Genomic DNA, 56,889 nt, shown 5'->3' with positions numbered 1-56,889 from the left:
TTCCACCCGCTGTTCGAGCGCGGCGCGGCGGTGTGGTTATGGCCCGGCCTTCGACACCGCCGGCTCCCGCACCTTTAGCTTAGTTGCTGTCGGAATCGTCGCTGCCGCCCGTCGCGAGCAGCACGCCGACCACGAGTGCGGCAAGGATCCCGATGCTGACATAGGTCGCGGTCGGGCCCTCGGCGAGGCTGTTCTTCCCGGTCGTGACCGTGCCGGTGCGCGCGGGTGCGGATTTGGCGACGGACAGCGATGCGGCGCGATTGGCGGCCGATGCGGTCGCGGGTGCTGCCATCAAGGTGACGGCGGCGGCTGTGGCGGCGATGGTCTTGAAGCGGAACGTCACGGTGGTTCTCCCTTTGGAAGCGGCCATAGTTCAGCTTGGCAGGGATTCGTCAATGCGTTTGCCGGTCGGCCCGCAAAGCCCGGCCGACTGACATCGAACGGTCACCGGACTGCGGCGATGGTGTCACAATAGCCGGCTAATCCAGCGGATAAGGAACAGTTTAGCGGGGCATGCCCATGGACGCCGTCACGTTTCCGATCGCCGAGATCACCGACATCGCAGACTTCATCCATTCGCGTCCCGCGCAACCCGAGCCGGTGGTCGAACGGCGGCAATACAGGACGATCTGGATCTCCGACGTCCATCTCGGCACGCGCGGCTGCAATGCGGCGATGCTCAACGACTTCCTCGATCATGTCGACAGCGAGATGCTGTATCTCGTCGGCGACATGATCGACGGCTGGCGGCTGAAGAAGAAATTCTACTGGCCGGACGCGCATAACGACGTGCTCTGGCGTCTGCTCAAGCGCGCCAAGCGCGGCACGCGCGTCATCTACATTCCCGGCAATCACGACGAGGTGTTCCGCCAATATTCCGGGCTCGACTTCGGCGGCATCGCGATCCGCCGCAAGGCGATCCACGAGACCGCCGACGGCCGCCGCCTGCTCGTGCTGCACGGCGACGAGTTCGATGCGATCACGCTCGCGCACCGCTGGGTCGCGCATATCGGCGACGCCGCCTACACGATGCTGATGGGGCTGAACCGCTGGGTCAACGCCGCACGCCGGCGGCTGGGCATGCCCTATTGGTCCTTGTCGAAGCATGCCAAGGCCAAGGTCAAGAACGCGGTCGCGTTCATCTCGCACTTCGAGGAGGTCGTCGCGCATGCGGCGGGCGTTCGCGGGGTGGAAGGCGTCGTCTGCGGCCATATCCACACGGCCGAGATGCGCGAGATAGCCGGCATCGCGTATTACAATGACGGTGATTGGGTCGAAGGATGCACCGCGCTGGTCGAGCATTTCGACGGCCGGATGGAACTGCTCCACTGGGCGGACGAGATCGCCGCCCGCCACCGCGATAGCGCGAATGCGTCGTCGCTCGCGATTGCCGCCTGACCTCACATGCTTCCCTTCGGGAATCGTCACGGAGAATATCGATGCGCATCGCAATCGTCACGGACGCGTGGAGCCCGCAGGTCAACGGTGTGGTCCGCACGCTGCACGCGGTAAAGCGTGAACTCGAATCGATCGGGCACGATGTCCTGATCATTTCCCCCGAAGCGTTCGTCTCGATGCCGTGCCCGACCTATCCCGAGATCAGGCTCGCCCTGGCACGGTCGGAGGTCGTCGGACGCATGATCGAGGCGTTCGGCACCGAGGCGATCCACCTCGCGACCGAGGGGCCCGTATGCCTTGCCGCGCGCAGCTGGTGCATGGCGAACGCCCTGCCGTTCACCAGCGCCTATCACACGCAATTTCCGGATTATGTCGCTGCACGGACTGGCGCCAATCCCGACTGGATCTGGCGGTATATCTGCTGGTTCCATCGCCCGGCGCAGTCGATCCTCGTCTCGACGCCCTCCGTCGCCAACATCCTGCGCGCGCGCGGGCTCGACCGGGTACGGCAATGGGGCAGGGGGGTGGACTTCGCGCAGTTCGGGCTGGACGGCGCGCGCGATCCGTCGATCACGGCGTTATCGGGACCGATCCTGCTGTATGTCGGGCGCATCGCGGTGGAGAAGAACATCGAGGCGTTCCTGGCATCGCCGCATCCCGGAACGAAGGTCGTCGTCGGTGCGGGCCCCGCGCGCGCGGCACTGGCCCGCCGTTTTCCCGACGCGGTCTTTCTGGGGCCGCGGTCGGGACATGAGCTCGCGGCGGCATATCGCAGCGCCGACGTCCTCGTCTTCCCCAGTCGCACGGATACGTTCGGCCTGGTGATGATCGAGGCGCTTGCATGCGGGACCCCCGTCGCGGCCTATCCCGTGACCGGGCCTATCGATGTGCTCGATCCCCGCGTCGGCGCGATGGACGACACGCTCGAGGTCGCCATCGCGCGGGCGCTGACCTGTGATCCACGGGCGTGTGCGGCATATGCGGCGCGGTTCAACTGGCCAACGAGCGCGCGGCAGTTCGTGCACGCGCTGGTCCCCTTTGCCCGGCACGGGGCGGAGGTCGATCACGACGTCTATCTCGCGTCGCATATCGGCCAGATCGCCGCGTAGCGTTCAGCCCATCGCCTTGCGCAACAGCCGCGAAAGCTGCTCCACGGAATAGGGTTTGTGCAGCAGTTCGAAGCCGTGGGTCCCGTTCTGCGCGAGGACATTGCTGTATCCCGACGTCAGGACGACCGGCAATTCCGGATGCGCCGCGCGGATCGCCTTGGCGAGGTCGATGCCGTTCATGCCAGGCATCACGACATCGGAGAACACGATGTCGAACCGCTTCGCATCCTTGCCAAGTTCGGCGAGCGCCTCCTGCGCGTCCGCCGCCCACACCGTGACATAGCCCAGCTCGGACAAAGACTGGGTCGTGAACGTGCCGACCTCGCGATTGTCCTCGACGACGAGGACGCACGTGCCGTGGCCGTCCGCGAGCGCCTCGGTGGGGTCGTCGGCGTCGGGGATGCGTTGCTCATCGGCCTGCGGCAGATAGAGCGTGAAACACGCGCCGTGGCCGACATCGCTTTCCACGGTGATGTCTCCACCCGATTGCTTGGCGAAACCGAAGACCTGGCTGAGCCCCAGCCCCGTGCCCTCGCCGACGCCCTTGGTCGTGAAGAACGGCTCGAAGATCCGGTCGAGCTGGTCGGGCTGGATCCCGCTTCCGCTATCGGTGATCGAGATCGCGACGAAACGACCCTGCACCGCGGGATGCGCCCGGACGGCGGGAATACACGCCGCGGTTCTGACGGCGATGTCGATGCGCCCGGCACCGTTCATCGCGTCGCGCGCGTTGACCGCCATGTTGATCAACGCGGTATCGAGCTGGCTGGGGTCGACATTGGTCAGGCACGGGACATCGGGAACGTCCACGCTGATGACGATGCGCGATCCCGTGAGCGTTCCCAGCATGTCGGAAATGACGGTCAGGCTCTGCCCGACGTCGATGACCTCCGGCTGAAGCGCCTGTCGCCGCGCGAACGCGAGCAACTGCCCCGTCAGCTTCGCGGCGCGATCGGCGGTGTCGGATATCGCCTCGATATACCGCACACGACGCTCGGCGCTTAGCTCGGGGCGCTTGAGCAGGTCGGTTGCGGACCGGATCACCGTCAGCAGGTTGTTGAAGTCGTGCGCGACCCCGCCGGTCAGCTGGCCGACCGCCTCCATCTTCTGCGACTGGCGAAGCGCATCCTCGGCTTGCTGCAACTCGCCGGTACGCGCGGCGACTTGCTGTTCGAGCGATGCTGCCAGTGCGGCCAGCCGCTGCTCGGCGCGGCGCCGCTCGACCGCGATCCGGGTCCGCTCGGCCGCTTCACGGACGAATGCGACCTCATTGGCGTGCCAGCGTCGTTCCGTCGCGCCGGCAAGATAGAAGATTGCGACGAGCTCGCCGGATTCGGTCAACGGTATGTTGATCAGCGATCGGGCGCTGATCGCCTCAAGCGCAGGCGCCGTCGCCTGGCTGCGGGGATCGACGCGCACGTCGTTGATATGGACTTCCTGACCGCGTTTCAGGTCGTCGATATACCATCCGAAATCGCGGAACTGGAACTCACCGGACAAGGCGTCGATACCGGGCATGTGCCAGTCATGCTCGATGGCGATCGTTTCTGTCTGCGGATCGATACTGCCATAGCCGGCATGGCTCGCCCCCAGCGTACGGCCGATGATCTGGGCCGCAGCGAACGATATGTCGTCGGGCTGCTCGACGTCGCGAAAGACATCCGCAAGCTCGGTGAGGGCGTCGCGGCGGATGTCGCTCATGCGCTGGTCGGTGATGTCCATCGACACCCCGGCAATCCGCATGGCGATCCCCTGGGCATTGAAGAAGGGTTGTCCGCGCGAGGCGATCCACCGCATCTCGCCATCCGGACGAAAGACGCGGTAGACGACGTCATAATCCGTTCCCTCCGCGACGCAGCGGTCCAGCTCGGCGATGCTTTTGGCCCGGTCGTCGGGATGAATGGCCTCCAGCCGATCGTCATAGGTGAAGGGTTCGTCGACGGGACGCCCGAACAGCTCCTTGCACGTCTCCGACGGGGTCAGCTGCCTGCTGGCGATTTCGAGGCTCCACGTGCCGAACCGCGCCGCCTTGAGCGTGAACGAGAGCTCGCGCTCATGCTCCTCCTGCGTTCGCAGACGGTCGGTCAGCTCGGCCATCAGCGAGGCATTGCTCGCCTCCAGACCGTGCAGCCGCTCGCGTTCCAGCGTGACATCGACCTGGCTCGCGAAGAAATAGGCGAGGATCCCCTCGGTGTCATAGACCGGCGCGAGCAGCAGCCGGTTCCAGAAGGGATCGCCGTTCTTGCGATGGTTGCGGATGTCGATCTCGATCGGCTGCACCGATTCAACCGCATCGCGGATGCGACGGACGGTCGCAGGGTCGGTTTCAGGCCCCTGCAGAAACCGGCAGTTCCGTCCGAGGATCTCCTCGCGCGTATAGCCGCTCAAGCGACAAAACGCGCCGTTGGCGAAGACGACCGGGTTGTCGGGCAGCCGTGGGTTCGTGATGATCATCGGCATTCGCGTGGCGCGGACCGCGGCCACGAACGGGTCGGTACCCGTGTCCTGCCCGACCAGCTGGGCTGCGATGCGTTCGGCGTCGGCGGTATGCGGGATCGCGTCCGGCGCGGCCATTATGTCCGGGCGAAGGGCAGCGGTATCCGCTCCCGCCAACGCTTCGTCGGCATGGCTCGGACTGCCCGGCAAAGTTTCCGCAGGTGGCACGCGCGTATCGTTCAACGGCCGCTTTCTCGTTCGTTTCGCTAAGCCCCTCATACGTAGGGAAATAGCGAAGGCCTCGCAACGTGAAGATACGCCTGAAAACGGCTCATGACGGGGCGGGACAGGCCGGCGTCGGTGGCGCGGGACCGGGGAACCTCTTTGTAACGATTTGCAGGTAGCGAGATGGCAGGTGTTTCGCTTGCGCGCTTGCCTGTTAGCCGCGTGCGCACTAAGTCGTGTGTCATGTCAGGCCGCTCCGAAAGGGGCGGCCCTTTGTATTTTTACGGAGTTCTCGCCGTGGCCCAGCCGCTCATGCCTCATGCGACCGCCGCCTGGATGGTCGATAATACCGCGCTCAGCTTCGAGCAGATCGCGGATTTTTGCGGTCTGCACATCCTTGAGATCCAGGCGATCGCCGATGACACGACCTCGACCAAGCTGACCGGTCGCGATCCTGTGCGTGCGCATGAGGTGACGCAGGAGGAGATCGACAAGGGCGCGGCCGATCCCGACTATCAGCTCAAGATGATCAAGGGCCCCGATCAGGTCCGCCGCACCAAGGGCCCGCGCTACACCCCGGTGTCGAAGCGGCAGGACAAGCCCGATGGCATCGCCTGGATCATCCGCAATCACCCGGAAATCACCGACGGCGCGATCTCGCTGCTGATCGGGACCACGCGGACGACGATCGCGGCGATCCGGGATCGTAGCCACTGGAACATCGCGAATATCACGCCAAAGGATCCGGTCACGCTCGGGCTGACGTCGCAGCGTGAGCTCGATGCCGCAGTCGCCAAGGCTGCCAAGGCGGCCGGGATGGAAGCGCCGACCGACACGCGTCTCGAAGGCGACCGCGAGGCGCTGCTCGAACAGCTCCGCAACGAGCGTACCCAGGCTGCGGCCGACGCGCAGTTCGTCGCCGAAGGCGGCGTACTCCCGGTCAAGCCGCTGTTCGACGATCCCTTCAAGCGCTGATCTGATCAACGCGCATGCCCGCGTCATCCCGGTGCGGCAGGCGTGCGGCGCCGCTGACGTGGGGGTGACGCGGGGCGGCATGCGCGGACCGCGTTAAGCTGGTGGGGGACTATCTCCGCCCGCGATCCGTTGCTATCCGCAACGCATGGCAACGCTTCCAGACACGATGCCCGCACCGATCTGCCACAAGGGGCTGACCTATCCTTTGGGCGGGGTCGAGCCTGGACATGGCGACGTGTTTCAGATCGCACCCGGCATCGACTGGGTGCGCCTCACGATCCCCGGTCCGCTCCGCCACGTCAATTGCTGGCTGCTTGCGGACGGCGAGGGCGATGCGCTGGTCGATACCGGGATGAACACGCCCGAAGCGCGCGATGCCTGGACGGCCGTGTTCGCCGGCCCGAAGTCCGGGGTACGCGTTACCCGCCTGATCGGAACGCATTTTCACCCCGACCATATCGGCCTCGCCGGCTGGATCTGCGATCGTCATGCGGCACCGCTCGTCATGACCCGGGGCGAGTGGCTTACGGCGCGCATGCTGGCGGCGGATGCGCGCGATGCGGTGCCGGACGAGATGCTGGCATTCTGGCGCGGCGCGGGGTGGGACGATGCGCAGATCGCGCATGCCGCGGCAAAGGGCTGGGCGGGCTTCCGCAGGATCATCACGCAATTGCCGCTGAGCTACGACCGGCTTCAGGACGGCGATCGCCTCGAGATCGGTGATCGCCAGTGGCAGATCGTCACCGGCTCTGGGCACAGTGTCGAGCATGCCTGTCTTGTCGACGAGACGGACGGCATCCTGATCGCCGGCGACCAGGTCCTTCCGCGGATCAGCCCCAACGTATCGCTTGGCGTCACGGAACCCGGGGCCGATCCGCTTGGCGAATGGTTTGCCTCGATCGCCAAGCTGAAGACGCTGCCGCACGACCTGCTCGTCCTGCCGGGGCACGGCGATCCCTTTACCGGGCTTCACACCAGGCTCGATGCGATGGACCGCGAACACCGCGAACGCCTAGACGAGTTGGCCATCTTCCTGGCCGAGCCGCGGCGTGCGACGGATTGCTTCTCGCGGCTGTTCCGTCGCGCGATCGGCCCCGACATGCTCGGTATGGCGACGGGCGAGGCATTGGCGCATCTGCGCCGCCTCGAGGTGGAGCGGCGCGCGGTCCGCGAAATCGTCGATGGTGTGTGGTGGTGGCGCGCCGACTAGTCTAGCGTGCCGCAAAATCGGCAGGAGAGGCCCATGTGCGACGAGCATACCGCTGACGACAACGCGATATTCCTCGCCGGCGTTTCGCGCAGGCAATTCGGTGCGATGACCGGTGCGGCAGGGCTGGCGATGCTGCTTCCTGCACCTGCCAATGCCGCGGCAATCGCCGGGCGCGATGTGACCATCACGACGGCGGACGGAAAGGCCGACGCCTATTTCGTCGCACCCGCGACCGGCCGTCATCCGGGCGTCCTCGTCTGGCCCGACGTGATGGGGCTGCGTCCTGCCTTCAGACAGATGGCGGACCGGCTCGCGCAGTCGGGCTACGCCGTCCTCGTCGTCAACCAGTTCTACCGCTCGACCAGATCGCCGTTCCTCGCTCCCGGTGAGTCGTATGACCAGCCGGCCGTTCGCGCGCGCATCGCGCCGTTCCGCGAGGCGCTCACGCCCGACGCAACCGTCCGCGACGCCAAGGCCTTTGCCGCGTTCATCGACGCGCAGCCTCAGGTCGATCGCAAGCGGGGAATGGCAACGACGGGCTATTGCATGGGCGGGCCGATGGTCCTGCGCACCGCTGCGGCGGTATCGAACCGCATCCGCGCCGGGGCAACCTTCCACGGCGGCGGCTTCGTCACCGATACGCCCGACAGCCCGCATCTGCTAATCCCGAAAACGCAGGCACAGTATCTGATCGCGATCGCCGCGAACGACGATGCCCGCGCACCGACCGAAAAGGATACGCTGCGCACGGCCTTCGCGACCGCCAGGCGCCCCGCCGAGATCGAGGTCTATGCCGGGACGATGCATGGCTGGTGCCCCCCGGACAGCAAGGTCTATGATCCGGTCCAGGCGGACAAGGCGTGGGGACGCATGCTCGCGCTGTTCGGCCGGGCACTGGTCTGATCGACTGAGAGAACAGGGGCGGGCAGCCGGCCCCGGAATGGTTTCCATCATGCGCGCGGGGCGTCACGCTTGACGCCTCGTGTTTGGCATGTGATGTTCGCGTTACGTTCCAAGGGAGCCGGTCATGACGCTGATCTTGTATACCAACCCGATGTCGCGCGGTCGGATCGCCCGCTGGATGCTGGAGGAGGTCGGCGCCGACTATGAGGCGGTGGTGCTCGACTATGCGTCGACGATGAAGGCAGAGGCCTATCGGTCGGTCAACCCGATGGGGAAGGTGCCCGCCATCGTGCATGACGGCAAGGTCATCACCGAATGCGCGGCGATCTGTGCGTATCTCGCCGACGCGTTTCCGGGGGCGGATCTCGCCCCGCGCGATGACGAGCGCGCCGATTACTACCGATGGCTTTTCTTCGCCGCGGGTCCGGTCGAAGCCGCGATCACCAACCGTTCGCTCGGGGTCGTCCCGACCGACGATCAGCAGCGGATGGTCGGCTATGGCAGCTTCGACGCCGCCATAACGACGCTCGAAAGCGGGGTCTCGGCCCATGACTATGTCGCTGGCGCTCGGTTTACGGCAGCGGATGTCTATGTCGGATCGCAGGTGATCTGGGGCCTGCAATTCGGGTCGCTGCCGAAAACCGATGGCTTCGTCCGTTACGCGGCGAAGCTGACCGGACGCGCAGCCTATCTCCGCGCCGCCGCGCTTGACGATGCCCTGATTACCCCCGCAGCGTCGTAGCATCGAACGACGACAGGGCTGATCCGTCTGCCGGCCTTGTCAGGCGCGGCGCAGGCGGATCAGGCTGCCCATTTCGCAAGCCAGTCGGCGAGCGCTTGCGGTCCCATCGAACGCGCATCGGCGAGTTCGGTCTCGTGGCCGGCGTTCAGCAGGCGGTTGGTGCGCGGATCGACGATCAGGACGGCTGGTACGCCCTTGAGACGTCCCTGAATCCCGTAGCCCGACGCGACCTGCCCATTCTTGTCGAACCGACCGATGTCGACCGTGACGACCACGAAATGTCGCGCGACGAACCGCTTCATCTCGGGAAGCTCGATCGTCCCTGCGAGCAGCCGGCAATCCAGGCACCAGTTGCCGCCGAGATCGATCAGCAGACGCTTGCCTGCCTTGGCGGCGCGCATACGTGCCGCCGCGATCTGCGCGTTCGCGTCCGCCTTCTCGTCGTTCGGGAGCGGAAGCGGGGTCGGCAGCCTTTCGAAGCTCGTCGTCGCGACATGCGGGGCGACGATCTTCGCACGCGGTGCGGCGGGCGCGGCAGCGGCGGTGGCGAGCAGCGCCAGGATCGCGATACGGCGAAGGCGCATCAGGACTGTCCCCCGATCACGGCGTTGAGGAAGTCCGGGAAAGGACCGTTCCACGCGCTGTTGATTGCGTCCGGCGCAGGCTCGCTCTGATATGCGGGGGATGCGGGACGGGCAGGCGAAGCGGCCGCCTCCGGGCGACCGCGTTCGCCGCGCTTGCGATCGGGGCGATCGCGCCGGCTATCACGCGTCACGGCCGGATCGCGCTCGACCGGCATGGTGTCTGCGCGCACCGCCTCGCGGACGTCGTCGGCGCGATCTGGCGCGACCGCCACGACCGGTTCGACGGGCTGTGACCGCGTCGGGGCCGGCTCACGCGACATGACGGGCTGTGCGGCGGGAACCGGTTCGTCGATCGGCGTCCGCTGCCAGCGTGAGCGCTTGGCCGGCGCGGGGACCGGCTCGGGTGCGGCCGCTTCGGCTGCAGCGATGACCTCGGCCTCGACCGCATGCGCGACCGTGTCGGCGTGTGGCACGCGGCGCGAGCGTGACCGCTCGCGGCGTGGTGCCCGATCGTTCTCATCGGCGGTGTCGGCGACTGGGTCAGCGACAGCGCTGCGGGCCTCTGTAACCTTCAGCCGCTCGATCGTCTGCCCGGTCAGCTTCTCGATGTTCTGGATGTTCTCCGAATCATCGGGTGCCACGAACGTGTAGGCGGTGCCCGTCGCACCCGCGCGACCCGTGCGACCGATCCGGTGGACATAGTCGTCGGGGTGCCACGGTGCGTCATAGTTGAACACCGTCGACACGCCCTTGATGTCGAGGCCACGCGCAGCAACGTCGGAGGCGACCAGCACGGTCACCGCTCCCGTCTTGAACAGCTCCAGTTCGGCGAGACGCTGCGGCTGTTCCATGTCGCCATGGATCTCACCGGACTTGTAGCCGGCCTGTTTCAGCACCTTGTTCAGATCGCGGACCGTCGTCTTGCGATTGCAGAAGATGATGGCGTTGGTGACCTCGTCCTGCGCGAGGATGCGGCGCAACGTCTCGCGCTTTGCCGTCTGGCTCGCGACGGGGACGAGATACTGCTTGATGTTGAGGTTGGTCGAGGCCGGACGCGATACCTCGATCGTCTTCGGGTTCGACAGGAACTTGTCGGCGAGCTTCTTGATCGGGGGCGGCATCGTCGCCGAGAACAGCAGCGTCTGTCGCGACTTGGGCAGCTTGGTGCAGATCTCTTCGATGTCGGGGATGAACCCCATGTCGAGCATCCGGTCGGCTTCGTCGATCACCAGCAACGAGCAGCCGTTGAGCATGATCTTGCCGCGGCCGAACAGGTCCATCAACCGGCCGGGGGTCGCGATCAGCACGTCGACGCCCTTTTCGAGAGCGGCAAGCTGGTCGCCCATCGACACGCCGCCGATCAGCAGCGCCATCGAGAGATGCGAATTCACGCCGTATTTCTCGAAATTCTCCGCGACCTGCGCCGCCAGCTCGCGCGTGGGCTCGAGGATCAACGATCGCGGCATCCGCGCGCGGCTGCGGCCATGCGCGAGAATGTCGATCATCGGCAGCACGAACGACGCGGTCTTGCCGGTGCCCGTCTGCGCGATGCCGATGATGTCGCGCATCATCAGGACCGACGGGATCGCCCCGGCCTGGATCGGCGTCGGCTCCGTATAGCCGGCGTCGGTAACCGCCTTCAGGAGTTCTTCGGAAAGGCCGAGATCGGCAAAGCTCATTTATATGTCCGGGAAAGCGAGGGCGCGCATATTCCCTCAGGCGCTTCGCCGCTCGCGGATTTACGGCAAAATGTCAAGGAAAGCGGCTGGTGTACTTCTGAAAACGCGCATTTTTCGCGTGTGAGCTAGCGTTTGGGGGTCAACGTCTTGAAATCGTCGATCTCGCAACTGCCGCCCGACCGCATCCGGATGGCATCCCGATCGCGGCAGATCAGCCCATCCTCGCCCGGTCGCAGATAGAAACCCGAATAGTAATCGAGCGGTCTGCAGTCCCCATCGAGCTTCGCGCGCAACCGGCGGCCGTCGTTCATCAGCAGGTCGACGGCCTGTTCGTCACGCAGCACGGCGCCCGCAACATCGCCGACCACGATGCATTTTGGCCCCTTATGCTCCTTCCAGCGCCGCGGCACGGACATCGGCACGCGGCCGGGTTGCGGCTGGGAGCGGCGGAGCATGCGCGGCACGCGGATGATGATCCGTTCATGGATCGACGTCTGCATGGCAACCGGCAGGACGCCGGCGCGGGGTTCGGACGACGCCGCGACGCTCGCCGGAGCGGCGACGGCGAGCAGCGCGGTGCGGAGCAATGCCGCGGTGTGAAATCGAGGGTGGGCCATGAGTCGTTTGCAAGCGTTAGGGTGTAGCGTTGAACGAGAGGTGAATTGGGTTTAGCCGCGCGTCGATGACACCCGCACAGTCCCACATGCTCGAAGCGCTGTCACGGCAGCTGGACCACAAGTCGATTATAATCGATCCGTCGGATATCGCGCCCTGGCTCGTCGACTGGCGTGGGCGTTTTCATGGCGCGGCGCCTGCGATCCTGGCGCCGCGCTCGACCGAGGAGGTCGCCGCGATCGCCGCCGCCGCGCGCGACCACCGGGTGCCACTCGTGCCGCAGGGGGGCAATACGTCGATGGTCGGCGGCGCGACGCCGCCTGCCGATGGTGGAGCGTTCCTGCTTTCGATGCGACGCATGGCGCGGATCCGCGCGGTCGATGCGGATGCCGGGCTCGCCATCGCGGAGGCCGGCGTGATCCTCGATACGCTCGACATGACGGCGCGCGATCACGGTCTGCGCTTCCCGCTGACGCTGGGGGCACGCGGCAGCGCGACGATCGGCGGGCTCGTCTCGACCAACGCGGGCGGGACGCAGGTCCTGCGGTTCGGCACGATGCGCGGGCTCGTCGCCGGTGTCGAAGCCGTGCTGCTCGACGGCACGGTGCATGACGGCCTGTCCGCCCTCAAGAAGGACAATCGCGGCTATGACATCGATCAGTTGCTGATCGGATCCGAGGGCACGCTCGCGATCATTACCGCGGCCACGCTGCGACTGGTGCCCGCAGTCGCAGCCCGCGCCGTCGCGTGGATCGGTCTCAGCGGGCCCGATGTCGCGTTGCGGCTGCTTCGCCGGCTGCAGGCGGCGACCGACCGGATCGAGAGCTTTGAAATCCTGCCGGCAGAGACGCTTGCCGCCGCGATCGCGCATGATCCTGCGGCCCGCGCGCCGCTCGACGGCGATCACGCGTGGCACGTGCTGGTGGAGGCAACCGCGCCGTCGACGGAGGGTGAGTCGCCAGCCGCGCTTCTCGAGCGGCTTCTGGGTTCCGCGCTCGAGGCTGGCCTGGCGGAGGACGCGGTGATCGCCGCCAGTGAGGCGCAGGCAGCAGCGTTCTGGCGTATTCGCGATTCGCTGTCGGCCGCGGAGCGCGCGCTGGGGCCGGCGACACAGCACGACATCTCGATCCCGGTCGACGCGATGCCGCGGTTCATGCTCGACGCCTCCGCCGCATGCGAGGCGCGATTCCCTGGGGCACGCGCCAGCGGCTTCGGGCATCTCGGTGACGGCAACGTGCATTTCCACGTCCGCGCGCCAAAGGGCACCGATCCCGCACGATGGTACGGCGAGGACGCGGCGGTCGTGACGCGTTTCGTCGACGATCTGGTCGTCGCGGTCGGCGGATCGATCTCGGCCGAGCACGGCATCGGCCAGATGAAGACGGGCGAGCTGGAACGTCTCTCGTCGCCGGCCCGGATGTCGATCCTCCGCTCGGTCAAGGCGGCGTTCGACCCGCACGGGTTGCTCAACCCTGGCAAGCTTGTCACGCTTGCACCCGCCCGCGTCACACCATAGAGCCTCGCGCCAATCGCCGGCGTCCTGGCGGCAAGATTCTCTCACGACTTACTGGAGACCCATGATGGCCAGCGCAGCCCAGCTTCCGCTTTTCTACAACGGCCTCGAGCCGCTTTCGAGCGATACGCATGCCAAGTACAAGGTTCGCCCGCAGGACAGCGCACCGTTCCTCGTCGGCCAGCATGCGGTGCCGATCACCGTCGACGAATTCCCGCTGGTCCAGCGTCACATGCCGATCGTCTTCTCGGTCGGCGACGATGCGATCCCGCTCGCGCTGATGGGCCTGAACGAGGGCGTCAACGTCTTCATGGGCGATGACGGCAAGCTGACCGAGAACACCTTCTACGTGCCCGCTTATGTGCGCCGTTATCCCTACATGCTCGCCCGCCTTCACCCTGACGCGCAGGAGCTCTCACTCTGCTTCGATCCGACCTCGGACGCGCTGGGCGAATCCGACGAGGGCGATGCGCTGTTCGAGAACGGCCAGCCGACCGAAGTCACCAAGGCGATCCTCGCGTTCAACGAATCGTTCGAACAGGCTGGTGCCCGCACGCAGAACTTCATGAAGGAGCTGCGCGAGATGGATCTGCTGATGGACGGCGAGGTCTCGATCCAGCCCGACGGCGCCGACCAGCCTTTCGTCTATCGCGGCTTCCAGATGGTCAACGAAGAGAAGCTGATCGACCTGCGCGGCGACACGCTGCGCAAGATCAGCAAGTCCGGCATGTTGCCGCTGCTCTACGCACACCTGTTCTCGCTGTCGCTGATGCGCGACATCTTCGCGCGTCAGGTGCAGCTCGGCAAGACGCCCCAGCCACAGCTCAACGGCTGACGAATTGATCGCGGCGGGGCGGGGGTTACCGCTGCGATCGATTTTTTTGGGCGGAGGGTTGAACCAAAACGAGGCTCACCCATTTTATCCCTGTACGGCATCGTGTCCCCCCCTTTCGCGGCGCCGTACGGTACGCTTCTAGCGTACCTCCTCCCTGAACCTAGGCCACCTCGCGCTACCATGTGCGAGGTGGTTTTTTTTGGTCTGCGGCCCCCGGCCTATTCCGCCGCCGCCAGCCTGGGTGTTGCCTGAGCCTCGTCGCCCAGCGCCGCGAGCATCGCTTTCAGCAGGTGCACGACCCGGTCGAAACCCGTACCAAGCCCATCGAACTGCCGATCGAGATAGAGCGATCGATCGAACTCGAGCTGCAGGGCATGGATCCCGGTCGACGGCCGTCCGTGGCGCTCCAGAATGTGCCCGCCGGCATAGGGGGCGTTGATCGCGACCGGCAGGCGCGCATCCTCTGCTTCGGCCTGGAGCCGGGCTACGAACCGCGGCGCGGTGCTTCGGCCGAACCGGTCGCCGATGACCACCCTGGGCGGTGGGTTGCCGCCGTTGCCGCTTGCCGACAGCGGCGGCATGGAATGCACGTCGAGCAGCACAGCGATCCCGAACCTGGCGTGCGCGGCGGCCAGCGCGTCACCGACCGCGGCATGGTAGGGGCGGTAAGCCTGTTCGATCCGGCGAACGATATCGGCGTCGGTGAACCGTCGCCGCCACAGGTCGCTGGCGGCACTCGCGCGACGCGGTACGAGGCCGAGCCCACTACGCAGCTTGGCGGAGGGCTTTGGCTGAGCGGTCGGGTCGGCGCCTTCGTCGACGCGCGGGTCGCGTTCCATCTCGCTTCGGTTCAGGTCGATCCAGGCGCGTGCGCGCGTCTGGACGATCATCGTCTCATCGCGTCGTGCGGCGATCGCGACGGCGTCGATGCGTCGATCCTCCAGCGTCATGACTGCCGAGAGCGGGACGCGCAGTGCCGTCACCAGCTCGGGCGGATACTCGCGTCCCGCATGCGGGACCGAAATCACCACGGGGCTGATCGGCGGCGTCTGGCCGAAGCGGTCGAACGAGGAGTCTGGCATCGCATACAGGGTAGGGGGCATCGTGATCGCGGGCAAACGATCTGGAAATCTTAACCGATTCTGGGGTAACGCGGCGCCTCATCACGGGAATATATCGATGTTGCGAATCCTGCTGGCCGAGGACGATCAGGTCATGCGTGAATATCTGACGCGGGCGTTGCAACGCTCGGGCTATGCCGTGACCGCGGTCGATCGCGGGACCGCGGCGATTCCCCTGCTTGAGACGGAAAGCTTCGACCTGCTGCTGACCGATATCGTCATGCCCGAGATGGACGGCATCGAACTCGCGCAGCGCGCTGGCGAGATGTGCAAGGATCTTCGCGTGATGTTCATCACCGGCTTTGCCGCCGTCACGCTGAAGGCCGGAAAGACGATGCCACAGGCGCGCGTGTTGTCGAAGCCGTTCCACCTTCGCGACCTGGTGGCGGAGGTCGATCGGCTTTTTGAAATGGATAATGTCACCGGCTTGAATTGAGCGCTTGCACCCCGCGGAATCCTCGCCTAGTGGAGCCCTCCGGCGGGCGTGTAGCTCAGTGGTAGAGCACTGTGTTGACATCGCAGGGGTCGCAAGTTCAATCCTTGCCACGCCCACCATTGAAAGCCCCGGGGGTCTTCGGACCTCCGGGGTTTTTTCGTTTTACAGCATGTCGCGCACGAGCGCCGGTCAGGACGCCGGGTACCTTGACAGGCCATGGCCCGCGCGTAGGGCTTGGAGCCATCACAAACGCTCGTGCGGCGTGGATGACGGTGGTGCCCGGGCCATGGAGCCAGGCGGCGCGCCGCGATCGTCGCTGCGCGGGCTTCTGCAGGGTATTCAGCATGACCGACGATCCGATCATCATTGCCAGCTTTGCTCGTACGCCGATGGGCGGGTTTCAGGGCGCGCTTGCGAACGTGTCCGCGACCGAACTGGGAGCCACCGCGGTCAGGGCCGCGGTCGAGCGTTCGGGCGTCGACCCCGCGCTGATCGACCGGATCTACATGGGGTGCGTCCTGCCGGCCGGGCTGGGTCAGGCGCCGGCGCGTCAGGCGGCGCTCGGCGCAGGCCTGCCCGACTCCGTCGAGGCGACCACCGTCAACAAGATGTGCGGGTCGGGGATGCAGGCCGCGATCATGGGGTTCGAGGCGCTCAAGGCGGGTACCGTCGACGTCGTCGTCGCGGGCGGCATGGAAAGCATGACCAACGCGCCGTTCCTGCTCGCCAAGCATCGGTCCGGGGCGCGGATCGGCCATGACGTCGTGTCCGATTCGATGATGATGGACGGCTTGGAGGACGCCTATGAAAAGGGCAAGCCGATGGGGGCGTTCGCCGAGGACACCGCGGCGATCTATCAGTTCACGCGGCTCGAACAGGACGCGTTCGCGCTGGAAAGCCTGGCGCGCGCGACCGCGGCGGTCACCGACGGGCATTTTCGCGCAGAGGTCGTGCCGGTTACGGTCAAGACGCGCAGCGGGGATGTCGAGGTGGTCGAGGACGAACAGCCGGGCAAGGCCAAGCCGGACAAGATTCCCGGGCTGAAGCCTGCTTTTGCAAAGGGCGGCACGATCACCGCGGCGACGTCGGCGTCGATCTCCGATGGTGCGGCTGCGCTCGTGCTGACCCGTTCGAGCGTTGCCGCGAAGCTTGGTCTTTCGCAGGAGGCGCGGATCGTCGCGACCGCGGCACACGCGCATGCGCCGGCCCAGTTCACCACCGCGCCCGTATCGGCCATCCGGAAGGTTCTCGATCGGGCCGGATGGCGCGTCGAGGATGTCGATCTGTTCGAGGTGAACGAGGCGTTCGCCACGGTCGCGATGATCGCGATGCGTGAACTCGGCATCCCGCGCGACAAGCTGAACGTGAATGGTGGTGCCACCGCGCTCGGTCATCCGATCGGTGCCAGCGGTGCGCGGATCATTGCGACGCTGGTCGCCGCGCTGAAGGCGCGCGGGCTGAAGACCGGCGTTGCCGCGCTTTGCATCGGTGGCGGCGAGGCGACCGCGGTCGCCGTCGAACTGGTCTGATGGGGCAGGGGGCGCCGCTGCGTGGCGGCGTTCCCTCGGACGTGAGAACGAGCGACCTTTAATTGCGCAAAGGGGGTTTCGCGGTGCGGTGCGAACCGGCATGCGCCCGGGGATGATCAGACCCGCGTTGCGTGCCGCCGCCGCCCTCCTTTTGTCTCCTGCGCTGATACCCGCAGAAGGTGTCGCGCAGACCGCTCAGGCCGGTGAACCGTCGCCGATCGCGACGCGTGCCGACGAGCCGCCCGTTATCCTGGTCACGGGACGGGGCCTCGGCACGGCGCCCGGCGATCGCGCATTCGACATCGTCACGATCGACCGCGACCGGATCGCGGCCAATGCGACCAATCGTCTCGAGAGCGTGCTGGCCGATGTCGCAGGCCTTCAGCAATTCCGACGCTCCGATTCGCGAAGTGCGAACCCGACGAGTCAGGGGATCTCGCTGCGTGGGATCGGCGGCAACGCGTCGAGCCGTGCGCTGCTCGTCTTCGACGGCGTTCCCCAGGCCGATCCCTTTGGCGGCTGGGTGGCATTTCCCGCCTATGCGACCGGACGGCTGGGACAGATCCGCGTCACGCGCGGTGGCGGCAGCGGATATCAGGGGCCGGGCGCACTCGCGGGCACGGTCGAGCTCGAAAGCGCGACACCCGACCAGCTCGCGCCACTCGAGGCGCGGATCGCCTATGGCAGCCGCGACGCGGTCGACGCGCAAGGCTCCGCATCGCTGGTCCGCGGGGCCGGTTTCGCGGTCCTGTCCGGTGCGTATGCGCGGGGCGACGGCTTTACCCCGACCGTTGCGTCATCGCGGGGGCCCGTCGACCGGCCTGCGCCGTACGAACAGGCATCGGGCGCGATCCGCACGGTGGTCGGGCTGGATTCGACCACCGAGCTTCAGGTGAACGCCAGCGCGTTCAGCGACACGCGCGACCGCGGGAGTGATTTCACCGCCAACCGCAGCGAGGGCGCAGACGCCAGTGTCCGGCTGGTGGGACGTGGCCGCTGGGGCTATTCGCTGCTCGGCTATCTTCAGACCCGATCGTTCGCGTCGAGCTTTGGCAGCATCAACGCGACACGCACGACGACGGCCCAGTCTCTCGACCAGTACAACACCCCGGCAACCGGGCTTGGCGCACGCATGGAGATCGCAGCGCCACTCGGCGAAGCGGTCACGGTGCGGATCGGTGCCGATGTGCGCGACGTGCGGGGCAAGACGCAGGAGCTGTTCTTCTTTTCAGGGGGCAATCCCACCCGGCGTCGCGAGGCGGGAGGCCATTCGGTGACCTCCGGCATATTTGCCGACGGCAGCGTCGTTGCCGGCGACCTGACCTTCAGCGCGGGCGGGCGGATCGACTGGTGGCAGATCGAGGACGGCTATCTTTCGGAGCGCCCCGTCGCCGGCGGTCTGCCGCTTGCCAACCTCCGCTATGCGAATCGCGATGGCAGCGAGCTGACGGGGCGGGCGGGTATCGCCTACACGCCGACGGACGCGGTCACGCTGCGCGTCGCAGGCTATCGCGGCTGGCGGCTGCCGACGCTCAACGAGCTGTACCGACCATTCCGCGTCGGCAACGATACGACCGCGGCGAATCCGATGCTCGCGCCCGAGCGTCTGACGGGCGTCGAGGGGGGCGTGACGCTCGCGCCCGTACGCGGTGGAACGCTGTCGGCGACCTATTTCTACAACCAGCTCGACGACGCGATCGCCAACGTGACCTTGTCGACGACCGCGACCAGCGCGTCGCGCGTCCGGCGCAACCTCGAGGCCATCCGTGCGCATGGCTTCGAGCTCGATGCCGCGTATCGCCCGGGACCGTTCGGGCTGCGGGCGTCATGGTCGCATGTCGTATCGCGCGTCGACGCGTCGGGGGCTGCCCTGCCCCTGGACGGGCTTCGTCCCGCGCAGACACCGCGCGATCAGCTGTCGGGCACGGTCGACTGGCACCGCGACGCCGCCGCGCTGTCGCTGACGCTGCGCCATGTCGCACGCCAGTTCGATGACGACCAGAACAGCCGCAGTCTCGATCCTGCGACGACGATCGATGCCTTTGCCGCAATGCCGCTGACCCGCGCGCTCACGATCGAAGCCCGCGCGGAGAACCTCCTCGACAAGATCGTCGAGGCGGGGATCAGCAGCGGTACGGTGGTCGAGCGCGCGACGCCGCGCACTGTATGGCTCGGGTTGCGCTACGCGCTTCGATAGCACGCATGCGGCGTGCTCCCGGGAGGCGGTGCCGTCGTGGCCGGGGCAGAGCCACCGCTCGGATGGGCGTGAACCCGCACCGCCGGGGCCGAAGGTCATCGACGATGCCGCGCGACCGCACTATCCCGCGCGGGTGATCGACATTCCTGCCCCGCTCCGCCTGCGCCTCGACGGCGACGCTCTCGTCCGCAACTGGCAGACGCTCGACCGCATGAGCGGGACCGCCGCCTGCGGCGCGGCGGTCAAGGCGAATGGTTACGGGCTCGGCGCGACGCAGGTCGCCGCCCGTCTCGCAACGGCAGGCTGTCGCGACTTTTTCGTCTCGAACTGGCAGGAAGCCGCCGAACTGGCACCGCTCGGCCTGACCGTCTCGGTGCTGCACGGCCTCCGCGCCGAGGACATGCCCGCCGCGCTCGCAGGCTTTGCCCGCCCCGTCCTGAACACACCCGCGCAGGTCGCCCGGTGGAAAGGCGCCGGTGGCGGGGCATGCGACGTAATGGTCGACACGGGCATGAACCGGCTCGGCGTTTCGGCGGACGACATCGCGGACGGACTGCTCGACGGGCTCGCGATCGAAACGGTGATGAGTCACTTCGCTTGCGCCGACGAGCGCTCGCCGATGAACGCCGTCCAGCGCGATCGCTTCGCCGCGTTGAGCGGGGCGACAGGCGCGCGGCGAATGAGCCTGGCGAACTCCGCAGGGATCGCGCTGGGGGAGGGCTATGCGTTCGATCTCACGCGCCCCGGACTTGCACTCTATGGCGGCGTGCCGCGGGCGGAATACGCAAGCCGGATAGAGACGGTGGCGAGTCCCGAAGCGCAGGTTCTGCAATGTCGCACGGTGCCGGCCGGTCAGACCGTGGGATATAACGCGACATGGACCGCCTGCCGCGACAGCATCGTTGCGATCGTCAATCTCGGCTATGCTGACGGATATTTTCGAGGGTTCTCGGATCGAGGAGTGGCGCTTGTGTCCGGCAATCCTGCCCCCGTTGTCGGGCGCGTGTCGATGGACCTGCTTGCCATTGACGTCACCGATGCCGGGCCGATCGCGGAGGGCGAATGGATATCGCTCGACTTCGACCTGCCGACGGCAGCCGCCAGCAGCCAGATGTCGCAATATGAATTGTTGACGAGCCTGGGCAGCCGGTACGATCGCTTCTGGACTTGATCCGGTTCGTCGCTTTCGTCGCGGTGACAAAAAAAACGGGCCGCCTGACTGGAGGCGGCCCGAGTATACAACGATCCGTGTCTTAGAACTTGGCTTCAAACCCGGCGTACATGAACCGGCCGACATTCTCGTAGATGCCCTGGGCTCCCGTCGTGCCGGTGAGGTCGTAGGGCGGCTGGCGATCAAAGACGTTGTCCATGCCGGCGTAGAAACGGAACTTTTCGTTCACGTCCGCGCCAATCCGGACGTTGTGGTAGGTCACGTCGGGATAGAAGACGAACGGGAACGCATCCGGATCGCGAGCGGGACGGCCCTGAACCGAGTTCTGCGTTTCATACTCCGCGGCGACCGTCTGCTTGCCGATATAGCGCATGTTGTAGTTCAGATCGAACACGCCGAAATCCACGTTCGTCGTGAACGACCCGGACCATTCGGGGTCACCGACTTCGAACTTCTGCTGGTCGATGAAGGTCGGCGTATTGATGTCCGTGTAGTTGTCGCGATTGATCAGATAGCTGACGATGCCGCGCACGGTTACCTTGGCGCCTCCGATATCACGGCTGTAGCTCAGGTCGGCGTCGATACCGGAGGTCTTTTGCTTCGCGAAATTGAAGGGACCCGAAAGGAACGACTGACCGGTTGCCGGGAACGACACCTGTACGCCGCCATTGGTCACGCCGGTCTGGCCAGCGAAGGTACCATTGGGGTTGCGCGTGAGCGCGGCGCAATACTGGTTGTTGATGCCGCTGGGGCTGTCATAGCACTGGTTGATGATCGTTTGCGGCGCGAGCGCGAAGATCACGTTGTCGATCGTGATGTTATAATAATCGACGGACAGCGTCAGGCCCGGGATTGCGCTCGGCTGAAGGATGAAGCCGCCAGTAAAGCTGTCGGCCGTTTCCTCGCGCAGGTTCTGGTTGCTGCCGTTCAGACCACTGATGCCCGCCGTAGGGACATTGGTGAAAGGTTCGGTAATGCCGTTGAAGGTCTGCGTCGTCGGAACACCCGCGGCGGCGCAATTGGCCGTGCGATTGGGATTGTTGCGGATGTTGTTCTGGCTGCAGGGGTCGACCAGGCCGTTCAGGAATGTCTGGCTCGGGGCAGCGAACAGATCCGACTGGGTGGGCGCACGCACCGCGCGAGCATAGCTGCCGCGGAACCGGACGTCGCGGATCGGCGACCAGGTGAGACCCGCGTTATAGGTGTAAACGGTTCCGGTCTGGCCGATGTTGTAATTCGAGATACGACCCGCGCCATCGATCGTCAGTTCGTTGAAGAACGGAACGTCCTTCAACAGCGGGATACGGATCTCGCCGAAAGCTTCCTTCACCACCTGCGCGGGCGGATCGAAGACCGGAATGGCGTTGAGGAATGTCGCGCCGCTCCGCGTGACCTCGTCAAATGCCGAATAGGCGGTCTCACGCCGATATTCGCCACCGATCGAGAAGGCGACCGGACCGCCCGGAAGCTCGAACAATTGCGACAGGTCGCCCGATACGAATGCCGTCGCATCGTACTGGTCGGCTTTCTGTCGGCGGCTGGAATTCACCACAAAGTAGTTCAACGCTTCTGCGCTGGGCGCGCCGAGCCCGAACAGGTTCACAGGGACGCAGCTCGCGTCGTCATTGCCCGTGATGCCGTCGGCGTTGATGCCGCAGACGATGTTGCCGGCGGCGTTACGAACCGCGTTTTGCGAGTTGCGAAACCGCTCGACATTCACGTTGCCGCGCGTCGTGTAGAATGTATCGAGATGCCCGTAGTTGAACGACGCTTCGTAGCGCCAGTCGGTGTTGAACGTGCCCTCGACGCCAGCGACGATCCGATAGGTTTCCCGCCGATGATTTTCGCCTCGTGCGCCGAAGTCGACATTGATCCGCTGCGCCGTGAACGACGTCGCGCCGGGTGCCAGCGTCTGCGCCAGGACCGAGCGTGCCTGATCCGTCAGGAACGGGTTGTTGACGCTGTAGAGCGCGGGCAGTGTGCCCTGAAGAAAGGTCGGCTGACCCTCCTGAATGGCATCGATACGAACATATTTTGCTTCGACGAAAGGACGGAACGCGTCGGAGACGTCATAATGCGCCAGGACGTTCGCCGAATAGCGCTTCACGCCCGGCTGAAGCTGGCCGGTCAAACGCTGCGTCGAACCGAGCCCGCCAATGGCATTGCCCGAACCAAATGGTCGGAAGTCCTTGACGACGTTGTTCGGGACGAGGTTCCCGCCGTTATCGAAGACGAAGACGCGGCCAAGTGCTGCACCGGTGTTGCTGGTTTCGCCGGTGCAATTGAAGGCGCGTCGCGCTGCGTTGGCGGCATTGCCTGCCACGGCCGTTGGGCAGGCAGACGTTATCGCGCCGCCCTCGGAGATCGCGATGTTGCGTACGTTTGTCAGGAAGGTCGTGTCGGGAACGCCGTTGCCGCTGCCCGGTTCGTTGAGCACGTTTTCGGTCAGGTTGAACTGACGACGCCCGTCGCTGTACCGCCGCCGGTCGGTAAAATAGAGAGGATCATTCTGGCTGTATTCGAGCGACGCTGCGATGTTGCCACGATCGTCCGCGAAATTCTTTCCGCCCGTGATGCTGCCGAAGTAGGAAGGCCGATCGCCGCGGGGCGTGATGCCGCTCTGCCCGCGTATGCGCAGACCGTCATAGTTGCGCTTCAGGACGAAGTTGACGGCGCCTGCGACGGCATCCGACCCGTAAACTGCGGAATTACCGCCCGTGACGACGTCGACGCGTTCGATCAGGTCGACGGGAATCGTGTTGATGTCGACATTTGCGTTGCCAGGCGTCGTCGTGACGTGACGACGGCCGTTGACCACCACGAGCGTTCGATTGGTGCCCAGGCCGCGAAGATCCAGGATGCTTACGCCTGCGGTACCGATGTTACGCGTCGAGTTGGAGCCGCTGAACGTCGCGCGCAACGCGGGCAGCTTGTTCAGCGTGTCGCCAAGCGAGACGTCGCCGGTCTGCGTCAGTTCCTGCGCGCTAAGCGACGTAATCGGTGATGCCGAGTCCAGGTTTGGGCGCACGATACGCGATCCCGTCACGACGATGACATCGTCCGCAGGCGCCGCTGCGGCTTCTTCCGCGACTTGTGTGCCTGTCTCCATCACGGTGCCGTCGGTGGCGGACGGTGCTGTCTGTGCCTGTACTGCTGCTGGCAACAGCACGCCGGATGCGAGGATGGTCGCCGTAAGAAAATTGCGCACTTTTAACAATTATGGTCCCCTTTGGTCGGCATTTTTGCCGCTAGGGGATCACAAAACGCCAAAAATGCGTTTGGGTGCAAGGCCGAAGGCGGCGAAACGATAGGAACGGGACAGGTTTGGTTTTCAATTGTGACAAAAACGTCACGATTCCGTCATGTTCGTTTCACCTCCGTCGATTTGGCTTAGCCGATTATCGCTCGAGACACATGGCGATGCCCATGCCGCCGCCGATGCACAGCGTCGCGAGCCCCTTCTTCGCATCGCGCTTGAGCATCTCGTAGATCAGCGTGGTCAGCACGCGTGCGCCGCTCGCGCCGATCGGATGACCGATCGCGATCGCACCACCGTTGACGTTGACCTTGTCCGCGTCCCAGCCAAGTTCCTTGCCGACCGAGAGCGCCTGCGCGGCGAACGCCTCATTGGCTTCGATCAGGTCGAGATCGCCGATCTGCCAGCCGGCCTTCTCGAGCGCGCGCCGGGTCGCGGGGACCGGGCCGATTCCCATGACCGAGGGGTCGACCCCCGCCGACGCCCAGCTCCGGATCGTCGCCAGAACGGGCGTGCCGCGGCGTTCGGCCTCGTCGCGGCGCATCATCACCAGCGCGGCCGCACCGTCGTTCAGGCCGCTCGCATTCGCCGCGGTCACGGTGCCGTCCTTCTTGAACGCGGGCCGCACCCCCGAAACGCTTTCGATCGTCGCACCCGCGCGGATATATTCGTCGTCGGACACCACGACGTCGCCCTTCCGACCCTTGATCGTCACCGGCGCGATCTCGTCGGCGAAGCGCCCGGAACTGCGCGCAGCCTCTGCCTTGTTCTGTGAGCCGACCGAAAAGGCGTCCTGGTCACCGCGCGTGACCTGATATTGCTCGGCAAGATTTTCTGCCGTGATGCCCATGTGATAGCCGTTGAAGACGTCGGTCAGCCCGTCGCTCACCATCGTGTCGACGAGGCTGAGATTGCCCATCTTCTGGCCGCCGCGGATCGACTGCGCATGCGCGGAAAGCGACATCGATTCCTGTCCGCCGGCGACGACGATCGTCGCATCGCCCGTCTGGATCGCCTGGCACGCGAGCGCCACCGCGCGCAGACCCGAACCGCAGACCTGATTGACGCCCCATGCCGGAACCTCTTTCGGGACCCCCGCCGCCATCGATGCCTGGCGCGCCGGGTTCTGCCCCTGCGCGGCGGTCAGCACCTGCCCAAGGATCACTTCGGACACGTCGGCGCCTGCGACGCCTGCCTGTTCGAGCGCGGCCTCGATCGCGATCCGGCCAAGCTCGTGCGCCGGCACCGCCGCGAACGCGCCCAGGAAACTGCCAACGGGGGTCCGCTTGGCCGCGGTGATGACGATGTCGTTCGGGCTGCTGGTCATGACGGGTCCTTTCGTTTTGTTTTATGTAGGCGCCTCGAGCGCGCCAATCCAGTTCGCCAATGGTTCCCAGAGCTGATCGCGCGCCTTGCTCCCCACGATCATCCCGACATGCCCCGCAGCGACGTCGCGGCGGTCGCATAGCCCCGCTGCGGTAGCGGCAGGTACGATCGCATCGTTCCGCGAGACGAACTCGACGGCGGGGCAGGACAGCGCGGCAGGATCGATACGGCGGTTGCCGATGCGCCACAGGCCGCGTCCCGGAAGATCGGCGGCGATCATGTCCTCGAATAACGCTGCGGCGGCGGCGCGCGGCAGTGGTGCACCGCCATTCGCCCAGTCCTCGAGCCGGACGAACGCACGCGCCTCGTCGCTGTCGGGAACGAGATCGGCAAAGGCCGCATATTTGGCAATCGTCTGCGCCGGCGCGAGCCGCCAGAACCCGCTTTGCAGCACCTCCATCGGCAGGAGGTCGAGCGCCTTTGCGAAGGGTTTGGCCGCGCGCCATAGCCGCGCCATGTCGGCGCGGGCCGGGTCGCCATATCCCGCAAAATGCCATGGTGCAGCGATCGTGGCGAGCCCGGCCAGGGGCATCGCCGCGGCTGCTGCCATCGCGAGCGTCCCGCCCAGACAATAGCCCACCACGACCGGCGGCGTCGCGAAACGCCGCAGCAGCGGCACGAGCAGCTGCTCGACATGCGCGGTCAGGTCGAGATGGCTATCCGCATCGCCCGGATTTCCCCAATCGACGAGGCAAGCCTGCCACCCTCGGTCTGCCAGCCAGCGCATGAGCGACGTCCGTTCGGACAGGTCGAGGATTGCCGCCGGGTTGATGAGCGACGGGACCACGACGATCGCCGGTTTCCCCGCCGATGGTTCGCCATAGCTCCGCAGCGTCACCCGCCCCATCGCGTCGAGCATCGGGCGGGCGGGCATCGGCGCGGCGCGGGGTGCCGACTGGAATGCCCTAAGGCCCGCGAGCGCGGCGGTCCGTGTCGCCGCCGATGCTGCGGTTTCGCTGCGCAGCATTTTGAGGAACAGGGGCAGCGGGCGTGGACCATGTTGCGGCGCAATGTCAAAGCGCGTAGCGTTCGGTCTAGTCACGTGGAGGGGCTGCATATGAAGAAGCAAGGCACGGTAGACGGGCTTGTCGTCATCAAGAAGTACGCCAACAGGCGACTGTATAATACCGAGACGTCATCGTACATCACGCTGGAGCATCTCGCGACGATGACGCGCGAAGGGCGCGACTTCAAGGTCGTCGATGCCAAAACCGATGAGGATATCACGCACAACGTCCTCACGCAGATCATCATGGAGGAGGAAAGCCGCGGCGAGACGATGTTGCCGGTGAATTTCCTCCGTCAGCTTATCTCGATGTACGGCGACTCCATGCAGAAGATGGTGCCGGGGTATCTCGAGGCTTCGATGGACAGTTTCCGTCGTAATCAGGAACAGTTCAAGTCTGCGGTCGAGGGTGCGTTTGCACATTCGCCGTTTGCCGACATCGCCAAGCGCAACATCGCGATGTTCGACGTTGCCGCTCAGGCGTTCGCACCCGCAAACGGCGCCGCCGTGCCGGGCGCTGCGCCAGGGACCAAGCCCGCAGCAAGCAAGGACGACGAGATCGCTGCGCTGCGGTCGGAACTCGCCAATCTCCAGGACAAGGTCGAGAAGCTCGGATCCTGAAATGGCGATGGGTCTGTGGGCAGCGAGCGGCGGGTGTGCCGCGCTCGCCGTGGCGGCCGGGCTGGGTGCGCGCCGCCGCCGCTTGCGGCGCGATCCCGATGCGGTCGGCTGGATCGACTGGCCGACCGTTCAGATGGTTGCGCTCATTGGCCTGGCCGTCACGGTGGGGCTGATCTTCAAACGATAGCGCGCGACGGCCGGCGCGCGGTCGGGCCAGATGCTGCGCCCGACGCCAGCGCTTGCTCGACGCGCGCGTCATCGCTGTCTAGACGATGCGGCAACGACAGGGGATTCAGCATGGACGCGTTGGTGAGCACCGAGTGGTTGGCGAACGAACTGGGCGCGCCCGATCTGCGGATCGTCGACGCGACCTATGCCGAGGGACGCGATGCTGCCGCGGAGTTTTCCGCAGCGCATATTCCCGGCGCGGTGTTCCTGAACCTTGCCGCATTGCGAGATACGGCCAGCGACTTGCCGAACATGCTGCCCTCGGCCGAGAAATTCGGCGCCCTTATGCAGGCGCTCGGGATCGGCGATGGCGATCGCATCGTCATTTACGACACGTCGCCCTGGCATACGTCAGCGCGTGCCTGGTTCATGCTGCGGCTGTTCGGCGCGCGCGACGTCGCGATTCTCGATGGCGGGCTCGCCAAATGGCGCGCGGAGTCACGCGATGTCGAGGCGGGCATCCCGGCACCGCGAGCGGCCCGCTTTACGGTCACCGAAGACCGAAGCGGGGTACGCAGCCTCGGCCAGATCAGGGCAAATCTCGACGGTGGCGGGGAGCAGATACTCGACGCCCGGTCCGCGGCGCGGTTCACCGGCGCCGAGGGCGATCCGCGACCGGGCACGGCGGCCGGTCATATTCCCGGATCGGCCAATCTGCCGCAAACCGCGCTGTTCAACGCCGACGGAAGCTGGAAGACGGGTGACGCGTTGCGCGCGGCCTTCGACAGCGCGGGGGTGGACCTTGGCAGACCGATCGTCACGACATGCGGGTCGGGGATCACCGCCGCGGTGCTCGTCTTCGGCGCGCATCTGCTCGGCCACGATGCTGCGCTATATGATGGAAGCTGGTCGGAATGGGGCGGCGACCTCACGACGCCCAAGGCGGTGCGCCACGACGGGGGCGACCAGTGAGCGACACGGACAAGCGCGTCGGCGACGCCACGAAGGTCGTGCTGGCGGGGCGCCGCGCCGAATGGACACGCGGCGTCGGCGAGGGGGCGATCGTCAGCCCGCCCGTGTGGCGCGCGTCGACGATCCTGTACGACTCGGTCGCGCACCTGCGCGACAGCGCGACGCGCGACACGCACCACAGGCTCTTCTACGGGCGCAAGGGCACGCCGACGCAATGGAGCCTTGCCGACGCGCTCACCTCGCTCGAGCCGGGTGCGGAGGGGACCTTCCTCTATTGCTCGGGTGTCGCTGCGATTGCCGCGGCGTTGCTGTCCGTGCTGTCGCCGGGCGACGAACTCCTGCTGGTGGACAGCGCCTATGATCCGACGCGCGGGATGGCGAACGGGCTGCTCAAGCGGTTCGGCATCACCACGCGCTTTTACGACCCGCTGATCGGCGCGGGTATCGCCGACCTCATTGGCGATCGGACCCGGGCGATCTTCATGGAGAGCCCCGGCTCGCTGACGTTCGAGGTGCAGGACGTCCCCGCGATCGTCGCCGCAGCGCGCGCGCGCGGCGTCACGACGTTGCTCGACAACACATGGGCGACACCGCTGTTTTTCCCGGCGATCCAGCACGGCGTCGACCTGACGATCCTTGCGGGGACCAAATATGTCGTCGGTCATTCGGACGTCATGCTCGGGTCGGTAACCGCGGGCGCGGGTCATTTCGCACGACTGCGCGAGACGAGCTTCCAGCTCGGGCAGGTGGCCAGCCCCGACGACTGCTGGCTCGGCAGTCGGGGGCTGCGAACGATGGCGGTCCGTCTCGCGCAGCACCAGTCGAGTGCGCTCCGGATCGCGGCGTGGCTTCGGTCGCGTCCCGAGGTTGCGCAGGTCCTGCACCCCGCGCTTCCCGACTGTCCCGGGCACGCGATCTTCGCGCGCGACTTCAAGGGTTCGAGCGGACTCTTCTCGTTCGCGTTGAACGGCGGCAGAGACGTTGCCCGCGCCGCATTGATCGACACGCTGCAATTGTTCGGGATTGGCTACAGCTGGGGCGGGTTCGAAAGCCTCGCCATCCCCGTCGATCCGCATCGCTATCGCAGCGTCACGCGGCGCGAGGCGGCAGGCCCGATGGTTCGTCTGCAGATCGGCCTCGAAGACCCGGACGACCTGATCGCCGACCTCGACGCCGCCCTCGCTGCGTACCGTCAGGCGCTGGCCTAGGTGATTGGAGCCTCGTGCGAGCGGGGCGCGCCCATCAGGGACGGGTCCGCGATATAATATGATAAACTAAGGTAGAGTGTGGTGATTGCGCAACATATGCGCGTCAATGCTGGGCCGTACGCAATATACCTTGTGCGCCGCACCATGCGCTGTCACAGATTGGTCACCGCAGGAAAGACCAGGCTCGGAGGCTTCGCCTCGATAGACATGGCGTCCGCGGTTGCAGGCGGGGACATCGACTTCCGGTTTCGAAAGGGAAACGATGCGCTTCTCCACTCTTCTCCTCGGCGGCGTTGCGCTGGCCGCCGCCACGCCCGTCTTTGCCCAGGACACCGCGCCGCCAAAGCCGGTGACCGTGTCTGGCTCGGTCGGTCTCGTCAGCGATTACCGCTTTCGCGGCGTATCGCAGTCGGATGAAAATCTGGCCGTTCAGGGCGGCATCACGATCGCGCATGAAAGCGGGATCTACATCGGCACCTGGGGGTCCAACCTCTCGGGCTGGGGTACGTTCGGCGGTGCCAACATGGAGCTCGACCTGATCGCGGGGTACAAGGTTCCCGTCGGCGGCGGCGCGCTCGACGTCGGCGCGACCTGGTACATGTATCCCGCCGGATTCGACAATACCGACTTCATCGAGCCTTATGCCAAGCTGTCGGGCACCGTTGGCCCCGTCGCACTGCTCGCCGGCGTCGCCTACGCGCCCAAGCAGCAGGCGCTTGGTCCCTGGTACACAAACGGCACCTCGGCGGCGAACGGCGTCTACGACCGGGTCAATGCCAAGGATGACAACCTCTATCTCTGGGGCGATGTCAGCAGCGGTATTCCGGACACCGGCCTGACCGTGAAGGCGCATGTCGGCTATTCGAACGGCAACAAGGGCCTTGGTCCGTTCGCGACCAGCGTGTCGCCGACCGGCGAGTATTTCGACTGGCTGTTCGGTGCCGACTATGTGATCCCGACGACCCCGCTGACGCTCGGCGTGGCCTATGTGGATACCGACATCGGCAAGGGCGAATCCGCCTATCTTCAGCCGAGCTTCAGTCGTGGCCAGGACGGTGTCGGCTCGATCGCCGGAGGCAAGGTCGTCGTATCGCTCACCGCGGCGTTCTGAATGCACGACCGCGCATAGCGTGCGTTCCGCACCCCATTGCGGCACCCCGTTGTGGCGGGGTGTTGCACGGGGGGCGGTGACGGTCGCTCCGGAAAGGCATTCTCGTCTTGTGGGGGTGATCGACCAGGGCGATCGCGCCGCATGCCGCATGCCGCATGCCGCATGCCGCATGCCGCATGCGGCATGCCGCATCGCTGCCGACGGACCGGACGCCGGACACACGAAAAAGGGCGGCTCCTCGCGGGGCCGCCCTTTTTCACGTGCGCCGGTATGTCCCGATCAGTTTGCCGAAGCGCGTGCGTCCTGACCGTCACCCTCGGGCGCCGCGACGATGTCGCGGGTCGTCGAGCCCTTGTCGACCACCGTCGTGCCCGGATCGCCTGCGGTCGAGCGGATGCCGGGGTCGGCGTTGTTCTGCCCCGCCTCGCCGATGACGCCGGCTTCGGCCGCACTGCGCGCTGCCGTACCGCCGAACAGCGCGTCGAGCGTCTGTGCGTTGGCGGCGGTATCCTGCGGGCGCGCGGCGCCCGGCTGCGGCGGGACCAGCGCGAAGTCGGGCGGGATCACGAGCGGCGCCTGACGCGCGACCGCGAACTCGTCCGGGCGCGCGCGATCGAGGCTCTTGCCGGCGCCGCAACCGGACAGCAACACGACGCTCGCCAGACCGGCAGCCAGGGGCACAAACTTACGCATGGGAATTCTCCACAGGGGGCTTCTCGCGCACGAGCAGCGCCCGGACAAGCAGGACGAGCACGCCGACAGTAATCGCTGCATCGGCGACATTGAAGACCAAAAACGGACGCCATTCGCCGATATGCAGATCGGCGAAATCGACGACATAACCGAGCCGGATCCGGTCGAGGATATTGCCGACCGCGCCGCCGAGCACGAAGCCGAGCGCGATCTGATCGGCGGGGTTCTTCTCGCGCGTCATCCACACCGCGACACCGACCGAAATCGCACCCGTCAGCAGCACCAGCGCCCAGCGCGTCAGGTGGCCGTCGGCGGGCAGCAGCCCGAGCGAGATGCCGATATTGGGCACGAACCGCAGGTCGAAGAACGACGTGATCGTCCGCGCATCGCCGAGCGAATCGATCCCGAGCGGCTTCGTCACCGCCCATTTGCTGAGCTGGTCGGCGAGGAAGAGGACGATCGCGGCCGCAAAGCCGGCCTTGGGCAGGTTACGCATGCGCCACGACCTCTTCGCAACGATCGCACAGCTCGCCATCGACCGTCACCTCGGGGAGGTGGCGCCAGCAGCGGCCGCACTTGTGGAAGTCGGTGCGCGTGACGGTAACGCCTTCGCCCGGCGTGACCTTGGCGACGATAAAGGCCTCGGCCAGCGCGTCGGCGTCGAGCAGCATCGCGGGGACGGTGACTTCGGCCTCGAGGCTGGAGCGGACCGTCTTCTCGCGGCGCAACGGCTCGATCGCCTCGGTGACGGCGACGCGGAGGTCGCGAATCTTGCGCCATTTGCTGCCGATCACGTCGTCCGCGTCGAGCGACGGGAGCGACGGCCATTCGAGATAGTGCACCGAGCTGTCATCGCTTGGAAAGCGCGCTTGCCAGACTTCCTCCGTGGTGAAGCACAGCACCGGTGCTGCGTAGCGGACGAGCGCGTGGAACAGCACGTCCAGCACCGTGCGGTACGACCGGCGCTTGATGTCGGTCGGCGCGTCGCAATAGAGCGAATCCTTGCGGATATCGAAGAAGAACGCGGACAAATCCTCGTTCGCGAAGTCGGTCAGCAGGCGCGTGTAGCGGTTGAACTCATACGCCTCCGCGGCTTGGCGCAGTTCGGTGTCGATCATGCCGAGGCGGTGGAGCACGTAGCGCTCGAGCTCGGGCATGTCGGAGACCGCGACGCGCTCCGACTCGTCGAAGTCTTCGAGCGCGCCGAGCATGTAGCGGAACGTGTTGCGCAGCTTGCGGTACGCGTCGGAGGCGGTGGCGAGCACCTCCTTGCCGATCTTCACGTCGTCGAAATAGTCGGTCGAGGCGACCCACATGCGCAGGATGTCCGCGCCGCTCTCGCCGATGATCTTGAGCGGATCGACGACGTTGCCGAGGCTCTTCGACATCTTGCGGCCCTGGCCGTCGAGCGCGAAGCCGTGCGTGAGGACCGCGTCGTACGGCGCGCGACCGCGCGTGCCACAGCTTTCGAGCAAGCTCGACTGGAACCAGCCGCGATGCTGGTCCGACCCTTCGAGATACAGGTTCGCGCGGGTGCCTTCGCCGTAACGCGCCTCGACGGTGAAGGCGTGCGTGCAGCCCGAATCGAACCAGACGTCGAGGATGTCCTTCACGACCTCATAGTCGGCGAGGGCATAGTCGGGGCCGAGCAGCGCCTGGTGGGCGTCGGCGTACCACGCGTCGGCACCGTTCTGGCGGAAGGCTTCGACGATGCGCGCGTTGACCGCGGGGTCGTTGAGGTACTGGCCGGTGGCGCGGTTGACGAACAGCGCGATCGGGACACCCCAGGCGCGCTGGCGCGAGATGACCCAGTCGGGGCGGCCCTGCACCATCGACGTGATCCGGTTTTCCGCACGCGCGGGGATCCAGCTGGTCGCGGCGATCGCGTCGAGCGCGATCTCGCGGAGCGTGGCGCCGTTGCCGTCTTGCTCCCTCTCCCCGTCGGGGAGAGGGCTGGGGTGAGGGGCTGTTCCGGGCGCAGCGCTACTTGGCTGCCCCTCACCCCGACCCTCTCCCCGGAGGGGAGAGGGAGGCGTGGCCGCATCCATCGGGATGAACCATTGCGGGGTCGCGCGGAAGATCACCTTGGCCTTCGAGCGCCACGAATGCGGGTAGCTGTGCTTGAAGTCGTCGCTCGCCGCGAGCAGCGCGCCGGCCTCCCGCAGGTCGGTGCAGATCGGGCCGTCGGCGGCCACGAACTTCTTGTTGATGACCGACCCTTGCCCGCCGAGCCACGCCCAGTCGGCGCGGTACATGCCGGCGCCGTCGATCGCGAAGACCGGGTCGATGCCATATTGCTTGCAGAGCTCGAAATCGTCCTCGCCGTGGTCCGGCGCCATGTGGACGAGCCCGGTGCCCGCGTCGGTCGTGACGAACTCGCCGGGGAGGAACGGGCGGGGCTTTGCGAAGAACCCGCCGAGTGCGTGCATCGGGTGGCGTGCGGTGGCGTCGGCGAGGTCCGAGCCTTTGCCGCGCCACAGGATCGCGCCACCTTCTTCTCCGTCATCCCGGCGGACGCCGGGACCCACCCCACCGCCGTCTCCCACTTGGGTAAGTGGGTCCCGGCTTTCGCCGGGATGACGGGAGGAGAGGGTACGGGCATTGAAACTACCGACGAGCGCGTCTGCGATCAGGAACCGGCGATCGCCGTCCGCCAGCAGCACATACTCGATCTCAGGCCCATAGCTCAGCGCCTGGTTCACCGGGATCGTCCACGGCGTCGTCGTCCAGATCACCGCATGCGCGCCGACCAGTTCGGGGGCGTTCGGCGCGTCGACGATCTCGAACGCGACGTCGATCTGCGTCGAGACGATATCCTCATACTCGACCTCGGCCTCGGCGAGCGCGGTCTTCTCGACCGGCGACCACATCACGGGCTTCGCGCCGCGGTACAGCTGGCCGCTCTCGGCGAACTTGAGCAGCTCGCCGACGATCGTGGCCTCGGCGTCGTACTTCATCGTGAGGTACGGATCGGCCCAGTCGCCCATCACGCCGAGCCGCTCGAACTCGGCCTTCTGCACGTCGACCCATTTCTCGGCATAGGCGCGGCATTCGGCGCGGAACTGGTCGACGGGGACGTCGTCCTTGTCCAGCTTCTTCGCGCGATACGCTTCCTCGACCTTCCACTCGATCGGCAGGCCGTGGCAGTCCCAGCCGGGGACATAGGGCGCGTCCTTGCCCATCAAGGATTGCGAGCGGACGATGATGTCCTTCAGGACCTTGTTCATGGCGTGACCCATGTGGATGTCGCCGTTCGCGTAGGGCGGGCCGTCGTGCAGGATGAACCGCTCGCGCCCGAGCCGCTGTTCGCGCAACCGGTCGTAGATGCCGAGTTTCGCCCAGCGCTCGAGGATCGCCGGCTCCTTGGCGGCGAGGCCCGCCTTCATCGGGAAGTCGGTCTTCGGCAGGAAGACGGTGTCGCGGTAATCGCGGGCGGGCGCAGGAGTATCGGTCATAAGTGGGCCGGGCTGTAGCGCGTCCGGTGTGGCACGTCACCCCGGCCGTTTGCTCCCCTTTTACTTCCGTCACCCCAGCGAACGCTGGGGTATCGTGCCGCGGGGGGCCGCGTCGTTACCGGGATACCCCAGCTTGCGCTGGGGTGACGGATTGGGGCGGGTCTATCGCGCCAGAATCGCCCGTGCCCGCGCGCAATCGGCATCCATCTGCGCGATCAGCGGGTCGAGGCCGTCGAACTTCGCCTCGGGACGAAGATAGTCGATCAGCGAGACCTCGATGCGGCGGCCGTACAGGTCCTCGGCGAAATCGAAGAAATGCGGCTCGAGCAATTCCTTGGGCGGATCGAAGCTCGGGCGTATGCCGAGATTGGCGGCGCCCTTCAGGATGCGACCGTCCTCCAGCTGCCCGGTCACCGCATAGATCCCGTAGGCGGGACGCAGATACTTGCCCATGTCGATATTCGCGGTCGGATAGCCGATCGTGCGGCCGAGCTTGTCGCCATGCTGCACCACGCCCTCGATCGCGAACGGGCGGGTGAGCAGCCGCGTCGCGGTCGCCATGTCGCCGGCCCGCAGCGCCTCGCGGATTCGGGTCGAGGACACCGTCTCGCCATCCAGCGCGACCGCGCCGACGGTCTCCGCGCGGAATCCGTGGACCGGGCCGCGTGCGGCGAGCGTGTGGACCGTGCCGCTCTTGGCATGGCCGAAGGTAAAGTCCTCGCCCGTCACCACGCCGCCGATCCGCAGATTGCGTTCGAGCCGGTCGGCGACGAACTGCTCGGCGGTCAGCGCGGCGAGATCGCCGTCGAAATGGAACACCACCATCGCATCGGCGCCAGCGTCTGCGAACAGCCGCTCGCGCTGGTCGAGCGTGGTCAGGCGGAAGGGGGGCGTAGCGGGGCGGAAATGGCGCACCGGATGCGGATCGAACGTCGCGACCAGCGCGGGGCGACCCTCGGCCTTCGCCCACGCGATCGCGCGCGCGACCACCGCCTGGTGACCGAGATGGAATCCGTCGAAATTACCCAGCGCCACGATCCCGTCCGCCAGATACGAAGGGATGGATGCGCCACCGTCGAGCCGTTGCATGTACGGGTCAGTACCCAGACGCCGCGGATCACGATAGTCCCTCCTTACGCTTGCCGGCCCGCGCCGGCTTCGGGGGAGAACAGTCTTCAGCGGCGGGTGAGCGTGACGAAGCTGAAGGGTGGGCACTGCTTTTCGCCGGGGTGGTCCTCGCGCGCGATCTCTCGCCAGCCGTCGAACGCGGGGACGATCGCGTCGCCCTCGGGCTCGTCATGGACTTCGGTGAGTTCGATCCGATCCGCATGGGGGAGCAACTGCGCATAGATCTGCGCGCCGCCGATTACCGCGACCTCGTCGCCCGCCATCGCGAGCGCCTCGTCGATCGAGTGTGCGACCTCCGCGCCGTCGGCGTGCCAGTGGCCGCGCGTGAGGACGATGTGGCGGCGGCCGGGGAGGGGGCTCGGGAAGCTCTCGAACGTCTTGCGCCCCATCACCATCGGCTTGCCCATCGTCAGCGCCTTGAAGCGCTTGAGGTCTGCGGGGAGGCGCCAGGGGAGCTGGCCGTCGCGGCCGATGACGCCGTTGGTGGCACGGGCGAGGTAGAAGGTGATCATGCGGCGCATCATGCCGGATCGGGGGGCGGGGGGCTATGCTTGTATCACCACCCCGGCGAAGGCCGGGGCCCAGTTGGGGGACGTCGGTGGTGAAAGACGGCGCTCCGTTACGACCGCCTTTCCACCTGGACCCCGGCCTTCGCCGGGGTGGTGGTGTCAGGGGAGGCTCCGATCTCTAGCTCCCCCGGCGAAGGCCGGGGTGGTAAGGAGGGAATCAGTTCGGGGCGTGTTCCTTGACGTACGCCTCGGGATCCTTCTCGACGACCTTCACGCCGTTCAGGTGGTTCGCCTCGAACGCCGCGAACCGGACGCCGAGCTCATGCCGCTCTTCGAGTGTCGCATGCTTGCGGAAGTCGGTCAGGCCCTGGCGCTCTTCCTCGGCGAGGTGATCGCTGTTCGCCTTGTTGCATTCGCCGACCGCCTCGAACCACGCGTCCGAGCCGACCGGGTGCTTGTCGACGGCTTCGCCGGTCTCGCGGATGTCGTTGTGATCCTCGATTGCGTCTTCGGTCTCCTCGGCGGCCGAGTCGGCGTCGTTGCCGCCGGTGCCGATCTTCATGAGGCGCGGGTAGAAGAAACGCTCTTCCGCCTCGGCATGCGCGTCGAGCAGGTTCTTGAGGCGCGTCCACAGCGCCGACAGCGCCTCGGTGTCCTTGGCGTCGATCGAATCGATCTGCGCGAAGAGCGCACGCTGCTGCGCGTGTTCGTCGAGGATGAGCTGGGTGATGTCCATGATGGCCTTCCGAATGGGTTCGGACGGTCAACCGCGGGCGCCGCGCCCGGTTCCTATTGCGATTCGCTATCGGTTCAGACCGCGACGGGCGCCTTGATATGCGGCTGCGCCACGTAATCGTGGAGCACGAAATCCTCATACTCGTACGCGTCGATCGAGTCCGGCTTGCGGACGATCTCGAGTCGCGGGAGCGGGCCGGGGTCGCGGCTCAGTTGCAGCCGCGCCTGCTCCAGATGATTCGAATAGAGGTGGCAGTCGCCGCCGGTCCAGATGAACTCGCCGACCTCGAGCCCGCATTGCTGCGCGAGGATGTGCGTGAGCAGCGCGTAGCTGGCGATGTTGAACGGTACGCCGAGGAAGATGTCGCCCGAGCGCTGGTAGAGTTGCAGCGACAGCTTGCCGTTCGCGACATGCGTCTGGAACAGGCAGTGGCACGGCGCGAGCGCCATCGCGTGCAGGTCGCCGGGGTTCCACGCGCTGACGATCTGGCGGCGCGAGGCGGGGTTGGTCTTGATCTGGTCGATCAGCTCGGCGATCTGGTCGATGTGGCGGCCGTCGGCGGTCGCCCAGTCACGCCACTGCTTGCCATAGACCGGGCCGAGATCGCCGTTCTCGTTCGCCCATTCGTCCCAGATCGCGACTTTCCGCTCCTGCAGCCAGCGGACGTTGGTGTCGCCGCGCAGGAACCACAAAAGCTCGACGATGATCGAGCGGAGGTGGAGCTTCTTGGTCGTGAGCACGGGAAAGCCCGCGGCGAGATCGAAGCGCATCTGCGCGCCGAACACGCTCAGCGTGCCGGTGCCGGTGCGGTCCATCGTCTCGACTCCGGTCGAGAGCACGCGGTCCATGAGGTCGAGATACTGGCGCATGGCGGCGGGCGTAGTCGGGTGCGCGCCCTGGCTCAAGGGAATGTCGTCGGCGTGCGTTTGTCGAGTGACGAGGCGTTGCGTGACGGTCGGGACAGGCTGAGGTCGCCGTCATCCTGACGAAAGTCAGGATCCAGGGTTAGGACCGTGCCGCCTGTGGCTCTGGATCCTGACCTTCGTCAGGATGACGGAAGGGGGGGGGGAGCCGCGCCGTCACAACGACGGGCAGGGCGTCAGCGCAGCCGACAGGCGCGGATCGCGTCCGGGGCAGGGCGCGGGCCCGTCGCGCGGAAGGTGGCGATGTAGCCGCCCGCCGAGGGCATGGCGTCGGTATCGACCTCGGTATAGCCGACCGCGGCGAATTCGCACTTCAACAGCGCAGGGGGGGTGCCGTGGTTCTGCGTCTGGCGGTCGGCATCGACGACGACGACCAGCCCGTCCGGCTTCAGCGATGGCCGGAGCCGCCAGAGGAATTCATAGGGCTGCTCGATCTCGTGGTACATGTGCACCATCAGCACGCGGTCGAAACTCGCTTCGGGCAGCTTCGCGTCGTTCGGCTCGCCGAGCTTCACGCTGACATTGGCCAGATCCTCGCGCGCGACGCGTTCCGCCAGCTGGTCGCGGACGTTGGCGACGATGTCCTCCGCCAGCACGCGGCCTTCCTTGCCGACGCGCGCGGCCATGCGGATCGTGTAATAGCCCTCGCCCGCGCCGATGTCAGCGACGGTCATGCCCTTGCGGATGTCGGCCTTGTTCATGACCTCGCCCGCCTCGTTCAGCCGATCGCGTGCCTCTTCGTTGGACCAGCGCGACGACACGATCGACGCGACCGGACGGTCGGCGGCGGGGAACACGGGTTCCTTCGGCTCGCGCTTGATCAACGGCTTGCTACCGTCGCAGGCCGCGAGCAGGAACACCGGCGACAGCATCAGGACGAGGACATCCCTCAGCGTCAATCGACGTCCTCCACCTCGACAGCCTCGCCGGTCACGCGCTGCGACAGCGCCGCCGCCATGAACAGCTCGAGATCGCCGTCGAGCACGTCCGACGGGCTGGTCGAGACGACGCCCGTGCGCAGGTCCTTCACCATCTGGTACGGCTGCAGCACGTAGGACCGGATCTGGTGACCCCAGCCGATATCGGTCTTGCCCGCATTCTCGGCATTCGCCGCGGCTTCGCGGATCGCCAGTTCGCGCTCGTACAGCCGCGCGCGGAGCTGGTTGTACGCCTCGGCCTTGTTCTTGTGCTGCGACCGCTGGTTCTGGCACTGCACGACGATGCCGGTCGGGATGTGCGTGATGCGCACCGCCGAATCGGTCGTGTTGATGTGCTGCCCGCCCGCGCCCGACGCACGATAGGTGTCGATGCGCAGATCGCTCTCGTTATACTCGACCTCGATATTGTCGTCGACGACCGGATAGACCCAGACGCTGGCGAACGAGGTGTGGCGACGCGCGGCCGAGTCGTACGGGCTGATCCGGACGAGTCGGTGGACGCCGCTCTCGGTCTTGGCATAGCCGTACGCGTTCTCGCCTTTCAGCAGCAGCGTGGCGGACTTGATCCCCGCCTGCTCGCCCGAATGCTGGTCGATCAGCTCGACCTTCAGCCCGTGGCGCTCGCCCCAGCGCGAATACATCCGGCTGAGCATCCCCGCCCAGTCCTGGCTCTCGGTGCCGCCGGCGCCGGCATTGACCTCGATATAGGTGTCGTTGCCATCGGCCTCGCCCGCGAGCAGCGCCTTGATCTTGTCCTTGTCGGCACGCGCGGCGAGTTCGGCGAGCGCAGCGACGCCGTCGGCTTCCATCGCGGTGTCGCCCTCGGCCTCGGCCATCTCGATCAGCTCGGACGTGTCCGCCAGCTCGCTCTCGATCGCGCGAGTCGCGCCGATCGCCTCGTCGAGACGACGACGCTCGCGCATCACCTCCTGCGCGGCCTTGGGATCGGACCAGAGCGCCTGATCCTCGACGCGCGCGTTCAGCTCGTCGAGACGACGCAGCGCGCGGTCCCAGTCGAGGAAGCGGCGCAGCAAGGCCAGCGCGTCTTTGATGGTGTCTACGTGAGCCTGCGCTTCGGCGCGCATGGGTATTCTCCAAAATGTCCGTCATCCCGGCGGACGCCGGGATCTCCGTCCGCGAGCGCGCGGGTGCGGACGGAGATCCCAGCGTGCGCTGGGATGACGATGTAGGAACTGCGCTAGTAGATTCCGCCTTCTCTTTGCAAGAAATCGCTGTCGCGCGGGGCTTCGGCCTTTTTCACGGCGACCGTCGCGGCAGCGGCCGGGGCGGGGCCTGCACGGCGCGCGGCGCGCCGCGGCTCGCTCTCGGGCTTGAACGCCTCCCAGATCACCGCGGGCTTCGGATCGTCGGTGTTGGGCCAGGTCCCGTAGACTGGCCGCCCGCTGCCGCGATCGATACGGACCATGCGGATCCCCGCAGGCGCGCGGAACGGCAGCTTGGGCAGATCCTCATAGGCCTTGACCGCGAACTGCTTGAAAATCGGCGCGGCGAGCGTGCCGCCCTGCGCGGCGCCACCCAGGTTCCGCGGCGTGTCGAAGCCGATATACAACCCGCCGACGAACTGCGGCGTACCGCCGATGAACCACACGTCGGTCGGGCCATTGTTGGTCCCGGTCTTGCCGAACATCGGCCGGTCGAGATCGCGCAGCGTCACCGCGGTGCCGCGCTGGACGACGCCTTCGGTGATGTGGACCATCTGGTACGCGGTCATCGCGTCGAGCACCTGACGCTGGCGCGTGACCGGCCGCGGCATCGGCTTGCCGTCCCAGTCGGGCGCGTTGCAGCGGTCGCAGGCGCGCCAGTTCTCGGGCCAGATCACCTTGCCGTGACGATCCTGGACGAAGTCGATCAGCGAGGGAGGACCGCCCTTGCCGTTGTTCGCGAGGATCGAATAGGCGTTGACCATCCGCCCCACCGTCGTCTCGCCCGCGCCCAGCGCGAACGAGAGATAGGGCGCGTAGTCGCCGACGCCCATCTTCTTGATGGTGGCGACGACCTTCGGCATCCCGGTCTGTGCGGCGGTCCGCACGGTCATCAGGTTGCGCGACTGTTCGATTCCCCAGCGCATCGTGTGCGGCCCGGCGCCGCGCGAATTGCCGAAGTTGCGGAAGCATTTTTGCCCGAGCCGCGCGCCCTGATAGACGCAGAACGGGCCATCGACGATGATCGACGCGGGCGTCATCCCGTTGTCGAGCGCGGCGGAATAGACGATCGGCTTGATCGTCGATCCCGGCTGCCGCATCGCCTGAGTCGCGCGGTTGAATGCCTGCAGCCGGTCGTCGAAGCCGCCCTGCATCGCCAGCACGCGGCCGCTCGCGGGCTCCTCGACGACGAAGGCGCCCGATACCTTGGGGATCGCGCGCAACGCGAAGTCGCCGCCGTCGGGCGCCACCGCGATGATGTCACCCGTCTTGATCGCGCCGAACGCGTTGCCGCCCTTGCCGCGCACCGCCATCTGCGCGGCATAGCGCGGCAGCGTGCCGGTCTTGCCCGTGCGGAAGCCGAGGTTCCAGGCGTTGCCGTCCTTGCCCGTCACGATCGCCGCGACCCAGTCGCGATAGTCGAGCGCGATATTGCTGTTGAGCAACGGCTGGAGCCAGTTGTCGTCCTCGATCTCGACATGGCGGATCGGCCCGTTCCAGCCACGCCCGCTGTCGAACCGCACCAGGCCGTCACGCAGTGCCTGCTGCGCCAGATCCTGCAGCCGCGTGTCGAACGAGGTCCGCACCCACAGGCCGCCCGAATAGACGCTGTACGGGCCGTCCTTCGCACTTTCGCCGAACTTCGCCATCAGCTGGCGGCGGACTTCCTCGACGAAATAGCCGCCGACGCTTTCGAACTTGGGCGTGCGGCGCATCACCGTGCCCAGCGGCTGGGCATTGGCTTCGCTGAACTGCGCACGCGTGATGAAGCCGTTCTGCAGCATCCGGTCGAGCACGTAATTGCGCCGGATCATCGCGCGTTCGGCATAGCGCGCCGGATCGTAGTTGGACGGCCCCTTCGGCAGGATCGCCAGATACGCCATCTGCGCGAGGTCGAGCTGGCCCAGATCCTTGTCGAAATAGGCGTGGCTCGCGGCCTCGACCCCGAATGCGTTTCGCCCCAGCGCGATCTGGTTGAGATAGAGTTCGAGGATCTGCTGCTTGGTCAGCGTATCCTCGATCTTGTAGGCCAGCACCGCCTCGCGCAGCTTGCGCGATGGCGAATAGGCGTTGCCGATCAACAGGTTCTTGGCAACCTGCTGGGTGATCGTCGATCCACCGCGCGCGCGGCGGCCGCTGCCGATCTTGGACACATAGTCATACACCGCGCCGGCGAGCCCGGGATAATCGACGCCGTGATGCTCGAAGAACGACTTGTCCTCGGCCGCTAGGAACGCGTTGACGAGCATCGGCGGATATTCGGCGAAGCTCAGTTCGACACGGCGTTCGCGCGCATAGCTGTGGATCGGCGCGCCATCGATGCCGCGCACGTTGGTCGGCAGCGGCGGCTCATAGGTGCGAAGCGTATCGACCGAGGGAAGATCGCGCACCACGATCAGCCAGAAGGCGAAGATTGCGATCAGCCCGGCCCCGACCAGCGCGAGCGCCGCCTTGGTCCAACGGCTTGCCCAGGCGCGTGCGAACCCGCCCCGCAACCTGTCGGTGGTACGGCGGATCGCCGTCGTCGGAGTGGGGGAAGGATCGGACGCCATAAATACTGGCGCCGCATCTAGCAGGTTCGCGAGCGCTTGCCAGCCTTCGGTGCCGCGCGGCGTGCCAGCCGGCATCGAATGGGTCGCCACCCAGCCGGTCGCTATCAAGCCGGTCGCAGCCAGACGATCTTCCCCTGGCGGGGCGGATTGGGCCGCAGTATGCCCCGTTTGGCGCCACGAACGCTGTCGCCGCGGGCTTGCCTGTGGCAGCAGGCGCGGATGACGCCGCCGCCACTTCCCATCCTTGCCGTATTGCCGGATCTCGTCGCTGCGCTACGTGAACGCGCTTCGGCGGTGCTTGTCGCGCCGCCGGGAGCGGGCAAGACCACCGCGGTCGCGCCCGCGCTCCTCGCCGAGCCGTGGTGCACCGGCGAGATCCTGCTGCTGTCGCCGCGGCGCCTCGCCGCACGGGCGGCGGCCGAGCGGATGGCGGCGACCGCGGGCGAACCCGTCGGGCAGACCTTCGGCTATGCGACGCGGATGGACAGCAAGCGCTCGGCGGCGACGCGCGTCACCGTGATCACGGAGGGCATCTTCGTCGCGCGGATCCAGGCGGACCCAGAACTCGCGGGCGTGTCCGCCGTGCTGTTCGACGAGGTCCATGAGCGCAGCCTCGATGGTGATTTCGGACTGGCGCTCGCCCTCGACGTGCAGGCCGGCTTCCGCCCTGATCTGCGTATCGTCGCGATGTCGGCGACGCTCGACGGTGCACGATTCGCGGCGCTGATGGACCCGGACGCACCGGGCGCGCCGGTGATCGAAAGCGAAGGCCGAAGCTATCCACTGACGCTGCGTCACATCGGCCGGCAGGCGGAGTTGCGGATCGAGGACTCGGTCGCCTCCGCCATTCGGCGCGCGCTCGGCGAAGCGGAGGGCGGCGTCCTCGCTTTCCTACCGGGCGTCGCGGAGATCGAACGCACCGCCGACCGCCTCGCCAATCTTCCCGACGACATCGTCCTGCACGAGCTTCACGGCAGCCTCGACCCCGCAGCCCAGCGTGCCGCGATCCTTCCCGAACCCGATGGCCGCCGCAAGGTCGTGCTCGCCACCAGCATCGCCGAGACCAGCCTGACGCTCGACGGTATCCGCATTGTTGTCGATTCGGGACTGGCGCGACGCCCGCGCTATGACCGCGCCGCGGGCATGACGCGGCTGGTGACCGAGCGCGCGAGCCAGGCCGCGGTCACGCAGCGCGCCGGCCGCGCGGCGCGGCTCGGGCCGGGAATAGCCTATCGCTTGTGGGAAGAGGCGGCCACCGCGGGGCTGCCCCGCTACGATCCTCCCGAGATCCTGGAGGCGGACCTCTCGGCGCTGGTCCTCGCCTGCGCGCTATGGGGCGTCGGCGATCCGCGCGACTTGCGCTGGATCGATCCGCCCCCTGCCGCGGCGATCGACGAGGCGATGGCGCGCCTGACGACGCTCGAGGCGATCGAAGAGGGGCGGCCGACCGCGCATGGCCGCGCGATCGCCAAACTGCCGATGCCGCCGCGGCTGGCGCACATGCTCCTGCGCGCCGCCGACCGCGGCCTTGCCCCCGTCGCGGCGCAGGTTGCGGTCCTGCTCGGCGAGCGCGGCATCGGCGGACAGGATGTCGACCTCGAAACCCGCCTGCGCCGCTGGAAAACCGAACGCGGGCCCAAGGCGCAGGCGGCGCGCGCGATGGCGGAGCGATGGGCGAAACTTGCCCCCCCTCCCGCGAGCGGGAGGGGGCCGGGGGGTGAGCGCGCGCCATCCGCGGGGCGCAACGTCGAGACCGGGCGCCCACCCCCCAACCCCCTGCCGCAAGCGGGCGGGGGGGCAGACGTCTGCGTCGCGCTGGGCTTCCCCGATCGGGTCGCGCGTCGGCGCGACGCGTCCGGCGAGACATGGGCGTCGGTCGGAGGCCGCGGATTCCGGCTCGATCCCACCGCGCCGCTCGCGCGGTCGGAATGGCTCGCGGTCGCCGATACGCAGGGCTCGGCGGCGGGCGCGCGGATCCTGTCGGCGGTGGCGATCGACCAGTCCACCGTCGAGACGCTGTTCGCCGACCGGATCGAATCGCGTCGTAGCGTGCAGTTCGATTCCACGACCGGCGGAATCCAGGCGCTCCGCGAACGCAGGCTCGGCGCGATCCGCCTGTCGAGTGGCCCCGACAGCGGCGCCGATCCCGAGTCGATCCTCGCCGCGTTGCTCGACGGCGTCCGCGAGCATGGCCTCGGCCAGCTGTCGTGGGGCGACGGCGCCCAGGCGCTGCGCGATCGCGCCGCCTATGCCGGCGTGCCGCTCGACGATGCGACGCTGCTCGACCGCATTGACGAATGGCTCGCCCCCTTGCTGGCCGGCAAGCGGAGGCTGGACGCGATTGCCCCGGGCGCGCTCGCCAACGCGCTGCGCAACCTGCTCGGCTGGGACGCGCTGCAGGCCATCAACCGGCTTGCCCCGGCCGATTTCACCAGCCCCGCGGGGAGCACCCACGCGATCGACTATGCCGCGGAAGGCGGTCCGCGAGTCGAGTTGCGCGTGCAGGCGCTATTCGGTCTCGCGGTGCATCCGGTGATCGGCGAGCAGCGCGTGCCGCTTGTCCTCAGCCTTACATCGCCCGCCGGACGGCCGATCCAGACGACCCGCGATCTGCCCGGTTTCTGGGCGGGCAGCTGGGGCGCGGTCGCCAAGGAGATGCGCGGTCGTTATCCCAAGCATCCCTGGCCCGATGATCCCGCCGCGGCGTCGGCGACACTGCGCACGAAAAAGGCGGATGCAAGGTCGGCCAGTTCGCGATAAGGGGAACGCTATGCCTACCGCCCGTATCTTTCAGCGCCCCAAGAACGCCATGCAGTCCGGCAAGCACCGGACCGACAGCTGGCAGCTCGAATTCGAACCGTCGGAGCCCAAGCGCCCCGATCCGCTGACCGGCTGGGCCGGCAGCGGCGACACGCGCGACCAGCTCCGCCTGTTCTTCCCCACCGCCGAAGCGGCGATTGCGCATTGCGAGCGCGAGGGGTTCGGCTACACCGTCGTTCCGGCGCCGCAGAAGACGCTGAAGCTGCAGAGCTACGCCGACAACTTCAAATAAGCGGCGCCGCCGGGCGGGTTAGAGGATCGATCCTGCCAGGATGAGCAGCATCTTGGTGTCGATCGCCACGCCCGCGGCGCGTCTCGCCGCGACAAAGGCCGGAACCTCGGCGAGCGCGACGCGGTGCACGGTGATGTTCTCGTCGCTATCGCCACCGCCTTCGCCGACGCGGGTCAGCCCGGTGGCGCGCACCAGCGTGAAGCACTCGGACGTCATTCCGGGCGACGAATAGAACAGGCCGAGATCCTCGATCGCGGACGCGCGGTAGCCCGTCTCCTCCTCCAGCTCCCGGCCCGCCGCAACCGCGACGCTTTCACCCGCGGTCTCGTCACCGACCAGCCCCGCGGGCAGTTCGAGACAGGCCCGCCCCAGCGGGACGCGGAACTGCTCGACGAGGATCACGTCGCCCGCGTCGATCGCGACGATCACCGCCGCCGCGATCTGGCCCTTGCGCTCCGCGAATTCCCAGCGGCCTTCGGTCTGCACGGTCAGGAACTTGCCCGCCCATACGGTCTTGCTCATAGTTCGATCAGCCTGTCAGGAAGCTCGTTGACCGCTGCGCCGGTGCGCGGGAAATGTTCGGCGAGTACCACGCCGATCTGCGCGACGGCATCGGCCATGCCGTCCGCCGGCCGGTCGTCGCGTACGGCGGCGAGGACCGCCGCCATTGCCGCCCCCCAGGTTTCGTTCGGGACGCGCGAATGGATCGCCGCGTCGGCGACGATCTCCGCACGGTGTTCGGCAAGCGAGAGGTAGAGCAGCACGCCGGTCGATCCGCGCGTGCGCTTCTCCGCGCCCGCCCGGAACAGCATCAACGCGCGCCTGCGCACCCGCCGCGATTTGGTCGCTCCCGGCGTCAGCGCGATTCGCAGCGCGGGCACGGCAAGCACCAGTCGCACGCCGAGATAGACCAGCGTCATCAGCACGAGCGCGATCGCGAACAGCGCGCCCTGCGGCGCGGATTGCGCCCAGGGATCGACCAGCCGCGCATAGATCTGGTCCGCGGCGACCGGATGGAATGCGAGGACCGCGAGCGTCAGGACCATGCCGAGCACCCCCCATTGCAGCGACGCGTCGTGATAGGCGTCGGACTGACGCGCGACGATCGTCACGATCTCACCCGTCGTGGCGGTCTCCGCCTGCGTCACCGCGGCGGTCACGCGGTCATGGTCAGCTTTGCTCAGTCGCATGTCACCAACTCCCCGATGCGCCGCCGCCGCCGGCCGACCCGCCGCCACCGCCGCCAAAGCCGCCGCCCATCCAGCCGCCGCCGCCGCCACCGCTGTCTCCGCCACCCCAGCCACCGCCGCCGCGCGACATCTCGTTGGCGATACTCCACAGCACGATGGGGAGCGCGCCGCTACCGCGGCTGCCGTCCGAAAAGCGTTTGCCGCCCGCACGCCGCGACAGCATCGGGATGACGATCGCGGCCACGATGATACCGAAGACGATCAACCCGATCGGGATGCCGCCTCCGCTGTTGCCGGCCGGGCGGCGATGCGTCTTGTCATATTCGGCCGCCGCGGCACCGACCTTTGCCCGGGCCTCGGCATCGGGCAGCGCGAGCTGATCGGCGACCGCATTCGTCCCGGCGACGATGCCGCCGGCCATGTCGCCCGCCTTGAACCGGGGCAGGATCTGCTGATTGATCACGACGCTCGAGAACGCGTCGGTCAACACCGGCTCGAGTCCGTAGCCGACCTCGATCCGGACCTTGCGGTCGTTCGGCGCGACGAGCAGGATGGCGCCATTATTGGTGTCCTTCAGTCCGACACCCCAGCTGCGGAGCAGGCGATAGCCGTAATCCTCGATCGGATAGCCCTCGAGATCCGCCACCGTCGCGACGACCAGCTGGTTGCCCGTCGTCTTTTGCAGATCGTCTAGCCGCTTCGTGAGCGCCGCCTCCTGCTCGGGCGGGATCACGTTGGCGGCGTCGACGACGAAGCCGGTGAATTTCGGGAACGTCTGCGCGCCTGCTGTGCCACTGCCGAGCAGCACCGCAAGCACGACCGCCACGAGCGCGCGGATCATGCCGCCGGCCCCGCGATCAGCTCGCGTTGCCGAAGTTCACCGTCGGGGCCGTCTCGGCCCCCGGCGTGGTCGCCGCAAACGGGACCATCGGTTTTGCACCATAGAAGATCTTCGCGCCGACGGCGTCGGGGAAGGTGCGGATCTTCGTGTTATACGCCTGGACCGCGCCGTTATAATCGCGCCGCGCGATCGTGATGCGGTTCTCGGTGCCTTCGAGTTGGCTCATCAGCGTGGTGTAATTGCCCTGGCTCTTCAGCTCGGGATACGCTTCCTGAAGCCGTTGCAGCGACAGGCCGACGGCGCCCTGCACGCGCGAGAATTGCGCGATTTTGGCGGGATCGGTCAGGTCGTCGCCCGACACCTGGACCGTGCTCGCAGCGGCACGAGCCTGCGTGACTTCGACCAGAATGCTCTTCTCCTGCGCCCCCGCGGCCTTGACCGTCGCGACGAGGTTGGGGATCAGATCGGCACGACGCTGATAGTCGTTCTGCACATCGGCCCAGCGCGCCTTCACATTCTCCTCGGCGGTCGGGATGCTGTTGATCCCGCAGCCCGCGACGGTCGCGGCAAGTGCGATGGCGGCAGTTCCGCGGAGGATCGGGGCATAGGACGACATCGGGGCTCTCCTGCTTGTCTGTGTCACCCCCATAGGACAGTCGACCCGCTTGGCGAAACCGAAATCGAGGATTAGCGTAAGCGTGTCACAAAAGGGGGCGCATATGCTCAAGGAATTCAAGGCGTTCATCATGCGCGGCAACGTGCTCGACCTGGCGATCGCGGTGATCATCGGCGCGGCATTCAGCAAGATCGTGACGTCGCTCACCGACGACGTGCTGATGCCGGTGATCGGCAAGATCTTTGGCGGGCTCGACTTCTCGAGCTATTTCTGGCGGATGGGCCCCGTGCCGGCCAGTTATGCCGGCTCGCTCAGCGATTACGCGGCGCTCAAGAAGGCGGGGGTCCCGTTGCTCGGCTATGGCGCGTTCGCGACTCAGCTGGTCAATTTCGTCATCGTCGCGTTCATCATCTTCATGATCCTGCGCGTCGTGAACCGCGCGGCGGGGCTGATCGAACGCGAAGCCGCGCGGCTGAAGCGTGAGGAAGAGGCGGTGCCCGTCACGCCTGCGCCCGAGCCCGTCGAGATCGCGCTTCTCCGCGAGATCCGCGACGAGCTGAAGACGCGCCGATAAGTCGGAGGGGAGAGGCCGCGGGCGCGAGGCTTCCTCGTCGCTCGTGGCCCAGCGGTTCGTGGTCCTCCTCCGTATGGGAGGAGGGCAGGATCACGCGGCGGCAAGACTTTCGGCGTTGGCGTCCGCAAGGCTCGTGCCGTCGAGGATGCGGGCCGTCTCGTCGCGGACGCGCATCATCGCATAGCGGATCGCGCAATCCGCCTCGCTCTTGCAGTCGAGACACGGTCGGTACGCGGTCCTGCTCACGCACGGGACCAGCGCGAGCGGCCCCTCGATGATCCGGATGATTTCACCCAGCGAAATCAGGTGACTGGGACGCGACAGGCAATAGCCGCCCATCTTGCCGCGATGGCTGTTGAGCAACCCGGATTCGCGCAGATCGGCAAGGATGAGTTCGAGAAACTTGCGCGGCACGTTCGCTTCCGCAGCAATCCGGGTCATCGGAATCGGAGGGCTGCCGGCGGGGGCGCCGCCAAGGAAGATCATCGCGCGAAGCGCGTAGCGGGAGCGCTGCGTCAACATAATATATGTTGCTATGCACGCGGTTTGTGGCGAGCGAAAGGCCATAGAAGCGTAATTCGCAGGCTTTTAATCGTCGGGCTTGCAGCCTATATCCGGACAGTCGTCGGGGGAATTCTCTCTTGGCGACTATGGCGATAAACCGTGGCGTGTCATAGACACAGCGGACCCGGGGGCAGTACCCGGCGACTCCACCACCGCCCTCTTCGCAAGAGGGGGACGATGACGGGGTCGAACTAGGATCGACGTGTGTTCAACGACGCTATGTTTCGCTCGGAATGGGACCACCGCAACGGCCCATACACAAGTGCCAACGATAACGAAGCACTCGCAATTGCCGCATAACTGACGGTCTAACGACCTAGGTTATACGGACGAAAGCGCGGTTCGGGCCGCACCGGGCAACAGAAGCGGAAACCGGCGGTACGGGGAGCACCGAGCAACAGAAGCTCCCCACTTACCCTTCTTTACGATACCGGCCATGGCGCCGGGTTCACGGCGAAGCCGCCTCTACGTGCGCCGACGCCGGGTAGGGTTACGCTCGACCGTCATCCTGCGGGACTCTCAGTCTCGGGCTCCAAATCCGCACAATGGCGGGTCAAAAGCTGCTCCCACGACAACAGACTGCTTAACCTGTAGCGGCGCGGGAGCAGTCGATCGCTGTCCGTTGATCGCAATCGGACACGAAAAAGGGGACCCGGTCGCCCGGATCCCCCCTTCGTCTCGCCGAAGCGAAAGGCTTAATCGCGATCGCCCGTCAGGAACGCCGGCGCGAACTCGGGGGCCTTATCGCCATCCGAACGCTCGGCGCGGGGAGCGCGCTCCCCACCCTGGCCACCGCCGTCACGACGCGGGCCACGGCCACCGCCGTTGCCGCCGGCATCGCGACCACCGTCGCCATCACGACGCGGACCACGCGAGCCACGGTCACCGCCGCCGCCTTCGCCGCGCGGGCCACGACCACCGCCGCCGTTACCGGCATCACGGCCACCATCGCCGTCGCGACGCGGACCGCGCGGACCACGATCGCCACCCTCACGGGGCTCACGCGCCGGGCGGGTATCTTCCAGCTCTTCGCCGGTCGTCTGGTCGACGACGCGCATCGACAGGCGAACCTTGCCGCGCGGGTCGATCTCTAGGACCTTGACCTTGACTTCCTGGCCTTCGCTCAGCGCATCCGAGACCTTCTCGACGCGCTCGTTCTTGATTTCGGACACGTGGACGAGACCGTCCTTGCCACCCATGAAGTTCACGAACGCCCCGAAGTCCACCAGGTTGACGACCTTGCCGTCATAGACCTTGCCGACTTCGGCTTCCTCGACGAGGCCCTTGATCCACTTGATCGCAGCGTCGATCTGCGCGGGATCGGACGACGACACCTTGATCACGCCCTCGTCGTCGATGTCGACCTTGGCGCCGGTCTGCGCGACGATCTCGCGGATCACCTTGCCGCCGGTGCCGATGACTTCACGGATCTTCGACTTCTCGATCGTGAAGGTCTCGATCCGCGGTGCGTGTGCCGACAGCTCCTCACGCGTGTGGTCGAGCGCCTTGGCCATTTCGCCCAGGATGTGCGCACGGCCTTCCTTGGCCTGTGCCAGCGCCTTGCCCATGATCTCTTCGGTGATGCCGGCGATCTTGATGTCCATCTGCATCGTCGTGATGCCCTCGGACGTGCCAGCGACCTTGAAGTCCATGTCGCCGAGGTGATCCTCGTCGCCCAGGATGTCCGACAGAACCGCGAAGTTCTTGCCCTCGAGGATCAGGCCCATCGCGATGCCCGAGACGGGACGCTTGAGCGGAACGCCCGCATCCATCATCGACAGCGAACCGCCGCAGACCGTCGCCATCGACGACGAGCCGTTGCTCTCCGTGATGTCCGACAGAACGCGGATCGTGTACGGGAACTCTTCCTTCGATGGCAGCACCGGGTGCAGCGCGCGCCAGGCAAGCTTGCCGTGGCCGACTTCGCGACGACCCGGCGCACCGAAGCGACCGACTTCACCGACCGAGTAGGGCGGGAAGTTGTAATGCAGCATGAAGTTTTCGTACGACAGACCGTTGAGGCCGTCGATCATCTGCTCTGCGTCGCGCGTGCCGAGCGTGGTGGTGCAGATCGACTGCGTCTCGCCGCGCGTGAACAGCGCCGAGCCGTGCGTACGGGGCAGGAAGTGCACCATCGCTTCGATCGGACGGATCTGCGTGGTGGTGCGGCCGTCGATGCGGGTGCCGTCCTTGAGGATGGCGCCGCGGACGATCTCCGCCTCCAGCTTCTTCATCAGCTTGCCGGCAGCCATCTGGTCCTGCGGGGTCGCATCGGCAAAGGCGGTCTTGCCCTTGGCGCGTGCGGCGTTCAGCAGGTCAGACCGCTTCGACTTGTCGGTCACCTTGTAGGCGGCCGCAATGTCCTTGCCGATCAGCTTCTTCAGCTTGTCCTTGGCGGTCGACAGGTCGGCCTGCTCGGCCATTTCCCAAGGATCCTTGGCAGCCTGCTCGGCCAGATCGATGATCAGGTTGGCGGCTTCGCGGCATGCCTTGTGCGCGAACTGCACCGCGCCGAGCATGATCTCTTCCGAAAGCTCCTTGGCTTCCGATTCGACCATCATCACGGCCTGGCCGGTGGCGGCGACGACGAGGTCGAGATCACCCGCCTTGGCTTCGTCGAGCGTCGGGTTGAGGATGTAGGCGCCATCGACATAGCCGACGCGTGCTGCGCCGATCGGGCCCATGAACGGCACGCCCGAGATCGTCAGCGCTGCCGATGCCGCGACCATCGCGAGGATGTCGGGCTCGTTCTCGCCGTCATACGACAGAACCTGGCAGATCACGTTGATCTCGTTGTAGAAACCCTCTGGGAAGAGGGGACGGATCGGGCGATCGATGAGACGGCTGGTCAGCGTCTCCTTCTCGGTCGCGCCGCGCTCACGCTTGAAAAAGCCACCGGGGATGCGGCCGCTTGCGGAGAACTTTTCCTGGTAATGGACGGTGAGCGGGAAGAAATCCTGCCCTTCCTTGACGGTCCGTGCAGCCGTCACGGCGCACAGAACGACGGTCTCGCCGAGGGTGGCGAGCACGGCGCCGTTGGCCTGACGGGCCACGCGGCCGGTCTCGAGCGTCAGCGTCTTGCCGCCCCACTGGGCGCTTACGGTCTTGGTATCGAACATTTCGTTTCCTTCACTCCGGCGGCCAGATGCCGACCGGGGCCTATGTGCGAGCTAAGCCGGCTCGCGGCGGTTCGAAGCGAGTTGTCGCTTCTGGCCAGTTCACCGAATTGTGTTCTGGCACTTCCTGTTCCTCCGCGAAGGCGGAGGCCCAGTCTGGACTCCCGCCTTCGCGGGAGAACAACCCTATATACGAAAACGGCCCCCCGAAGGGAGCCGTTCGTGTTACTTGCGAAGACCGAGCTTCGCGATCAGATCCAGGTAGCGCTGGCCGTCCTTGTGACGGAGATAATCCAGCAGCGTCCGGCGCTTGTTGACCATCATGAGAAGACCACGACGCGAGTGGTTGTCCTTCTTGTGGCCCTTGAAGTGCTCGGTCAGGTTCTTGATGCGCTCGGTCAGGATCGCGACCTGGACTTCCGGCGAACCGGTATCACCCTCGGCGCGCGAATGCTCCTTGACGAGCTCGGTCTTGCGTTCAGCGGTAATCGTCATGAATTCGTCCTACGACATCACAGATTGAAACCGCGAACGACCCGGACGTCTCCGTCCTCGACCTCGACCAGCGCGACCGGGACGGCGTCCAGCTCGGCAAAGTATTGGCCATCGTCTGCGGCGATCCCGGCCAAGATACGCCCCTGTCGGAGCGCCCCTGCCTGGTCGGGGGTGAGGGAGAGAGCCGGGATGTCGTCCAGCGCCACCCTCAAGGGCAGAAGTACATCTTCAAGCGCGGAGGCCTTAGCGAGTTCGTCCAGTTTGTCCAGCGATATCGCGGCAGAGAGGTCGAACGGACCCGCCTTGATGCGGCGCAGCATGGTGACGTGGCCGACCGTGCCGAGCGCCACCGCGATGTCGCGCGCGAGGCTGCGGATATAGGTGCCCTTGGAGACGTGCGCGGTGAGCGTGACCTCCTCTAACGGGGCCTCCGACCGCGTTGTCGATCCCTCCTCACCCCCGTCATCCCAGCGAAAGCTGGGATCTTCCTGTGGTGCGGGCGCCTGTTCCCCGGAGAGATTCCAGCTTTCGCTGGAATGACGGATGGGGTGGGCGGCGAGGGCGTGGATCGTCACGTTCCTGCTCGCCAGCACCACGTCCTGCCCCGCGCGCGCGAGGTCATAGGCGCGTTCGCCGTCGACCTTCAGCGCGGAATAGGCCGGCGGCACCTGTGCGATCGGGCCGGTGAACTGCGCGAGGACCGCCTCGACCGCGTCCATCGTCGGGCGCACGTCGGAGGTCGCGATGCTCACCCCCTCGGCGTCGAGCGTGTCGGTCTGGACCCCGAACATTACCGTAAAGTCGTAGATCTTGTCGCTGTCGAGCATCCGCCCGGCCAGCTTGGTCGCCTCGCCGACCGCGATCGGCAGCACGCCCGTCGCGAGCGGATCGAGCGTGCCGCCATGCCCGACCTTGAACTTGCCATAGCCGCCGTTGCGCAACGCGCGCTTCACCGCGGACACGCCCTGCGTCGAGCCCAGCCCCAGTGGCTTGTCGAGAATGATCCAGCCATGCATGTTCGGGGTCCTTGAATTCTGGGGGGCAAGATCGCGAGCCCCACACACTCCGTCATCCTGACGAACGTCAGGATCCAGAGCCACGTGCGACCGTGTTCGGTACCCTGGATCCTGACTTTCGTCAGGATGACGGGGTAGTGGAAGCGGAAGGGCGGGGGCTACCTAAGCGCCTCGGTAAAATGCCGGCGGCAGAGCGCGACATAGCGGTCGTTGCCGCCGATCTCGGTCTGCTGCCCCTCGGCGATTGCGCGGCCGTTCGCATCGACGCGCAGGTTCATCGTCGCCTTGCGCCCGCACATGCAGACCGACTTGATCTCGACCAGCGAGTCCGCCAGCGCCAGCAGACGCGCCGATCCGGGGAAGAGTGCCCCCTGGAAATCGGTCCGCAAGCCGTAGGCGAGCACCGGGATGCCGACGACGTCGCAGATCTGTGCGAGCTGGTCGACCTGCGCGGGGGTGAGGAACTGCGCCTCGTCCACGAGCACGCAGGATATCGCATCCTCGCCGTGCTGCCGGGCGATGCACGCCCCGATATCAGTCGTCGCGTCGAACGCGATCGCTGGCGCCTCCAGCCCGATCCGCGAGGTGATCGTCCCCGCTGCGAACCGGTCGTCGATCGCCGCGGTGAACAACATCGTCCGCATCCCGCGTTCGCGATAGTTGAAGTCTGCCTGCAACAGGTTCGTCGACTTTCCCGCATTCATCGACGCGTAGTAAAAATAGAGTTTCGCCATTGCATGGCTTTAGGCGTGCGTCATGCGATGCGTCCACTGTGTGCGTGTGGACATTGCGCGCGGCGCGGATACCATCGCCGATGATATCGGGGGATCGTCATGCGCGCTGCCATCTGGGTGCTTACTATCTTCGGGGCGATCTGGGGCGTTATCGGCCTTGCCGGGTTCGGGTGGCCGGGCATGGCTGTCCCGATCGTGATCTCGGTGATGCTGATAACCTGGGCAAGCCGCATCGCCGCGCCGGTACGGGCAGCGGCGGACGCCAAGCGTATCGGACGGCTGATCGGCATCTGGACGATGGTCGAGGGGATCGCGATATTCGCGACCTTCGCGCTGGCCCCGGTGCTCGGCATCCCCGATGCGGCGGTGCCGATCCTTGCGATCGTCGTCGGATTGCACTTCCTGCCGATCGCGCGCGGCATACCGACGCCCGTCTATTATGCGACCGGGTCGGCGATGATCGCGACAGGCACGATCGCGCTGCTGCTGCCGGCGGCGGACCGACATGCCGCAACCGGCATTCCCTGCGCGATCATCCTCTGGGCGAGTTGCGTGGCAATCGGCCAGCGCAGTCAGCGCGGAATCCTCGTCTAGCCTTCGTCGGCGCCAAGGTCCCGCGCGACATGCGGGGCGCGCAACAGCGCGTCGATATGCGTGCCCTCGTCGAAGCTCTCGTCGGGGAGGAATTTCAGCTTGGCGGCGTAGCGCATCTGCACGCGCGCCGCGACCTCGCGCTGAAGATAGGCGGTGTTGGTCCGCAGCGCCTTGAGCACCTTTTCCTCGTCCTTGCCGAGCAACGGCTTCACGAAGACGGTCGCGTGGCGGAGGTCGGGGGACATGCGGACCTCGGTGATCGTGACAAGATGCTTTTCGAGCACCGCATCGTGCACGTCGCCGCGCGCGAGAATGTCGCTGAGCGCGTGACGCGCCTGCTCGCCAACACGCAGCGTGCGGACGGACTTGGTCTCGGGGGTATCGGTCTTCATTTTTTCAGCTCTCTCGCCCCTCCGGGGAGAGGGTGGGGGTGAGGGGCAATCCCGACCGCGAGCGATCGGTATTGCCCCTGACCCGGCCCCCTCCCCACGACGGGTACCCATGAAACCATCAGTTTCGCGGGGCCCGGGGAGAGGGCTTTACGTCATTACAGTGTGCGGTCGCGCATCTCGACTTCGAACGTCTCGAGATAGTCGCCTGCCTTGATGTCGACGAAGTTGGACGTGAACGTCACGCCACATTCGAGACCGGCACGGACTTCGGCGACATCATCCTTGAAGCGACGCAGCGATGCGATCTCGCCCTGGTAGATGATGACGTCGTTGCGCGTGATGCGCGCCTTGAGCGCCTTGCGGATATTGCCCTCGGTGACGAGCAGACCCGCCGCCTTGCCATGCTTGCCCGCCGAGAAGACCTCGCGGATTTCCGCACGGCCGACGACCGTCTCGAACGCTTCCGGTCCAAGCTCGCCTGCCATGCCCGCCCGGATCTCGTCAATCAGGTCGTAGATCACGTCATAATATTTGAACGCGACCTTCTGGCGCTCCGCGATCTCGCGGGCCTTGGCATTCGGACGAACGTTGAAGCCGATAATCGGTGCACCCGATGCCGCCGCCAACGTGACGTCCGACTCGGTGATACCACCGACGCCCGAGCTCAGCACGCGCGCCTTGATCAGGTCGGTGGAGATCTTGTTGATCGCCCCGACGATCGCCTCGACGGTACCCTGCGTATCGGCCTTCACGACCAGCGGATATTCGATCGCCTGCTTTTCCTTCAGCGCCGAGAACATGCTCTCGAGGCTGGCCGGAACCGATGCCGTCCGCTTGTCGGTCTTCACGCTGCGACGATATTCCGCGACTTCGCGGGCCCGTGCCTCGTTCTCGACCACCTGGAACGGATCGCCCGCCGACGGCACGCCCGACAGACCGAGGACCTCGACCGGCATCGCCGGACCCGCTTCCTTGATCTGCTTGCCCTTGTCGTCGACCAGCGCACGGACCTTGCCGCTCTCGCCGCCGACCACGAAGATGTCGCCGACCTTGAGCGTACCACGATTGACGAGGATCGTCGCGACCGGGCCACGACCCTTGTCGAGCTTGGCCTCGATCACTGTACCCTCGGCCGCGCGATCCGGGTTGGCGCGCAGTTCGAGCAGTTCGGCCTGGAGCTGGATCTTCTCGATCAACGTGTC

General features: G+C 66.4%; 51 protein-coding genes, 1 tRNA gene and 1 other RNA gene (1 of these 53 cut by a window edge). 23 read left to right on the top strand and 30 right to left on the bottom strand.

The genetic code is table 11. The features are described 5' to 3' along the window. Positions 1-79: 79 nt before the first annotated feature. Complete coding sequence (locus tag ASE72_RS03260) at positions 80-343, bottom strand: hypothetical protein (protein ID WP_056016590.1); 264 nt, start codon at positions 341-343, stop codon at positions 80-82. 176 nt (positions 344-519) lie between these two features. Here ASE72_RS03260 and ASE72_RS03255 point away from each other — a divergent pair, with 176 nt between their 5' ends. Continuing rightward, positions 520-1,398 (top strand): UDP-2,3-diacylglucosamine diphosphatase, encoded by an 879-nt coding sequence (locus tag ASE72_RS03255; RefSeq protein WP_056016587.1) that lies wholly within the window; start codon positions 520-522, stop codon positions 1,396-1,398. A 41-nt stretch (positions 1,399-1,439) separates the two neighbouring features. Further along, positions 1,440-2,507: a glycosyltransferase family 4 protein gene (locus ASE72_RS03250; RefSeq protein WP_082445757.1), complete on the top strand. Its 1,068-nt coding sequence runs from the start codon at positions 1,440-1,442 to the stop codon at positions 2,505-2,507. Positions 2,508-2,510: 3 nt separating this feature from the next. Here the strand turns inward: ASE72_RS03250 and ASE72_RS03245 are convergent, their stop codons facing one another. Then, positions 2,511-5,081, bottom strand: a complete 2,571-nt coding sequence (locus ASE72_RS03245; protein WP_056016584.1) for a GAF domain-containing hybrid sensor histidine kinase/response regulator — start codon at positions 5,079-5,081, stop codon at positions 2,511-2,513. Between the two features lie 384 nt (positions 5,082-5,465). Between ASE72_RS03245 and ASE72_RS03240 the strand changes: the two genes are divergently transcribed. From ASE72_RS03240 to ASE72_RS03225, 4 genes are all read left to right on the top strand, one after another. After that, on the top strand, positions 5,466-6,143 hold the full coding sequence (locus ASE72_RS03240) for a DUF1013 domain-containing protein (RefSeq protein ID WP_056016582.1): 678 nt from the start codon (positions 5,466-5,468) through the stop codon (positions 6,141-6,143). 145 nt (positions 6,144-6,288) lie between these two features. Further along, entirely contained in the window at positions 6,289-7,353 is a 1,065-nt protein-coding gene (locus tag ASE72_RS03235; RefSeq protein WP_056016579.1) for an MBL fold metallo-hydrolase, read from the top strand. Positions 7,354-7,386: 33 nt separating this feature from the next. After that, positions 7,387-8,256, top strand: coding sequence for a dienelactone hydrolase family protein (locus ASE72_RS03230; protein ID WP_056016576.1), 870 nt, complete (start codon positions 7,387-7,389; stop codon positions 8,254-8,256). A gap of 124 nt (positions 8,257-8,380) precedes the next feature. Further along, on the top strand, positions 8,381-8,998 hold the full coding sequence (locus ASE72_RS03225) for a glutathione S-transferase family protein (RefSeq protein ID WP_056016573.1): 618 nt from the start codon (positions 8,381-8,383) through the stop codon (positions 8,996-8,998). Between the two features lie 59 nt (positions 8,999-9,057). Here the strand turns inward: ASE72_RS03225 and ASE72_RS03220 are convergent, their stop codons facing one another. From ASE72_RS03220 to ASE72_RS03210, 3 genes are all read right to left on the bottom strand, one after another. Continuing rightward, positions 9,058-9,582, bottom strand: coding sequence for a thioredoxin family protein (locus ASE72_RS03220; protein ID WP_056016571.1), 525 nt, complete (start codon positions 9,580-9,582; stop codon positions 9,058-9,060). Continuing rightward, positions 9,582-11,261, bottom strand: a complete 1,680-nt coding sequence (locus ASE72_RS03215; RefSeq protein WP_235532202.1) for a DEAD/DEAH box helicase — start codon at positions 11,259-11,261, stop codon at positions 9,582-9,584. The genes ASE72_RS03220 and ASE72_RS03215 overlap by 1 nt, the downstream gene beginning before the upstream one ends. Positions 11,262-11,386: 125 nt before the next feature. Further along, positions 11,387-11,878 (bottom strand): hypothetical protein, encoded by a 492-nt coding sequence (locus ASE72_RS03210; RefSeq protein WP_056016568.1) that lies wholly within the window; start codon positions 11,876-11,878, stop codon positions 11,387-11,389. Positions 11,879-11,943: 65 nt separating this feature from the next. Between ASE72_RS03210 and ASE72_RS03205 the strand changes: the two genes are divergently transcribed. Together ASE72_RS03205 and ASE72_RS03200 are read left to right on the top strand one after the other, a co-directional pair. After that, positions 11,944-13,392, top strand: a complete 1,449-nt coding sequence (locus ASE72_RS03205; RefSeq protein ID WP_056016565.1) for an FAD-binding oxidoreductase — start codon at positions 11,944-11,946, stop codon at positions 13,390-13,392. Positions 13,393-13,456: 64 nt separating this feature from the next. After that, entirely contained in the window at positions 13,457-14,224 is a 768-nt protein-coding gene (locus ASE72_RS03200) for a SapC family protein (RefSeq protein WP_056018828.1), read from the top strand. A gap of 218 nt (positions 14,225-14,442) precedes the next feature. Here the strand turns inward: ASE72_RS03200 and ASE72_RS03195 are convergent, their stop codons facing one another. Next, entirely contained in the window at positions 14,443-15,327 is an 885-nt protein-coding gene (locus ASE72_RS03195; protein WP_056018825.1) for an N-formylglutamate amidohydrolase, read from the bottom strand. Between the two features lie 76 nt (positions 15,328-15,403). On the opposite strand from ASE72_RS03195, the gene cpdR reads away from it, so the two are divergent. The 5 genes from cpdR to alr all read left to right on the top strand — a co-directional run bounded on the left by cpdR (position 15,404) and on the right by alr (position 20,678). Continuing rightward, entirely contained in the window at positions 15,404-15,781 is a 378-nt protein-coding gene (cpdR, locus tag ASE72_RS03190; RefSeq protein WP_056016562.1) for a cell cycle two-component system response regulator CpdR, read from the top strand. Between the two features lie 44 nt (positions 15,782-15,825). After that, a tRNA-Val gene (locus tag ASE72_RS03185) sits at positions 15,826-15,900 on the top strand. 225 nt (positions 15,901-16,125) lie between these two features. Next, positions 16,126-17,310: an acetyl-CoA C-acyltransferase gene (locus ASE72_RS03180; protein WP_056016559.1), complete on the top strand. Its 1,185-nt coding sequence runs from the start codon at positions 16,126-16,128 to the stop codon at positions 17,308-17,310. Between the two features lie 112 nt (positions 17,311-17,422). Next, complete coding sequence (locus tag ASE72_RS03175; protein WP_056016556.1) at positions 17,423-19,507, top strand: TonB-dependent receptor; 2,085 nt, start codon at positions 17,423-17,425, stop codon at positions 19,505-19,507. A gap of 142 nt (positions 19,508-19,649) precedes the next feature. Then, complete coding sequence (alr, locus tag ASE72_RS03170; protein WP_056018823.1) at positions 19,650-20,678, top strand: alanine racemase; 1,029 nt, start codon at positions 19,650-19,652, stop codon at positions 20,676-20,678. A gap of 82 nt (positions 20,679-20,760) precedes the next feature. Here alr and ASE72_RS03165 read toward each other — a convergent pair whose 3' ends face one another. The 3 genes from ASE72_RS03165 to ASE72_RS03155 all read right to left on the bottom strand — a co-directional run bounded on the left by ASE72_RS03165 (position 20,761) and on the right by ASE72_RS03155 (position 26,287). Beyond that, positions 20,761-23,886 (bottom strand): TonB-dependent receptor domain-containing protein, encoded by a 3,126-nt coding sequence (locus ASE72_RS03165; RefSeq protein ID WP_235532201.1) that lies wholly within the window; start codon positions 23,884-23,886, stop codon positions 20,761-20,763. A gap of 190 nt (positions 23,887-24,076) precedes the next feature. Next, positions 24,077-25,261, bottom strand: a complete 1,185-nt coding sequence (locus ASE72_RS03160) for an acetyl-CoA C-acetyltransferase (protein WP_056016550.1) — start codon at positions 25,259-25,261, stop codon at positions 24,077-24,079. A 21-nt stretch (positions 25,262-25,282) separates the two neighbouring features. After that, positions 25,283-26,287: an alpha/beta fold hydrolase gene (locus ASE72_RS03155; protein ID WP_056016547.1), complete on the bottom strand. Its 1,005-nt coding sequence runs from the start codon at positions 26,285-26,287 to the stop codon at positions 25,283-25,285. Between the two features lie 90 nt (positions 26,288-26,377). Here ASE72_RS03155 and phaR point away from each other — a divergent pair, with 90 nt between their 5' ends. From phaR to ASE72_RS03130, 5 genes are all read left to right on the top strand, one after another. Next, positions 26,378-26,947 carry a polyhydroxyalkanoate synthesis repressor PhaR gene (gene phaR / locus ASE72_RS03150; RefSeq protein ID WP_056016544.1) on the top strand — a complete coding sequence of 190 codons (570 nt, stop codon included), beginning with the start codon at positions 26,378-26,380 and terminating at the stop codon, positions 26,945-26,947. 1 nt (position 26,948) lies between these two features. Next, on the top strand, positions 26,949-27,134 hold the full coding sequence (locus ASE72_RS03145) for a hypothetical protein (protein ID WP_056016541.1): 186 nt from the start codon (positions 26,949-26,951) through the stop codon (positions 27,132-27,134). 110 nt (positions 27,135-27,244) lie between these two features. Beyond that, complete coding sequence (gene sseA, locus ASE72_RS03140) at positions 27,245-28,087, top strand: 3-mercaptopyruvate sulfurtransferase (RefSeq protein ID WP_056016538.1); 843 nt, start codon at positions 27,245-27,247, stop codon at positions 28,085-28,087. Beyond that, complete coding sequence (gene metC / locus ASE72_RS03135; RefSeq protein ID WP_082445755.1) at positions 28,030-29,295, top strand: cystathionine beta-lyase; 1,266 nt, start codon at positions 28,030-28,032, stop codon at positions 29,293-29,295. The genes sseA and metC overlap by 58 nt, the downstream gene beginning before the upstream one ends. Positions 29,296-29,557: 262 nt before the next feature. Next, the gene (locus ASE72_RS03130) at positions 29,558-30,406 is read left to right on the top strand and encodes a TorF family putative porin (protein WP_056016532.1); all 849 of its coding nucleotides are present in this window, start codon (positions 29,558-29,560) and stop codon (positions 30,404-30,406) included. A 279-nt stretch (positions 30,407-30,685) separates the two neighbouring features. Here the strand turns inward: ASE72_RS03130 and ASE72_RS03125 are convergent, their stop codons facing one another. The 10 genes from ASE72_RS03125 to ASE72_RS03080 all read right to left on the bottom strand — a co-directional run bounded on the left by ASE72_RS03125 (position 30,686) and on the right by ASE72_RS03080 (position 42,503). After that, positions 30,686-31,099: a DUF3035 domain-containing protein gene (locus tag ASE72_RS03125; protein ID WP_056016529.1), complete on the bottom strand. Its 414-nt coding sequence runs from the start codon at positions 31,097-31,099 to the stop codon at positions 30,686-30,688. Continuing rightward, entirely contained in the window at positions 31,092-31,595 is a 504-nt protein-coding gene (gene lspA / locus ASE72_RS03120) for a signal peptidase II (protein WP_056016526.1), read from the bottom strand. Before lspA ends, ASE72_RS03125 begins: the two co-directional genes overlap by 8 nt. Then, a complete protein-coding gene (locus ASE72_RS03115; protein ID WP_056016521.1) occupies positions 31,588-34,554 on the bottom strand; it encodes an isoleucine--tRNA ligase in 2,967 nt (988 codons plus the stop codon). Before ASE72_RS03115 ends, lspA begins: the two co-directional genes overlap by 8 nt. A 162-nt stretch (positions 34,555-34,716) precedes the next feature. Next, the gene (locus tag ASE72_RS03110; protein ID WP_056016519.1) at positions 34,717-35,643 is read right to left on the bottom strand and encodes a bifunctional riboflavin kinase/FAD synthetase; all 927 of its coding nucleotides are present in this window, start codon (positions 35,641-35,643) and stop codon (positions 34,717-34,719) included. Between the two features lie 86 nt (positions 35,644-35,729). Next, on the bottom strand, positions 35,730-36,194 hold the full coding sequence (locus tag ASE72_RS03105; protein WP_056018820.1) for a dihydrofolate reductase: 465 nt from the start codon (positions 36,192-36,194) through the stop codon (positions 35,730-35,732). A 214-nt stretch (positions 36,195-36,408) separates the two neighbouring features. Next, positions 36,409-36,927, bottom strand: a complete 519-nt coding sequence (locus ASE72_RS03100; RefSeq protein WP_031395906.1) for a hemerythrin domain-containing protein — start codon at positions 36,925-36,927, stop codon at positions 36,409-36,411. Positions 36,928-37,001: 74 nt separating this feature from the next. Beyond that, the gene (locus ASE72_RS03095; RefSeq protein WP_056016516.1) at positions 37,002-37,796 is read right to left on the bottom strand and encodes a thymidylate synthase; all 795 of its coding nucleotides are present in this window, start codon (positions 37,794-37,796) and stop codon (positions 37,002-37,004) included. Between the two features lie 230 nt (positions 37,797-38,026). After that, positions 38,027-38,722 (bottom strand): class I SAM-dependent methyltransferase, encoded by a 696-nt coding sequence (locus ASE72_RS03090; RefSeq protein WP_056016513.1) that lies wholly within the window; start codon positions 38,720-38,722, stop codon positions 38,027-38,029. Between the two features lie 23 nt (positions 38,723-38,745). Then, complete coding sequence (prfB, locus tag ASE72_RS03085; protein ID WP_056016510.1) at positions 38,746-39,873, bottom strand: peptide chain release factor 2; 1,128 nt, start codon at positions 39,871-39,873, stop codon at positions 38,746-38,748. Between the two features lie 113 nt (positions 39,874-39,986). Next, entirely contained in the window at positions 39,987-42,503 is a 2,517-nt protein-coding gene (locus ASE72_RS03080) for a penicillin-binding protein 1A (protein ID WP_056018817.1), read from the bottom strand. Between the two features lie 219 nt (positions 42,504-42,722). Here ASE72_RS03080 and hrpB point away from each other — a divergent pair, with 219 nt between their 5' ends. Beyond that, positions 42,723-45,263 carry an ATP-dependent helicase HrpB gene (hrpB, locus tag ASE72_RS03075; RefSeq protein WP_056016508.1) on the top strand — a complete coding sequence of 847 codons (2,541 nt, stop codon included), beginning with the start codon at positions 42,723-42,725 and terminating at the stop codon, positions 45,261-45,263. 10 nt (positions 45,264-45,273) lie between these two features. Then, the gene (locus ASE72_RS03070) at positions 45,274-45,555 is read left to right on the top strand and encodes an ETC complex I subunit (protein ID WP_031440756.1); all 282 of its coding nucleotides are present in this window, start codon (positions 45,274-45,276) and stop codon (positions 45,553-45,555) included. 18 nt (positions 45,556-45,573) lie between these two features. On the opposite strand, the gene ASE72_RS03065 is transcribed toward ASE72_RS03070, so the two are convergent. From ASE72_RS03065 to ASE72_RS03050, 4 genes are read right to left on the bottom strand one after another with little or no spacing between them, the layout of a single operon-like run. After that, positions 45,574-46,077: an NUDIX hydrolase gene (locus tag ASE72_RS03065; protein WP_056016505.1), complete on the bottom strand. Its 504-nt coding sequence runs from the start codon at positions 46,075-46,077 to the stop codon at positions 45,574-45,576. Further along, entirely contained in the window at positions 46,074-46,745 is a 672-nt protein-coding gene (locus ASE72_RS03060; RefSeq protein WP_056016502.1) for a TPM domain-containing protein, read from the bottom strand. Before ASE72_RS03060 ends, ASE72_RS03065 begins: the two co-directional genes overlap by 4 nt. 1 nt (position 46,746) lies before the next feature. Beyond that, on the bottom strand, positions 46,747-47,586 hold the full coding sequence (locus tag ASE72_RS03055; protein WP_056016499.1) for a TPM domain-containing protein: 840 nt from the start codon (positions 47,584-47,586) through the stop codon (positions 46,747-46,749). 16 nt (positions 47,587-47,602) lie between these two features. Beyond that, positions 47,603-48,202: a LemA family protein gene (locus ASE72_RS03050; protein ID WP_056016494.1), complete on the bottom strand. Its 600-nt coding sequence runs from the start codon at positions 48,200-48,202 to the stop codon at positions 47,603-47,605. 103 nt (positions 48,203-48,305) lie between these two features. Here ASE72_RS03050 and mscL point away from each other — a divergent pair, with 103 nt between their 5' ends. After that, positions 48,306-48,776: a large conductance mechanosensitive channel protein MscL gene (mscL, locus tag ASE72_RS03045; protein WP_056016491.1), complete on the top strand. Its 471-nt coding sequence runs from the start codon at positions 48,306-48,308 to the stop codon at positions 48,774-48,776. A 90-nt stretch (positions 48,777-48,866) separates the two neighbouring features. Here the strand turns inward: mscL and ASE72_RS03040 are convergent, their stop codons facing one another. Next, positions 48,867-49,298 carry an RrF2 family transcriptional regulator gene (locus ASE72_RS03040; protein ID WP_056016488.1) on the bottom strand — a complete coding sequence of 144 codons (432 nt, stop codon included), beginning with the start codon at positions 49,296-49,298 and terminating at the stop codon, positions 48,867-48,869. Between the two features lie 60 nt (positions 49,299-49,358). Here ASE72_RS03040 and ssrA point away from each other — a divergent pair. Then, positions 49,359-49,714, top strand: a transfer-messenger RNA (tmRNA) gene (gene ssrA / locus ASE72_RS19535). Positions 49,715-50,035: 321 nt separating this feature from the next. Here ssrA and pnp read toward each other — a convergent pair. From pnp to ASE72_RS03020, 4 genes are all read right to left on the bottom strand, one after another. Beyond that, the gene (gene pnp, locus ASE72_RS03035; protein ID WP_056016485.1) at positions 50,036-52,459 is read right to left on the bottom strand and encodes a polyribonucleotide nucleotidyltransferase; all 2,424 of its coding nucleotides are present in this window, start codon (positions 52,457-52,459) and stop codon (positions 50,036-50,038) included. 222 nt (positions 52,460-52,681) lie between these two features. Further along, on the bottom strand, positions 52,682-52,951 hold the full coding sequence (rpsO, locus tag ASE72_RS03030; protein ID WP_055881152.1) for a 30S ribosomal protein S15: 270 nt from the start codon (positions 52,949-52,951) through the stop codon (positions 52,682-52,684). 17 nt (positions 52,952-52,968) lie between these two features. Further along, positions 52,969-53,967 (bottom strand): tRNA pseudouridine(55) synthase TruB, encoded by a 999-nt coding sequence (gene truB, locus ASE72_RS03025; RefSeq protein WP_056016482.1) that lies wholly within the window; start codon positions 53,965-53,967, stop codon positions 52,969-52,971. Positions 53,968-54,125: 158 nt separating this feature from the next. Further along, positions 54,126-54,701, bottom strand: a complete 576-nt coding sequence (locus ASE72_RS03020; RefSeq protein ID WP_056016479.1) for a thymidine kinase — start codon at positions 54,699-54,701, stop codon at positions 54,126-54,128. Between the two features lie 99 nt (positions 54,702-54,800). On the opposite strand from ASE72_RS03020, the gene ASE72_RS03015 reads away from it, so the two are divergent. After that, positions 54,801-55,295 carry a hypothetical protein gene (locus tag ASE72_RS03015; protein WP_056016476.1) on the top strand — a complete coding sequence of 165 codons (495 nt, stop codon included), beginning with the start codon at positions 54,801-54,803 and terminating at the stop codon, positions 55,293-55,295. Here the strand turns inward: ASE72_RS03015 and rbfA are convergent. Then, the gene (gene rbfA / locus ASE72_RS03010) at positions 55,292-55,687 is read right to left on the bottom strand and encodes a 30S ribosome-binding factor RbfA (protein WP_056016473.1); all 396 of its coding nucleotides are present in this window, start codon (positions 55,685-55,687) and stop codon (positions 55,292-55,294) included. The two genes, ASE72_RS03015 and rbfA, sit on opposite strands and share 4 nt — an antisense overlap. 155 nt (positions 55,688-55,842) lie before the next feature. Next, a protein-coding gene (gene infB / locus ASE72_RS03005; protein ID WP_056016471.1) for a translation initiation factor IF-2 crosses the window boundary here: on the bottom strand, positions 55,843-56,889 show its 3' end. The gene runs 1,797 nt beyond the window's last position; 1,047 of the gene's 2,844 nt are visible here — the last part of the coding sequence; its start codon lies beyond the right edge, outside the window — the gene reads right to left on this strand; the stop codon is at positions 55,843-55,845.

The organism is Sphingomonas sp. Leaf20, assembly GCF_001421535.1.
In the GTDB taxonomy this organism is placed as follows: domain Bacteria; phylum Pseudomonadota; class Alphaproteobacteria; order Sphingomonadales; family Sphingomonadaceae; genus Sphingomonas.
This window is presented reverse-complemented; position numbering and strand designations above follow the sequence as displayed.

Bases quoted from the DNA above. Each gene is read 5' to 3' on its own strand.
- ASE72_RS03255 (WP_056016587.1), top strand. From the start codon at position 520: ATGGACGCCGTCACGTTTCCGATCGCCGAGATCACCGACATCGCAGAC.
- ASE72_RS03250 (WP_082445757.1), top strand. From the start codon at position 1,440: ATGCGCATCGCAATCGTCACGGACGCGTGGAGCCCGCAGGTCAACGGT.
- ASE72_RS03245 (WP_056016584.1), bottom strand. From the start codon at position 5,081: ATGGCCGCGCCGGACGCGATCCCGCATACCGCCGACGCCGAACGCATC.
- ASE72_RS03235 (WP_056016579.1), top strand. From the start codon at position 6,289: ATGGCAACGCTTCCAGACACGATGCCCGCACCGATCTGCCACAAGGGG.
- ASE72_RS03230 (WP_056016576.1), top strand. From the start codon at position 7,387: ATGTGCGACGAGCATACCGCTGACGACAACGCGATATTCCTCGCCGGC.
- ASE72_RS03225 (WP_056016573.1), top strand. From the start codon at position 8,381: ATGACGCTGATCTTGTATACCAACCCGATGTCGCGCGGTCGGATCGCC.
- ASE72_RS03220 (WP_056016571.1), bottom strand. From the start codon at position 9,582: ATGCGCCTTCGCCGTATCGCGATCCTGGCGCTGCTCGCCACCGCCGCT.
- ASE72_RS03215 (WP_235532202.1), bottom strand. From the start codon at position 11,261: ATGAGCTTTGCCGATCTCGGCCTTTCCGAAGAACTCCTGAAGGCGGTT.
- ASE72_RS03210 (WP_056016568.1), bottom strand. From the start codon at position 11,878: ATGGCCCACCCTCGATTTCACACCGCGGCATTGCTCCGCACCGCGCTG.
- ASE72_RS03205 (WP_056016565.1), top strand. From the start codon at position 11,944: ATGACACCCGCACAGTCCCACATGCTCGAAGCGCTGTCACGGCAGCTG.
- ASE72_RS03200 (WP_056018828.1), top strand. From the start codon at position 13,457: ATGGCCAGCGCAGCCCAGCTTCCGCTTTTCTACAACGGCCTCGAGCCG.
- ASE72_RS03195 (WP_056018825.1), bottom strand. From the start codon at position 15,327: ATGCCCCCTACCCTGTATGCGATGCCAGACTCCTCGTTCGACCGCTTC.
- cpdR (WP_056016562.1), top strand. From the start codon at position 15,404: ATGTTGCGAATCCTGCTGGCCGAGGACGATCAGGTCATGCGTGAATAT.
- ASE72_RS03180 (WP_056016559.1), top strand. From the start codon at position 16,126: ATGACCGACGATCCGATCATCATTGCCAGCTTTGCTCGTACGCCGATG.
- ASE72_RS03175 (WP_056016556.1), top strand. From the start codon at position 17,423: ATGATCAGACCCGCGTTGCGTGCCGCCGCCGCCCTCCTTTTGTCTCCT.
- ASE72_RS03160 (WP_056016550.1), bottom strand. From the start codon at position 25,261: ATGACCAGCAGCCCGAACGACATCGTCATCACCGCGGCCAAGCGGACC.
- ASE72_RS03155 (WP_056016547.1), bottom strand. From the start codon at position 26,287: ATGCTGCGCAGCGAAACCGCAGCATCGGCGGCGACACGGACCGCCGCG.
- phaR (WP_056016544.1), top strand. From the start codon at position 26,378: ATGAAGAAGCAAGGCACGGTAGACGGGCTTGTCGTCATCAAGAAGTAC.
- ASE72_RS03145 (WP_056016541.1), top strand. From the start codon at position 26,949: ATGGCGATGGGTCTGTGGGCAGCGAGCGGCGGGTGTGCCGCGCTCGCC.
- sseA (WP_056016538.1), top strand. From the start codon at position 27,245: ATGGACGCGTTGGTGAGCACCGAGTGGTTGGCGAACGAACTGGGCGCG.
- metC (WP_082445755.1), top strand. From the start codon at position 28,030: ATGGGGCGGCGACCTCACGACGCCCAAGGCGGTGCGCCACGACGGGGG.
- ASE72_RS03130 (WP_056016532.1), top strand. From the start codon at position 29,558: ATGCGCTTCTCCACTCTTCTCCTCGGCGGCGTTGCGCTGGCCGCCGCC.
- ASE72_RS03125 (WP_056016529.1), bottom strand. From the start codon at position 31,099: ATGCGTAAGTTTGTGCCCCTGGCTGCCGGTCTGGCGAGCGTCGTGTTG.
- lspA (WP_056016526.1), bottom strand. From the start codon at position 31,595: ATGCGTAACCTGCCCAAGGCCGGCTTTGCGGCCGCGATCGTCCTCTTC.
- ASE72_RS03115 (WP_056016521.1), bottom strand. From the start codon at position 34,554: ATGACCGATACTCCTGCGCCCGCCCGCGATTACCGCGACACCGTCTTC.
- ASE72_RS03110 (WP_056016519.1), bottom strand. From the start codon at position 35,643: ATGCAACGGCTCGACGGTGGCGCATCCATCCCTTCGTATCTGGCGGAC.
- ASE72_RS03105 (WP_056018820.1), bottom strand. From the start codon at position 36,194: ATGATCACCTTCTACCTCGCCCGTGCCACCAACGGCGTCATCGGCCGC.
- ASE72_RS03100 (WP_031395906.1), bottom strand. From the start codon at position 36,927: ATGGACATCACCCAGCTCATCCTCGACGAACACGCGCAGCAGCGTGCG.
- ASE72_RS03095 (WP_056016516.1), bottom strand. From the start codon at position 37,796: ATGCGCCAGTATCTCGACCTCATGGACCGCGTGCTCTCGACCGGAGTC.
- ASE72_RS03090 (WP_056016513.1), bottom strand. From the start codon at position 38,722: ATGCTGTCGCCGGTGTTCCTGCTCGCGGCCTGCGACGGTAGCAAGCCG.
- prfB (WP_056016510.1), bottom strand. From the start codon at position 39,873: ATGCGCGCCGAAGCGCAGGCTCACGTAGACACCATCAAAGACGCGCTG.
- ASE72_RS03080 (WP_056018817.1), bottom strand. From the start codon at position 42,503: ATGGCGTCCGATCCTTCCCCCACTCCGACGACGGCGATCCGCCGTACC.
- hrpB (WP_056016508.1), top strand. From the start codon at position 42,723: ATGACGCCGCCGCCACTTCCCATCCTTGCCGTATTGCCGGATCTCGTC.
- ASE72_RS03070 (WP_031440756.1), top strand. From the start codon at position 45,274: ATGCCTACCGCCCGTATCTTTCAGCGCCCCAAGAACGCCATGCAGTCC.
- ASE72_RS03065 (WP_056016505.1), bottom strand. From the start codon at position 46,077: ATGAGCAAGACCGTATGGGCGGGCAAGTTCCTGACCGTGCAGACCGAA.
- ASE72_RS03060 (WP_056016502.1), bottom strand. From the start codon at position 46,745: ATGCGACTGAGCAAAGCTGACCATGACCGCGTGACCGCCGCGGTGACG.
- ASE72_RS03055 (WP_056016499.1), bottom strand. From the start codon at position 47,586: ATGATCCGCGCGCTCGTGGCGGTCGTGCTTGCGGTGCTGCTCGGCAGT.
- ASE72_RS03050 (WP_056016494.1), bottom strand. From the start codon at position 48,202: ATGTCGTCCTATGCCCCGATCCTCCGCGGAACTGCCGCCATCGCACTT.
- mscL (WP_056016491.1), top strand. From the start codon at position 48,306: ATGCTCAAGGAATTCAAGGCGTTCATCATGCGCGGCAACGTGCTCGAC.
- ASE72_RS03040 (WP_056016488.1), bottom strand. From the start codon at position 49,298: ATGTTGACGCAGCGCTCCCGCTACGCGCTTCGCGCGATGATCTTCCTT.
- pnp (WP_056016485.1), bottom strand. From the start codon at position 52,459: ATGTTCGATACCAAGACCGTAAGCGCCCAGTGGGGCGGCAAGACGCTG.
- rpsO (WP_055881152.1), bottom strand. From the start codon at position 52,951: ATGACGATTACCGCTGAACGCAAGACCGAGCTCGTCAAGGAGCATTCG.
- truB (WP_056016482.1), bottom strand. From the start codon at position 53,967: ATGCATGGCTGGATCATTCTCGACAAGCCACTGGGGCTGGGCTCGACG.
- ASE72_RS03020 (WP_056016479.1), bottom strand. From the start codon at position 54,701: ATGGCGAAACTCTATTTTTACTACGCGTCGATGAATGCGGGAAAGTCG.
- ASE72_RS03015 (WP_056016476.1), top strand. From the start codon at position 54,801: ATGCGCGCTGCCATCTGGGTGCTTACTATCTTCGGGGCGATCTGGGGC.
- rbfA (WP_056016473.1), bottom strand. From the start codon at position 55,687: ATGAAGACCGATACCCCCGAGACCAAGTCCGTCCGCACGCTGCGTGTT.